The organism is Microbacterium sp. NPDC055683 (assembly GCF_053617895.1).
This window is the reverse complement of sequence record NZ_JBSHGQ010000006.1, coordinates 1-53,934: the sequence shown is the minus strand read 5'-3', so window position 1 is coordinate 53,934 and position 53,934 is coordinate 1. Positions and strand designations below refer to the sequence as shown.

64 protein-coding genes and 1 tRNA gene (1 of these 65 only partly in view) are annotated in these 53,934 nt (G+C 72.2%); 27 read left to right on the top strand and 38 right to left on the bottom strand.

Annotated features, from left to right (window positions below):
- Positions 1–360: the 3' portion of an MFS transporter gene (locus tag ACWGPF_RS04190; protein ID WP_452331689.1), read on the top strand. Its footprint begins 957 nt before the window's first position; the window shows 360 of its 1,317 coding nt (coding positions 958–1,317); its start codon lies beyond the left edge, outside the window; its stop codon occupies positions 358–360.
- Between the two features lie 6 nt (positions 361–366).
- On the opposite strand, the gene ACWGPF_RS04185 is transcribed toward ACWGPF_RS04190, so the two are convergent.
- The 8 genes from ACWGPF_RS04185 to ACWGPF_RS04150 form a co-directional block, all read right to left on the bottom strand.
- On the bottom strand, positions 367–522 hold the full coding sequence (locus ACWGPF_RS04185; protein ID WP_452331629.1) for a hypothetical protein: 156 nt from the start codon (positions 520–522) through the stop codon (positions 367–369).
- A 68-nt stretch (positions 523–590) separates the two neighbouring features.
- The gene (locus ACWGPF_RS04180) at positions 591–1,007 is read right to left on the bottom strand and encodes a pilus assembly protein TadG-related protein (protein ID WP_452331628.1); all 417 of its coding nucleotides are present in this window, start codon (positions 1,005–1,007) and stop codon (positions 591–593) included.
- Positions 1,004–1,465 (bottom strand): TadE family protein, encoded by a 462-nt coding sequence (locus tag ACWGPF_RS04175; protein WP_452331627.1) that lies wholly within the window; start codon positions 1,463–1,465, stop codon positions 1,004–1,006. Before ACWGPF_RS04175 ends, ACWGPF_RS04180 begins: the two co-directional genes overlap by 4 nt.
- Positions 1,440–1,823 carry a TadE/TadG family type IV pilus assembly protein gene (locus ACWGPF_RS04170; RefSeq protein ID WP_452331626.1) on the bottom strand — a complete coding sequence of 128 codons (384 nt, stop codon included), beginning with the start codon at positions 1,821–1,823 and terminating at the stop codon, positions 1,440–1,442. The genes ACWGPF_RS04175 and ACWGPF_RS04170 overlap by 26 nt, the downstream gene beginning before the upstream one ends.
- A 2-nt stretch (positions 1,824–1,825) precedes the next feature.
- Positions 1,826–2,017 (bottom strand): hypothetical protein, encoded by a 192-nt coding sequence (locus ACWGPF_RS04165; protein WP_452331688.1) that lies wholly within the window; start codon positions 2,015–2,017, stop codon positions 1,826–1,828.
- Positions 2,018–2,053: 36 nt separating this feature from the next.
- Entirely contained in the window at positions 2,054–2,998 is a 945-nt protein-coding gene (locus ACWGPF_RS04160; RefSeq protein ID WP_452331625.1) for a type II secretion system F family protein, read from the bottom strand.
- Complete coding sequence (locus ACWGPF_RS04155) at positions 2,995–3,855, bottom strand: type II secretion system F family protein (RefSeq protein WP_452331624.1); 861 nt, start codon at positions 3,853–3,855, stop codon at positions 2,995–2,997. The genes ACWGPF_RS04160 and ACWGPF_RS04155 overlap by 4 nt, the downstream gene beginning before the upstream one ends.
- Positions 3,846–4,991: a CpaF family protein gene (locus ACWGPF_RS04150; protein ID WP_452331623.1), complete on the bottom strand. Its 1,146-nt coding sequence runs from the start codon at positions 4,989–4,991 to the stop codon at positions 3,846–3,848. The genes ACWGPF_RS04155 and ACWGPF_RS04150 overlap by 10 nt, the downstream gene beginning before the upstream one ends.
- Positions 4,992–5,063: 72 nt before the next feature.
- On the opposite strand from ACWGPF_RS04150, the gene ACWGPF_RS04145 reads away from it, so the two are divergent.
- The 3 genes from ACWGPF_RS04145 (at position 5,064) to ACWGPF_RS04135 (ending at position 6,355) form a co-directional block, all read left to right on the top strand.
- The gene (locus ACWGPF_RS04145) at positions 5,064–5,441 is read left to right on the top strand and encodes a pyridoxamine 5'-phosphate oxidase family protein (protein ID WP_452331622.1); all 378 of its coding nucleotides are present in this window, start codon (positions 5,064–5,066) and stop codon (positions 5,439–5,441) included.
- 49 nt (positions 5,442–5,490) lie between these two features.
- Positions 5,491–5,572 (top strand) — tRNA-Leu (locus tag ACWGPF_RS04140).
- A gap of 45 nt (positions 5,573–5,617) precedes the next feature.
- A complete protein-coding gene (locus ACWGPF_RS04135; RefSeq protein WP_452331621.1) occupies positions 5,618–6,355 on the top strand; it encodes a DedA family protein in 738 nt (245 codons plus the stop codon).
- A gap of 40 nt (positions 6,356–6,395) precedes the next feature.
- Here ACWGPF_RS04135 and ku read toward each other — a convergent pair whose 3' ends face one another.
- Entirely contained in the window at positions 6,396–7,271 is an 876-nt protein-coding gene (gene ku, locus ACWGPF_RS04130) for a non-homologous end joining protein Ku (protein ID WP_452331620.1), read from the bottom strand.
- Between the two features lie 75 nt (positions 7,272–7,346).
- On the opposite strand from ku, the gene ACWGPF_RS04125 reads away from it, so the two are divergent.
- The 3 genes from ACWGPF_RS04125 to ACWGPF_RS04115 all read left to right on the top strand — a co-directional run bounded on the left by ACWGPF_RS04125 (position 7,347) and on the right by ACWGPF_RS04115 (position 12,288).
- Positions 7,347–9,707, top strand: a complete 2,361-nt coding sequence (locus ACWGPF_RS04125; RefSeq protein ID WP_452331619.1) for an ATP-dependent DNA ligase — start codon at positions 7,347–7,349, stop codon at positions 9,705–9,707.
- Positions 9,708–9,807: 100 nt separating this feature from the next.
- Complete coding sequence (gene gdhA, locus ACWGPF_RS04120) at positions 9,808–11,154, top strand: NADP-specific glutamate dehydrogenase (protein WP_452331618.1); 1,347 nt, start codon at positions 9,808–9,810, stop codon at positions 11,152–11,154.
- 105 nt (positions 11,155–11,259) lie between these two features.
- Positions 11,260–12,288, top strand: a complete 1,029-nt coding sequence (locus ACWGPF_RS04115; protein ID WP_452331687.1) for an NAD(P)H-dependent flavin oxidoreductase — start codon at positions 11,260–11,262, stop codon at positions 12,286–12,288.
- A 6-nt stretch (positions 12,289–12,294) separates the two neighbouring features.
- On the opposite strand, the gene ACWGPF_RS04110 is transcribed toward ACWGPF_RS04115, so the two are convergent.
- The 4 genes from ACWGPF_RS04110 to murI all read right to left on the bottom strand — a co-directional run bounded on the left by ACWGPF_RS04110 (position 12,295) and on the right by murI (position 15,437).
- A complete protein-coding gene (locus ACWGPF_RS04110; protein ID WP_452331617.1) occupies positions 12,295–13,206 on the bottom strand; it encodes a cation diffusion facilitator family transporter in 912 nt (303 codons plus the stop codon).
- Between the two features lie 79 nt (positions 13,207–13,285).
- Positions 13,286–13,870, bottom strand: coding sequence for an RdgB/HAM1 family non-canonical purine NTP pyrophosphatase (gene rdgB, locus ACWGPF_RS04105; RefSeq protein ID WP_452331616.1), 585 nt, complete (start codon positions 13,868–13,870; stop codon positions 13,286–13,288).
- Positions 13,870–14,604: a ribonuclease PH gene (gene rph / locus ACWGPF_RS04100; protein ID WP_345435176.1), complete on the bottom strand. Its 735-nt coding sequence runs from the start codon at positions 14,602–14,604 to the stop codon at positions 13,870–13,872. Before rph ends, rdgB begins: the two co-directional genes overlap by 1 nt.
- On the bottom strand, positions 14,601–15,437 hold the full coding sequence (gene murI / locus ACWGPF_RS04095) for a glutamate racemase (RefSeq protein ID WP_452331615.1): 837 nt from the start codon (positions 15,435–15,437) through the stop codon (positions 14,601–14,603). The genes rph and murI overlap by 4 nt, the downstream gene beginning before the upstream one ends.
- Positions 15,438–15,496: 59 nt before the next feature.
- Between murI and ACWGPF_RS04090 the strand changes: the two genes are divergently transcribed.
- Complete coding sequence (locus ACWGPF_RS04090) at positions 15,497–16,828, top strand: nicotinate phosphoribosyltransferase (RefSeq protein ID WP_452331614.1); 1,332 nt, start codon at positions 15,497–15,499, stop codon at positions 16,826–16,828.
- Between the two features lie 59 nt (positions 16,829–16,887).
- On the opposite strand, the gene ACWGPF_RS04085 is transcribed toward ACWGPF_RS04090, so the two are convergent.
- The 3 genes from ACWGPF_RS04085 to ACWGPF_RS04075 are packed head-to-tail and all read right to left on the bottom strand — an operon-like array spanning position 16,888 to position 19,519.
- Positions 16,888–17,154, bottom strand: coding sequence for a DUF3039 domain-containing protein (locus ACWGPF_RS04085; RefSeq protein ID WP_452331613.1), 267 nt, complete (start codon positions 17,152–17,154; stop codon positions 16,888–16,890).
- A 38-nt stretch (positions 17,155–17,192) separates the two neighbouring features.
- Positions 17,193–18,749: a hypothetical protein gene (locus ACWGPF_RS04080; protein ID WP_452331612.1), complete on the bottom strand. Its 1,557-nt coding sequence runs from the start codon at positions 18,747–18,749 to the stop codon at positions 17,193–17,195.
- The gene (locus ACWGPF_RS04075; RefSeq protein ID WP_452331611.1) at positions 18,725–19,519 is read right to left on the bottom strand and encodes an ABC transporter ATP-binding protein; all 795 of its coding nucleotides are present in this window, start codon (positions 19,517–19,519) and stop codon (positions 18,725–18,727) included. The genes ACWGPF_RS04080 and ACWGPF_RS04075 overlap by 25 nt, the downstream gene beginning before the upstream one ends.
- Positions 19,520–19,704: 185 nt before the next feature.
- Here ACWGPF_RS04075 and ACWGPF_RS04070 point away from each other — a divergent pair, with 185 nt between their 5' ends.
- The 3 genes from ACWGPF_RS04070 to ACWGPF_RS04060 all read left to right on the top strand — a co-directional run bounded on the left by ACWGPF_RS04070 (position 19,705) and on the right by ACWGPF_RS04060 (position 21,827).
- A complete protein-coding gene (locus tag ACWGPF_RS04070) occupies positions 19,705–20,400 on the top strand; it encodes a phosphocholine cytidylyltransferase family protein (protein ID WP_452331610.1) in 696 nt (231 codons plus the stop codon).
- 29 nt (positions 20,401–20,429) lie between these two features.
- Entirely contained in the window at positions 20,430–21,413 is a 984-nt protein-coding gene (locus tag ACWGPF_RS04065; RefSeq protein WP_452331609.1) for a hypothetical protein, read from the top strand.
- A 111-nt stretch (positions 21,414–21,524) separates the two neighbouring features.
- Positions 21,525–21,827: a hypothetical protein gene (locus ACWGPF_RS04060; RefSeq protein ID WP_452331608.1), complete on the top strand. Its 303-nt coding sequence runs from the start codon at positions 21,525–21,527 to the stop codon at positions 21,825–21,827.
- Here ACWGPF_RS04060 and ACWGPF_RS04055 read toward each other — a convergent pair whose 3' ends face one another.
- A complete protein-coding gene (locus tag ACWGPF_RS04055; RefSeq protein WP_452331607.1) occupies positions 21,828–22,136 on the bottom strand; it encodes a helix-turn-helix domain-containing protein in 309 nt (102 codons plus the stop codon).
- A gap of 134 nt (positions 22,137–22,270) precedes the next feature.
- Here ACWGPF_RS04055 and ACWGPF_RS04050 point away from each other — a divergent pair, with 134 nt between their 5' ends.
- Positions 22,271–22,486 carry an SCO4848 family membrane protein gene (locus ACWGPF_RS04050; protein ID WP_452331606.1) on the top strand — a complete coding sequence of 72 codons (216 nt, stop codon included), beginning with the start codon at positions 22,271–22,273 and terminating at the stop codon, positions 22,484–22,486.
- A 3-nt stretch (positions 22,487–22,489) separates the two neighbouring features.
- Here ACWGPF_RS04050 and ACWGPF_RS04045 read toward each other — a convergent pair whose 3' ends face one another.
- Positions 22,490–23,338 carry a class I SAM-dependent methyltransferase gene (locus ACWGPF_RS04045; protein ID WP_452331605.1) on the bottom strand — a complete coding sequence of 283 codons (849 nt, stop codon included), beginning with the start codon at positions 23,336–23,338 and terminating at the stop codon, positions 22,490–22,492.
- A gap of 31 nt (positions 23,339–23,369) precedes the next feature.
- On the opposite strand from ACWGPF_RS04045, the gene ACWGPF_RS04040 reads away from it, so the two are divergent.
- On the top strand, positions 23,370–23,564 hold the full coding sequence (locus tag ACWGPF_RS04040) for a hypothetical protein (RefSeq protein WP_452331604.1): 195 nt from the start codon (positions 23,370–23,372) through the stop codon (positions 23,562–23,564).
- A 57-nt stretch (positions 23,565–23,621) separates the two neighbouring features.
- Here the strand turns inward: ACWGPF_RS04040 and ACWGPF_RS04035 are convergent, their stop codons facing one another.
- Together ACWGPF_RS04035 and ACWGPF_RS04030 are read right to left on the bottom strand one after the other, a co-directional pair.
- Positions 23,622–23,876 carry a type B 50S ribosomal protein L31 gene (locus tag ACWGPF_RS04035; RefSeq protein WP_452331603.1) on the bottom strand — a complete coding sequence of 85 codons (255 nt, stop codon included), beginning with the start codon at positions 23,874–23,876 and terminating at the stop codon, positions 23,622–23,624.
- Between the two features lie 78 nt (positions 23,877–23,954).
- Positions 23,955–24,743, bottom strand: coding sequence for an ABC transporter ATP-binding protein (locus ACWGPF_RS04030; RefSeq protein ID WP_452331602.1), 789 nt, complete (start codon positions 24,741–24,743; stop codon positions 23,955–23,957).
- 58 nt (positions 24,744–24,801) lie between these two features.
- On the opposite strand from ACWGPF_RS04030, the gene serB reads away from it, so the two are divergent.
- On the top strand, positions 24,802–25,437 hold the full coding sequence (gene serB / locus ACWGPF_RS04025; RefSeq protein WP_452331601.1) for a phosphoserine phosphatase SerB: 636 nt from the start codon (positions 24,802–24,804) through the stop codon (positions 25,435–25,437).
- 52 nt (positions 25,438–25,489) lie between these two features.
- On the opposite strand, the gene fabG is transcribed toward serB, so the two are convergent.
- On the bottom strand, positions 25,490–26,200 hold the full coding sequence (gene fabG / locus ACWGPF_RS04020; protein ID WP_452331600.1) for a 3-oxoacyl-ACP reductase FabG: 711 nt from the start codon (positions 26,198–26,200) through the stop codon (positions 25,490–25,492).
- A gap of 97 nt (positions 26,201–26,297) precedes the next feature.
- On the opposite strand from fabG, the gene ACWGPF_RS04015 reads away from it, so the two are divergent.
- The 3 genes from ACWGPF_RS04015 to ACWGPF_RS04005 are packed head-to-tail and all read left to right on the top strand — an operon-like array spanning position 26,298 to position 27,753.
- Positions 26,298–26,681, top strand: a complete 384-nt coding sequence (locus tag ACWGPF_RS04015) for a DUF3099 domain-containing protein (RefSeq protein WP_452331599.1) — start codon at positions 26,298–26,300, stop codon at positions 26,679–26,681.
- Positions 26,678–26,914 (top strand): hypothetical protein, encoded by a 237-nt coding sequence (locus ACWGPF_RS04010; protein ID WP_452331598.1) that lies wholly within the window; start codon positions 26,678–26,680, stop codon positions 26,912–26,914. The genes ACWGPF_RS04015 and ACWGPF_RS04010 overlap by 4 nt, the downstream gene beginning before the upstream one ends.
- A complete protein-coding gene (locus tag ACWGPF_RS04005) occupies positions 26,911–27,753 on the top strand; it encodes an SURF1 family cytochrome oxidase biogenesis protein (protein WP_452331597.1) in 843 nt (280 codons plus the stop codon). The genes ACWGPF_RS04010 and ACWGPF_RS04005 overlap by 4 nt, the downstream gene beginning before the upstream one ends.
- Positions 27,754–27,856: 103 nt before the next feature.
- Here the strand turns inward: ACWGPF_RS04005 and ACWGPF_RS04000 are convergent, their stop codons facing one another.
- The 5 genes from ACWGPF_RS04000 to ACWGPF_RS03980 all read right to left on the bottom strand — a co-directional run bounded on the left by ACWGPF_RS04000 (position 27,857) and on the right by ACWGPF_RS03980 (position 31,745).
- Positions 27,857–29,455, bottom strand: coding sequence for an ABC-F family ATP-binding cassette domain-containing protein (locus ACWGPF_RS04000; RefSeq protein ID WP_345435138.1), 1,599 nt, complete (start codon positions 29,453–29,455; stop codon positions 27,857–27,859).
- Positions 29,456–29,534: 79 nt separating this feature from the next.
- On the bottom strand, positions 29,535–29,864 hold the full coding sequence (locus tag ACWGPF_RS03995; protein ID WP_452331596.1) for a CHY zinc finger protein: 330 nt from the start codon (positions 29,862–29,864) through the stop codon (positions 29,535–29,537).
- On the bottom strand, positions 29,861–30,454 hold the full coding sequence (locus ACWGPF_RS03990; protein WP_452331595.1) for an energy-coupling factor transporter transmembrane component T family protein: 594 nt from the start codon (positions 30,452–30,454) through the stop codon (positions 29,861–29,863). Before ACWGPF_RS03990 ends, ACWGPF_RS03995 begins: the two co-directional genes overlap by 4 nt.
- Entirely contained in the window at positions 30,451–31,149 is a 699-nt protein-coding gene (locus ACWGPF_RS03985) for an energy-coupling factor ABC transporter ATP-binding protein (RefSeq protein WP_452331594.1), read from the bottom strand. The genes ACWGPF_RS03990 and ACWGPF_RS03985 overlap by 4 nt, the downstream gene beginning before the upstream one ends.
- 8 nt (positions 31,150–31,157) lie before the next feature.
- Positions 31,158–31,745 (bottom strand): biotin transporter BioY, encoded by a 588-nt coding sequence (locus tag ACWGPF_RS03980; RefSeq protein WP_452331593.1) that lies wholly within the window; start codon positions 31,743–31,745, stop codon positions 31,158–31,160.
- A gap of 70 nt (positions 31,746–31,815) precedes the next feature.
- Here ACWGPF_RS03980 and ACWGPF_RS03975 point away from each other — a divergent pair, with 70 nt between their 5' ends.
- Positions 31,816–32,364: a TetR family transcriptional regulator gene (locus ACWGPF_RS03975; protein WP_452331592.1), complete on the top strand. Its 549-nt coding sequence runs from the start codon at positions 31,816–31,818 to the stop codon at positions 32,362–32,364.
- A gap of 3 nt (positions 32,365–32,367) precedes the next feature.
- Here ACWGPF_RS03975 and ACWGPF_RS03970 read toward each other — a convergent pair whose 3' ends face one another.
- The 7 genes from ACWGPF_RS03970 to sufB form a co-directional block, all read right to left on the bottom strand.
- Positions 32,368–33,771, bottom strand: coding sequence for an MFS transporter (locus ACWGPF_RS03970; protein WP_452331591.1), 1,404 nt, complete (start codon positions 33,769–33,771; stop codon positions 32,368–32,370).
- Entirely contained in the window at positions 33,768–34,922 is a 1,155-nt protein-coding gene (locus ACWGPF_RS03965) for a MalY/PatB family protein (RefSeq protein WP_452331590.1), read from the bottom strand. The genes ACWGPF_RS03970 and ACWGPF_RS03965 overlap by 4 nt, the downstream gene beginning before the upstream one ends.
- A gap of 69 nt (positions 34,923–34,991) precedes the next feature.
- A complete protein-coding gene (locus tag ACWGPF_RS03960; protein ID WP_345435121.1) occupies positions 34,992–35,321 on the bottom strand; it encodes a metal-sulfur cluster assembly factor in 330 nt (109 codons plus the stop codon).
- A gap of 9 nt (positions 35,322–35,330) precedes the next feature.
- Positions 35,331–36,101, bottom strand: a complete 771-nt coding sequence (sufC, locus tag ACWGPF_RS03955; RefSeq protein ID WP_452331589.1) for a Fe-S cluster assembly ATPase SufC — start codon at positions 36,099–36,101, stop codon at positions 35,331–35,333.
- A 1-nt stretch (position 36,102) separates the two neighbouring features.
- Positions 36,103–36,429, bottom strand: coding sequence for a non-heme iron oxygenase ferredoxin subunit (locus ACWGPF_RS03950; protein WP_452331588.1), 327 nt, complete (start codon positions 36,427–36,429; stop codon positions 36,103–36,105).
- Positions 36,426–37,637 carry a Fe-S cluster assembly protein SufD gene (sufD, locus tag ACWGPF_RS03945; RefSeq protein WP_452331587.1) on the bottom strand — a complete coding sequence of 404 codons (1,212 nt, stop codon included), beginning with the start codon at positions 37,635–37,637 and terminating at the stop codon, positions 36,426–36,428. Before sufD ends, ACWGPF_RS03950 begins: the two co-directional genes overlap by 4 nt.
- On the bottom strand, positions 37,638–39,056 hold the full coding sequence (sufB, locus tag ACWGPF_RS03940) for a Fe-S cluster assembly protein SufB (protein ID WP_345435113.1): 1,419 nt from the start codon (positions 39,054–39,056) through the stop codon (positions 37,638–37,640).
- A 228-nt stretch (positions 39,057–39,284) separates the two neighbouring features.
- On the opposite strand from sufB, the gene ACWGPF_RS03935 reads away from it, so the two are divergent.
- Positions 39,285–40,367, top strand: coding sequence for a COX15/CtaA family protein (locus ACWGPF_RS03935; RefSeq protein WP_452331586.1), 1,083 nt, complete (start codon positions 39,285–39,287; stop codon positions 40,365–40,367).
- A 114-nt stretch (positions 40,368–40,481) separates the two neighbouring features.
- Entirely contained in the window at positions 40,482–40,916 is a 435-nt protein-coding gene (locus tag ACWGPF_RS03930) for a dinucleotide-utilizing enzyme (RefSeq protein WP_452331585.1), read from the top strand.
- 48 nt (positions 40,917–40,964) lie between these two features.
- On the opposite strand, the gene ACWGPF_RS03925 is transcribed toward ACWGPF_RS03930, so the two are convergent.
- Positions 40,965–42,023, bottom strand: a complete 1,059-nt coding sequence (locus tag ACWGPF_RS03925) for an alpha/beta fold hydrolase (RefSeq protein ID WP_452331584.1) — start codon at positions 42,021–42,023, stop codon at positions 40,965–40,967.
- A gap of 35 nt (positions 42,024–42,058) precedes the next feature.
- Between ACWGPF_RS03925 and ACWGPF_RS03920 the strand changes: the two genes are divergently transcribed.
- Entirely contained in the window at positions 42,059–42,313 is a 255-nt protein-coding gene (locus ACWGPF_RS03920) for an AbrB/MazE/SpoVT family DNA-binding domain-containing protein (RefSeq protein WP_452331583.1), read from the top strand.
- 16 nt (positions 42,314–42,329) lie between these two features.
- Here ACWGPF_RS03920 and ACWGPF_RS03915 read toward each other — a convergent pair whose 3' ends face one another.
- Both ACWGPF_RS03915 and ACWGPF_RS03910 read right to left on the bottom strand, forming a co-directional pair.
- Entirely contained in the window at positions 42,330–43,817 is a 1,488-nt protein-coding gene (locus ACWGPF_RS03915; protein ID WP_452331582.1) for an MFS transporter, read from the bottom strand.
- Between the two features lie 38 nt (positions 43,818–43,855).
- On the bottom strand, positions 43,856–44,788 hold the full coding sequence (locus tag ACWGPF_RS03910; protein WP_452331581.1) for a heme o synthase: 933 nt from the start codon (positions 44,786–44,788) through the stop codon (positions 43,856–43,858).
- Positions 44,789–45,081: 293 nt separating this feature from the next.
- Here ACWGPF_RS03910 and tkt point away from each other — a divergent pair, with 293 nt between their 5' ends.
- From tkt to pgl, 6 genes are read left to right on the top strand one after another with little or no spacing between them, the layout of a single operon-like run.
- Positions 45,082–47,178 carry a transketolase gene (tkt, locus tag ACWGPF_RS03905; RefSeq protein WP_452331580.1) on the top strand — a complete coding sequence of 699 codons (2,097 nt, stop codon included), beginning with the start codon at positions 45,082–45,084 and terminating at the stop codon, positions 47,176–47,178.
- The gene (gene tal, locus ACWGPF_RS03900) at positions 47,175–48,281 is read left to right on the top strand and encodes a transaldolase (RefSeq protein ID WP_452331579.1); all 1,107 of its coding nucleotides are present in this window, start codon (positions 47,175–47,177) and stop codon (positions 48,279–48,281) included. Before tkt ends, tal begins: the two co-directional genes overlap by 4 nt.
- Positions 48,278–49,870, top strand: coding sequence for a glucose-6-phosphate isomerase (locus ACWGPF_RS03895; RefSeq protein ID WP_452331578.1), 1,593 nt, complete (start codon positions 48,278–48,280; stop codon positions 49,868–49,870). The genes tal and ACWGPF_RS03895 overlap by 4 nt, the downstream gene beginning before the upstream one ends.
- A gap of 22 nt (positions 49,871–49,892) precedes the next feature.
- On the top strand, positions 49,893–51,440 hold the full coding sequence (gene zwf / locus ACWGPF_RS03890; protein WP_452331577.1) for a glucose-6-phosphate dehydrogenase: 1,548 nt from the start codon (positions 49,893–49,895) through the stop codon (positions 51,438–51,440).
- Positions 51,437–52,375 (top strand): glucose-6-phosphate dehydrogenase assembly protein OpcA, encoded by a 939-nt coding sequence (locus ACWGPF_RS03885; RefSeq protein ID WP_452331576.1) that lies wholly within the window; start codon positions 51,437–51,439, stop codon positions 52,373–52,375. The genes zwf and ACWGPF_RS03885 overlap by 4 nt, the downstream gene beginning before the upstream one ends.
- Entirely contained in the window at positions 52,375–53,148 is a 774-nt protein-coding gene (pgl, locus tag ACWGPF_RS03880) for a 6-phosphogluconolactonase (RefSeq protein ID WP_452331575.1), read from the top strand. Before ACWGPF_RS03885 ends, pgl begins: the two co-directional genes overlap by 1 nt.
- Positions 53,149–53,228: 80 nt before the next feature.
- On the opposite strand, the gene ACWGPF_RS03875 is transcribed toward pgl, so the two are convergent.
- Entirely contained in the window at positions 53,229–53,582 is a 354-nt protein-coding gene (locus ACWGPF_RS03875; RefSeq protein ID WP_452331574.1) for an RNA polymerase-binding protein RbpA, read from the bottom strand.
- Positions 53,582–53,830 (bottom strand): preprotein translocase subunit SecG, encoded by a 249-nt coding sequence (gene secG, locus ACWGPF_RS03870; RefSeq protein ID WP_345435083.1) that lies wholly within the window; start codon positions 53,828–53,830, stop codon positions 53,582–53,584. Before secG ends, ACWGPF_RS03875 begins: the two co-directional genes overlap by 1 nt.
- Positions 53,831–53,934 lie beyond the last annotated feature (104 nt).

Below are 53,934 nucleotides of genomic sequence, written 5' to 3'. Positions count from 1 at the left end.
CCGGCGATGCTGCTCATGGGCGCGGGGTTCGGCGCGCTCGCGTTCACGCACGACCTCGACACATCGGTGATGTGGTTCGGCGTGCTCGCCCTCGTCATCGGCGTCGGCAACGGGCTCTCGTCGGGCATCCTGCTGACGCTCGGCGCCGACGTCGCTCCGAAGACCGATCCGGCGCCGTTCCTCGGCTCGTGGCGCACGCTGACCGACGGCGGAGCGGCGCTCACGCCGCTCGCCGTGTCGGCGATCACGGCCGCGGCGTCGCTGCCGGTCGCGACGGCGGTCGTGGGGGTCATCGGGCTCGTCGGCGCTGGCGCGTTCCTCCGGTACGTGCCGCGCTACGCGCCTCCGCGCAGGCGGTGACGGCGCTCAGACCGACACGATGACGACGATCGCCGTCGCCGCGGCGAGCGCGACCGCGACGACGGCCGCGCTCGTGAGGGCGACGACGAGACGGGCGGGCGGGTCGGTCTCGGTCTCGACGGCTGCGGGCAGGGGCCACGAGCCGGTGCTGTGGGGGTCCATGTCGTTCCTCTCGGCGGGAGTCTCCGTGCATGAGACGCGCCGCGGCCCGTTCCGTTACGCGGGTCGCGTCATTCGAGGCCCGTTCGGCTCGTGGCGGTCGCGTGCAGGGGGATGCCGCCGGGCACGAACGCGCTCACGATCGGGGCATGCCACGCCGTCGCGACGGTGACGCGCGCCGAGACGCCGTCGGGAGCCTCCGCAGAGACGAGCGCGGCGCCGTCGCCCGTCGCGGCGAGGAAGGCGGCTGCCTGCTCTGCCACGCGCGCGTCGTCGAGGCGGGCGCGCACGGCGCCGCCCTCGACGGAGAGCGCGAAGCCGTCGGCTGCGGCGAGCGCTGCCGAAGCGGCGAGCGCGTCGAGGCGCTTCTGCGCGAGATGGAGGGCCGTGGCATCGACGCACACGACGATGAGCGCGATCGCGAGAACCGCGTATCCGATGACGAGAGGCAGGATGCTGCCGCCCTCGTCGACACGGGGCGACCTCACGAGCCGTCCCAGAACCGCGACACCCGCTGCGCGGAGGTCGCCTCGACGGGGAACGAGGCGAGCTGGTCGAGCCCGAGGACCGGAGGGATGAACGGCAGCGGCACCTGCGCGGCGATGGTGACGACGACCGTCGCCCCGGGCTCGGGGCATCCGCTGTGCGCGCCGGGGCACGTGACGGCGACCTCGAGCACGGCGGGGTCCATGCCGTACTCGACGGCGACGGCCGCGATGACGCGCTGCACCTCGCCGATGCCCTCGACGTGGCCGTCCGAGCGCGCGAGAACGTGGGCGGTGTGCCGTGCGGCGGCCTCCACGCCGAGGGCGTGCTCCTGCACGCTCCCGAGCGTCACGACGAGGTACGCGAGCGGGACGAGGAGCAGGAGCCCGCCCACGAGGAACTCCAGAGCGGCCGACCCGCGCTCGTCCGCGGGATCATCCGATCGTCTCGACGGGAGCACGCGCGGTCACCTCCCACGTGCCGGGCACGCCGATGAGGCCCACGACGGGGATGGCGGCGCGCACCGTGACGAGGACGTCGTGCCCGTCGTACCGCGCCGTGACATCCTGCGCATAGCCGGCGCCGACCGCGCGCGCGATGACGGCCCTCGTCCGGGCGACGCCGCCCTCCGCTCCCACGTCGGCGAGGGCGGCGTGGTAGGCGCCCTCGACCGCGGCGTCGTGGATCATGTTGCGCACGTGCACGGCGATGCCGAGCTGGAGGACCGCGAGGGTCAGCACGGTGAGGAGCGCGCCGACGAGGACGAACTCGACGACCGCCGACCCGCGCTCGTCGTCGCGGATCGCGACGACCGCCACCGTCAGATCCCGTTGACGCTGGAGATGGCGCGTTCGAAGAGCCCCGTGAGCGCGGGGCCCGCGAGCGCCCAGATGAGGACGACGAGCCCGGCAGACATCAGGGTGATGAGGACCCAACCGGGCACGTCGCCGCGCTCGTCGCGGTCGAGATCGTGGAGCACGTCTCCCCACGCGGTGCGCGCGCGGACGACCATCTCGGTGATGCTCATGGGTTTTCCTTTCTCGAGCGCTCAGCCGATGCCGAGGCGCAGCATGACGATTCCGGGGAATACGGCGAACAGGACGCTGAGAGGCAGCAGGCCGAAGACGAGCGGGAGGAGCATGAGGATCTCCTTGCGCCCCGCCTTCTCGATGAGCGCGCGCTTCGCGTCCTCGCGGGCGTCGGAGGCCTGCGCCTGCAGCGTCTGGGCGAGCGGCGACCCGCGGTCGATCGCCGCGACGAGGTGCTCGACGGCGCGGTCCAGCGCCGGCGACGGGAGGCGGCGAGCCAGCGCGGCGAGCGCGTCGGGGAGCGTCGACCCGGTGCGGACGTCGACGACGACGCGGCGCAGTTCGAGGGACAGCTCGCCGCTCCCGAGCATCGCGACGCGCGCGATGCTGTCGAAGATCCCCTCCCCCGCCGAGAGGCACAGCGCGAGGAAGTCGAGCACCGTGGGGAGCTCGTCGCCGATGCGCTCCATCCGCGCCCTGGCCCGCGCGCCGAGGAGGAGGTCGGCTCCGAGCGCGCCCGCGACCGCTCCCGCGACAGGGAGGGCGAGCGCCTGCGCCGTCGCGGCGCCGGCGAGCGCGAGCACGACGACGACCGCGCCGCCTCCGGCCGTGCCGGCGAGCGCCGCCGCGAGCTGGCGTCCCCGGAAGGCCGCGACGTCGGTGTCGCGGCCGGCCTGCGCGAGCCGGCGGGCGATGCCGTCGGTCCCTCCGAGGAGTGCGGCGAGGCGCTCCTGGCACGCCGCCCACGCGGCTCGCGCGACGCCGACGAGCGCTGCTCCGGGATCCGTGACCGAGGTGCGGACGGTCGTCCCCGCCGCGTCCGTCACATCGCGGACATACGGCGCGATGCGGCGAGCGAGGCCCGGCGCGCTCCAGCGCGGCGCGAGCATGAGGAGCGCCCACGCGCCCGTGCCGAACGCCCCGCCGAGGAGGAGGCCCAGCGCCGCATCGGTGGCCCAGGTCATGCGAACCACCTCCGCGTCTCCGGAAGTCGGCCGATCCGCAGCATGACGCGGAAGGCGACCACCGAGACGGCAGCGCCGGCGAGGAGGAGCATGACGCCCTCCGGGCTCGTGTACGCCTCGGCCCCCTCCGGGCGCAGCGACAGGAGCGCGACGATCACCCACGGCGCCGACACGCCCAGCACGGCGGCGCCGCGCGTCCACGACTGCCGTGCCTCCACCTCGGCGCGCAGCGCCGCGTCGGCCCGGACGGAGGCGGACAGCGCGCGCAGGACGGGGGCGAGCTCCGTGCCGCCGACCTGCCGCGCCATCCGGAGCGTCTCGACGATGCGGTCGGCCATGGGATCGGCGAGCGCGGTCTTCAGCCGGTCGGCGCTGGACTCGAAGCTTCCGGACGCCGCCATGTCGTGCTCGAACCCCGCGAAGGCGTGACGCAGGCCGGCGGGGGCCGAGCGCGCGAGGCTCGACACCGCGTCGGGCAGCGACATCCCCGCCCGCACCGACGAGACGAGGAGGTCGCACACGTCGGGCCACAGTGCGCGGCGAGCCCGCACGAGCCGCTGCGCGCGCGAGCGGAGCTGGAGGGCGGGCGCCGCCCCCGCCGCGACCGCCGAGAGGAGGGCGAGGGCGGGGACGGACGTCGCCAGCCACACGGCCGCCGCGCCGAGGACGGCCGCCGCGGCGGAGGCGAGTACCAGGACCCGCGGCGCGACGTGCGCGAAGCCGGCCTCCTCGAGGAGCGCCTCGATCCGCGGCGCCCTGCGCGACGTCATCGGGAGCCCCGTCGGCCACAGCCACGGCGAGAGGGCGAGCAGGACGCCTGCGGCGAGCGCGACGCCGAGGAGCACGATCACCGCCATCGCTCCCCCGTCCGGTAGACGGCGCGCGTCTCGGGGGCGTCGTCGACGAGGCGACCGGTCGGCGCGATGATCTCCTGCACGCGGCGACGCCCATCGGCGGCGCGCTGGCAGTGCACGACCAGATCGACGCTTGTGGCGATGGCCGGAAGCACGAACGCGCGGTCGATGTTGCGCCCCGCGAGCAGCGGGAGAGCGGCGAGCTTGGCGAGCGCGTGCTCCGCGGAGTTCGCGTGGATGGTCGCGGCGCCCGGGATGCCCGTGTTCAGGGCGAGCAGGAGGTCGAGGGCTTCTGCGTCGCGCACTTCGCCCACGACGAGGCGGTCGGGCCGCATGCGCAGCGCCTCCTTCACGAGGCGGCGGAGCGTGATCTCGCCCGTCCCCTCGAGGCTGGGCTGGCGTCCCTGCAGGGCGACGAGGTCGGGGGCGTCGACGCCCAGCTCGAACGTCTCCTCGACCGTGATGATGCGATGGCCGGGCGGGCTCGCCGCGATGAGCGCGCCGAGCAGTGTCGTCTTCCCCGCATGCGTGGCGCCCGACACGAGCACGCTCCTCCCCTCCGCCATCGCGCCCCGCAGGATGGCCTCGGCGTCCTCCGAGAGCGATCCGATCGCGACGAGGTGCTCGAGCGTGCGCACGGTCGGGAGGAACTTGCGGATGTTGACGGCCCAGTGCCGGCGCGCGATGCCGCCCAGGACGACGTGGAGGCGCGATCCGTCGGGGAGGGCCGCGTCCACGAAGGGCTGGGAGAGGTCCACGCGACGGCCGGTCGCGTGGAGCATGCGCTCGACGAGGTCGCGCACGGCAGCCTCCGTGAGCGACAGCGGGAGCCGCTCCGTCACGCCGTCGCGGGCAGCGAACACGCGGTCGGGGGCGTTGATCCAGATCTCCTCGATGCCGGGGTCGTCGAGATGCGCCTGCAGCGCGCCGTACCCGGTGACGGCGGCGAGCACCTCGCGCACCGCCGCCTGCTCGTCGTCGACGATCGCGAGACCGCGCGCGAGCGCGTAGTCGTTGTGGCGCCGCACCTCCGCCTGGGCGAGCCGGCGCGCGGCCTCGGGTGCGGTGGACGGATCGGTGCGATCCGCCCGCAGACGGTCGCGCACACGATCGGCGACGGCACTCACGACGGGGCTCACGGCGCCATCCTGTCCGAAATCGCGACACCGCCCCCGAAGTTATCCACAGCCGACGTCTGGCACGCTCGGGTCATGCTCTCCTCCGACGCCCTCGCGTTCCTCTCCGAGCGCCACCTCGCCGTGCTCTCCACCGTGGGCAGGAGGGGACGCGTCCATGCCGTGCCCGTCGGGATGACCTACCGCGACGGCGTCGCGCGCGTGATCGGCTCCCGCGGGACCCAGAAGTTCGTGAACGCGGCGCGCTCCGGCCGCGCCGTCGTCACGACGGTCGACGGGGCGCGCTGGCTGTCGCTCGAGGGGCCCGCCGTCGTCGTCGACGACGCAGCGGCCGTCGCCGACGCCGTCGCGCTCTACACGGCGCGGTACCGCGCTCCGCGTGCGAACCCCGACCGCGTCGTGCTCGAGATCGCCGTGGAGAAGGTGCTCGGATCTTCCGGTATGAGGGCGTGACGCGCCGACACAGGAGAGGCACAGCCTCGGCCGTAGACTGAACGCGTCCGCGGGAGTGGTGAAACTGGCAGACACGCAGGATTTAGGTTCCTGTGCCTCCGGGCGTGCGGGTTCGATTCCCGCCTTCCGCACGAGACGCGATCCCGCGTCGCCGACCGATCGACCTCCGGAGCACCGTGCATCACATCGCACTCATCCCGTGGCTGGACCCGCAGGCGATCATCGCCGCCGCGGGGCCGTGGGCCCTCCTCGTCGTGTGCCTCATCGTGTTCTCCGAGACGGGGCTCCTCGTGGGCTTCCTGCTCCCCGGCGACACGCTCCTCGTCATCTCGGGCCTGCTCACCCACACGAGCAACGTGTTCGGCGTGAACATCTGGGTCGTGAGCGGGCTCATCGCCCTCGCCGCGTTCATCGGCGGCGAGGTCGGGTACCTCATCGGCCACAAGGGCGGGCCCGCCGTGTTCGAGCGGAAGGAATCCGGCCTCTTCAGCCGTCGGAACGTCGATCGGACGAACGCGTTCTTCGAGCGGTTCGGCGGGATCACGGTCGTGCTCGCCCGCTTCGTGCCGATCGTGCGCACCTTCGCCCCCGTCGCGGCGGGCGTCGGCCACATGCCCTGGAAGAAGTACTCGCTCTACAACCTCATCGGCGCCGTGCTGTGGGGCTTCGGCCTGACGATGTTCGGCTACCTCATCGCGTACATTCCGTTCGTGCGCGACCTCGTCACGGAGTACATCGACATCATCCTGCTCGCCGCCGTCGCGGGCACCGCGCTCATCGTGCTGTGGCACTACCTGCGCGAGCGCCGCGAAGCGCGCCTGCATCCCGCGTCGACGGCCGACGACGTCGTGCTCGACCGCGAGGTGTTCGAGCGCGGCCCCGACATCGACGGAGACGGCAAGCCCGACTTCTGAGCGCCGCGGCTCCGATCGTCTCGGCTCCGAGCGCCGCGACTCAGGACGCCTTCTTCGACTTGCCGCGCGGCTTCCGCGCCGGCTTCTCCTCGGACTCGTCGTCGTCGGTCTTCGCGTCGTCGGCGGCGCCGCGCGCCTTGCGCGATCGCTCCACGCTCGCGCGCAGGGCCTCCATGAGGTCGATGACCTCGCCGCCCTCCTCCGTCTCCCCGCCGAAGGTCGCCTCCGTGTCGACGGCGTCGCCCTTCTCGAGCTTCGCGTCGATGAGCGTGCGCAGCTCCTTCTGGTACTCGTCGACGAACTCCTCCGGGTCGAAGTCCGACGAGTAGCTCTCGACGAGGCTCGCCGACAGCTCCAGCTCCTTCTCGCTGATCTTCACGGGCTCGTCGAGCGCGGGGAACGACGCCTGCCGGATCTCGTCCGACCACAGCAGCGTCTGCAGCATGAGCACGCCGTCGCGCACCCGCAACGCGGCGAGCCGCGTCTTCTGCCGCAGCGAGAACCGCACGATGGCGGTGCGGTCGGTGCGCTCGAGCGTCTCGCGCAGGAGCGCGTACGACTTGGGCGACGACGAGTCGGGCTCGAGGAAGTACGCCCGATCGAACGCGATGGGGTCGACCTGATCGCTCGGCACGAACTCGACGACGTCGATCTCGCGGCTGCGCTCCGACGGCAGCGACTTCAGGTCGTCGTCGGTGAGCACGACCGTGCGCTCGCCGTCGTCGTACGCCCGGTCGATGTCGCGGTAGGCGACGACCTCGCCGCAGACCTCGCATCGCCGCTGGTAGCGGATGCGGCCTCCGTCGGCGGCGTGGACCTGGTGGAGCGGCACGTCGTGATCCTCGGTCGCGGCGTACACCTTGACGGGCACGTTGACGAGCCCGAACGTGAGCGCGCCCTTCCAGATCGATCTCATGGCACCAGTGAACCGCGGCGGGCGCCGTCTGACCAGGGGTTGACGCGATCCCGCGCCGCACGCATAGCCTGGGGCATGCCCGCGGAGCAGCAGACGGTGGAGATCGACGGCCGGCGGCTGCGCGTGTCGAACCTCGATCGCGTGCTCTACCCCGCGACGGGCACGACGAAGGCCGACGTCATCGGCTACTACACCCGGATCGCGCCGCTGCTGCTCCCCCACGTCGCCGGGCGCCCCGTCACGCGCAAGCGATGGGTCGACGGCGTGGGCACCGACGACGCTCCCGGCGAGTCGTTCTTCGCCAAGGCCCTCGAGCCGGGCGCCCCGCGCTGGCTGCCGCGGCGCGCCATCCGCCATAGCGCGGGCCCGAAGGAGTACCCCCTCGTCGAGGAGGTCGCCGCCCTGGTGTGGATGGCCCAGGTCGCGAGCCTCGAGCTGCACGTCCCGCAGTGGCGGTTCGCCCCCGACGGCGACCCGGGGCCCGCCGACCGGCTCGTCCTCGACCTCGACCCCGGCCCCGGCGCGGGCCTCGCCGAGTGCGCCGAGGTGGCGCGGCTCGTGCGCGGCATCCTCGGCGACATGGGACTCGACCCGCTGCCCGTCACGAGCGGGAGCAAGGGCATCCACCTCTATGCCGCGCTGCCGCGCCCGCTCCCCTCCGACCGCGCGTCGGCCCTCGCACACGAGCTCGCCCGCTCGCTCGAGGCCGACCATCCCGACCTCGTCGTGAGCGCCATGCGCAAGGATGCCCGCGCCGGCCGGGTCTTCGTCGACTGGAGCCAGAACAACGGGAAGAAGACGACCATCGCGCCGTACTCGCTGCGCGGCCGCTCGCGCCCGTGGGTGGCGGCGCCACGTACCTGGGAGGAGCTCGACGACCCCGCGCTCGGCCAGCTCGACCTCGCCGAGGTGCTGGCCCGCGCCGATCGGATGGGCGACCCGCTCGCCGCCGTCGACGCGCCCGTCCGGGCGGCGCCGCTCGGGTCGTACATCGCCAAGCGGTCGGCGGACCGGACGCCGGAGCCGGTTCCCGACAGCCCCCACGTCGACGCGGCACCCGGCGACGGGCTGCGCTTCGTCGTGCATGAGCACCATGCGTCCCGGCTGCACTGGGATCTCCGCCTCGAACGCGACGGCGTGCTCGTGAGCTGGGCCGTCCCGAAGGGGATCCCCGACACGGCGGCGCGGAACCACCTCGCCGTGCAGACGGAGCACCATCCGCTCTCCTATCTCGGCTTCCACGGGACGATCCCCGCCGGCGAATACGGCGCAGGGACGATGACGGTGTGGGACACGGGGACGTACGAGACCGAGAAGTGGCGGGACGCCGAGGTCATCGTCACGCTGCACGGGCGCGAGGGCGGGCCGCTCCCCGGCACGCGCATCGCCCTCATCCGCACCGACGGCGATGGCGAGAAGTCGACGTGGCTGCTCCACCGGACGAAGGGCCAGTCCGAGGCCCCGGCGCCTCCCGCGCGGCCCGCCCCCATGCTGGCGGTGAACGGCACACCGGGCCTCGCCCGGAGCCTCGGGCACCCGCCCTGGGTCGAGTTCAAGTGGGACGGCGTGCGCGCGCTCGGCGAGTGGCGCGGCGGCGCGCTGCGGCTGTCGGGCCGCTCCGGCGCCGACATCACCGCACGGTACCCCGAGCTCTCGGGCGCCGCGCGCACGCACCTCGACGCGTGGGACGCCGTCGTCGACGGCGAGATCGTCGCGCTCGACGAGCGCGGGCGCCCCCGCTTCTCGCTGCTGCAGAACCGCATGCACCTCGAGCAGCCGGACGACGTCGCCCGCGAGAGCACGCGGACGCCGGTCCGCTTCCACCTCTTCGACCTCCTCCGTCTCGACGGGCGCGACCTCACGGGAACGCCGCTCCACGAGCGCCGGGCGCTCCTCGAGCGGGTATCCGCCGATGCCGGGCCGTCCGTGGTCGTCCCTCCTGTGCTCGACGACATCGACCTCGCGCTCGAGGTGGCACGCGAGCACGACCTCGAGGGCGTCGTCGTGAAGGACCGCCGGTCGCCGTACCGCGGCGGGGAGCGCAGCGAGCACTGGATGAAGATCAAGCTCACGCGGACGCAGGAGGTCGTCATCGGCGGGTTCCGCCGGGGCCGCGGCGCGCGGGCGGGCACGTTCGCCTCGCTCCTCCTCGGCGTGCCGGGACCGGATGGCCTGGCCTACGCCGGCCGGGTCGGGTCGGGATTCTCGGAGCGGGAGCTCGCGCGGCTGCGGTCGATGCTCGGCCCGCTCGAGACGCCGGAGGCGCCGTTCGCCGATGTGCCCCGGGAGGACGCGTCCGACGCCACCTGGGTGCGCCCCGAGCTCGTCGGCGAGGTCGAGTTCGCCGAATGGACGCCGGGCGGCAGCGTGCGGCATGCGCGCTGGCGGGGGCTGCGTCCCGACAAGTCCCCCGCCGAGGTCCGCCGCGAGGGCTGACCCGTCCGCGTCGCGCCATCCCCCGTCCGCTCCGCGGCAGGGGCGGACCCCGACGTGCCGATATCCTGGCGGTTTGCATGCCAGCGAGAGGAGCAACACGATGGCAGCACTCCCCGACGCCCTGACGTCCGTCTTCGACGAGGTCGTCCGCCGCAATCCCGGCGAGGTCGAATTCCACCAGGCGGTCCGCGAGGTCCTCGAGAGCCTCGGCCCCGTCATCGCCAAGCGTCCCCAGTACGTCGACGCCGAGATCATCCGGCGGCTGTGCGAACCGGAGCGGCAGATCATCTTCCGCGTGCCGTGGACCGACGACGCCGGGCGGGTGCAGCTCAATCGAGGCTTCCGCGTGGAGTTCAACTCGGCTCTCGGACCCTACAAGGGGGGCATCCGCTTCCACCCCTCCGTCTACCTGGGGATCGTGAAGTTCCTCGGCTTCGAGCAGATCTTCAAGAACGCGCTCACCGGCATGCCGATCGGCGGCGGCAAGGGAGGGTCCGACTTCGATCCGAAGGGCCGCTCCGATGCCGAGGTGATGCGCTTCTGCCAGTCGTTCATGACGGAGCTGTACCGCCACATCGGCGAGCACACCGACGTGCCCGCCGGCGACATCGGGGTGGGCGGGCGAGAGATCGGCTACCTGTTCGGCCAGTACAAGCGCATCACGAACCGCTACGAGTCGGGCGTCCTGACCGGCAAGGGCATCACGTGGGGCGGTTCGCAGGTGCGCACCGAGTCGACGGGCTACGGCACCGTCTTCTTCGTGCGCGAGGCGCTCGCGTCGCGCGGCGAGAGCCTCGACGGCCGGACCGTCGTGGTGTCGGGGTCGGGCAACGTCGCCATCTACGCGATGGAGAAGGCCGCGGAGCTCGGCGCGCGGGTCGTGGCGTGCTCGGACTCCGGCGGCTACGTCGTCGACGAGGCGGGGATCGACCTCGACCTCGTCAAGGAGATCAAGAACGGCCGCCGGGGCCGGATCGCGGAGTACGCCGACGCCCGGCCGTCGGCGCGCTTCGTCTCCGACGGGTCGATCTGGGATGTGCCCTGCGACGTCGCCCTACCGTGCGCGACGCAGAACGAGCTCGACGAGGGCGGCGCGGCGGCGCTCATCCGCGGCGGCTGCGGCATCGTCGCGGAGGGCGCCAACATGCCCACGACGCCCGCTGCCGTGCGCGCACTGCGTTCCGCGGGCGTCGTCTTCGCTCCCGGGAAGGCCGTGAACGCCGGCGGCGTCGCGACGAGCGCCCTGGAGATGCAGCAGAACGCGTCGCGCGACTCGTGGACGTTCGAGCACACCGAGGCGCGCCTGTCCGACATCATGGGCCAGATCCACGCCCGCTGCCTCGAGACGGCAGACGAGTACGGAACGCCGGGCGACTACGTCGCGGGAGCGAACATCGCGGGATTCACCCACGTCGCCGACGCGATGCTCGCCCTCGGCGTCGTCTGACGGAGGCGCCCGCCGCGCCGACGCCGTGCGCGAGTCGGCGGGCGGCGGGCGGGAGGTGCGCGCGGGGTAGCGTCGAGGGCGAACAACCCGCATCCCGGAGGAGGCATCGTGACCCTCGAGAAGACGCTCGGCATCGAGCATCCCGTCGTCCTCGGCCCGTTCGGCGGCGTGTCGTCCGTCGCCCTCGCCGCGCTCGTCAGCGAGGGCGGCGGCCTCGGCTCCTACGGCCTGTACGGGTACGCGCCCGATCGCATCGCCGAGACGGTGTCGGCGCTCCGAGCCGCCACGACGCGCCCCTTCGCCGTGAACCTGTGGGTGCCGACGGGCGACGAGGTCTCCCCCGCCGACGTGCCGTGGGAGCCGGACGCTGCCGTCCGCGCCCTCTTCGACGAGGTGGGCGTCGCCGTCCCCGCACGGCCCGACGCCTTCCTGCCCGACCCCGATGCGCAGCTCGACGCCGTGATCGCCGCCCGGCCCGCCGTCCTCAGCACGGTCTTCGGCGTGCTCTCGCCCGACCGGGTGGAGGCGGTCCACGCTGCCCACATCCGTCTCGTCGGGACGGCGACGACCGTCGAGGAGGCCGTCGCCGTCGCCGAGTCGGGCGCCGACGCGGTCGTCGCGACGGGCTCGGAGGCGGGCGGCCACCGTGTCTCGTGGCTCCGCCCGGCCGAGGAATCGCTCGTCGGCACGTTCGCGCTGGTGCCGCAGGTCGTCGACGCCGTGGACATCCCCGTCATCGCGGCCGGGGGCATCGCCGACCGGCGCGGCGTCGCGGCCGCGCGCGCCCTCGGCGCCGACGGCGTCCAGGTCGGGACCGCCTTCCTCCGCACGCGGCAGTCTGCGGCGCCCGACGCGCACCGCGCCGCGATCGCGATGCCGCACACGACGACCCTGACGCGGGCGATGAGCGGGCGCCTTGCGCGGGGCATCCCCAATCGCGCCCTGCGGGCCCTCGAGAGCGGCCCTGTCCTGCCCTTCCCCGCGCAGAACTGGCTCACCGGACGCTTCCGCGCGGAGGCGTCGGCTCAGGATCGCGGTGACCTGCTGTCGCTGTGGGCGGGCCAGGCCGCGGCGCTCGCGCATCTCGACGATGCGCACGACGTGCTCGCGGAGCTCGTCGCCGGCCTGCGCTGACTCCTCTCAGCGGTGGGCGTCGCCCCGATCGGCGTGGCCGGCCGACTCGATCTGGAACGTGGAGTGCGCGACGTCGAAGTGCTCGGCGAGGCACTCCTGCAGCCCCGCCAGCACGAGGGCGCTGCGTCCGGCGTCGACGACCTCCTGCTCCACGACGACGTGGGCGGTGAACACGGGGGCACCTCGGGTGAGCTGCCAGACGTGCACGTCGTGCACGGCCGCCACCCCCGGGGCGGCGAGGATGTGCGAGCGGATGTCGCCCACGCTCGTGCCGTCGGGGGCGGACTCCGCCAGCACGCTGACGACCTCGCGGAGGAGACCGAGGGCTCGAGGCACGATGAGCGCTGCGATGGCGAGGGAGGCGATCGCGTCGGCTGCCGTCCATCCGGTGACGAGGATGACCACGGCAGCGACGATGACGAGCGCCGAGCCGACCAGATCGCCGAGCACCTCGAGGTAGGCCCCGCGCACATTGAGGCTGCGCCGCTGGGCGGCGCTCAGGAGCCACATCGACACGGCGTTCGCGACGAGGCCGACGGCCGCGACGGCGAGCATCCAGCCGCCGGCGACCTCCGCGTCGCCCGGCTCGATCAGACGGCGGACGCCCTCGACGGCCACCGTGACGCACAGCACGATGAGCACGATCGCGTTGACGAGGGCGCCCAGCACCTCGGCGCGCTGATAGCCGTAGGTGCGCCGGTCATCGGCGGGGCGCGCGGCCACCGCGCTCGCGATGAGCGCGACGACGAGGGCGATCGCGTCCGTGAGCATGTGCACGGCGTCGGCGAGGAGCGCGAGCGATCCCGTCCAGAACGCGCCGGCGAGCTGGACCGCGAAGACCGTCGCCGTGATGGACAGCGAGATCGTCAGCAGCCGGCGGTTGTCGGCGCCGCGGATGCCGTGCGCGTGGTCGTGCATGTCTTCAGGCTAGGCCCGACGGACGACGCGGCGCGCCGTTCCGCGCCAGTCGGGAACGAGGATGGTTCTCGTTCCCGGCTCAGAGCGCGGCGAGGAGCGGCCCCAGCGCGGCGAAGGCCCGCGCACGATGCGAGACGGCGTTCTTCTCCTCCGCGGACCACTCCCCGACCGATCGCTCCTGGCCTTCGGGGAGGAAGACGGGGTCGTAGCCGAACCCGCCCGCTCCGCGCGGCTCCCGCGCGATCCGGCCCGGCCAGATGCCCTCGACGGTGTGCTCGCCGCCGCCGGGGAGGACGAGCGCGATGACCGAGGTGTAGTGCGCCGCGCGGTGGGGGTCGCGGATGTCGGAGATCTGATCGAGCAGCAGGGCCAGATTCGCCGCGTCGTCCTTCGCGTGCCCCGCCCAGTAGGCGGAGAACACTCCGGGCGATCCGCCGAGCACGTCGACGCAGACTCCCGAGTCGTCGGCGAGCGCAGGAAGACCCGTGTGGACGGCGGCCGCCCTCGCCTTGATGAGGGCGTTCTCCGCGAAGGTGGTGCCGTCCTCGACGGGCTCGGGTCCGTCGTAGGACACCACCTCGAGGTCGGGTCGCGTGCGCGCGACGATGCCCTGGAACTCGGCGACCTTGTGCGCGTTGTGCGTCGCGAGGACGATGCGGCCCATCACTCGGCCTGCCCGAGCGCCGCGAGCTGGTGGCGACGCAGCTCCGCCGTCCCGGCGAGGCCGAGCTCGAGGAGCTGATCGAGCTCCCGCTTGTCGAACGGGGCGCCCTCCGCGGTGCCCTGCACCTCCACGAAGAGGCCGCGGCCGGTCACGACGATGTTCATGTCGGTCTCGGCCCTCGAGTCCTCGACGTACGGCAGGTCGAGCAGGGGGACGCCGTCGACGATGCCGACCGAGATCGCGGAGACCGAGTCGAGGAGCACCTGCGACTTCTGCCCGATGAACTTCTTCGCGCGACCCCACTCGATGGCGTCGGCGAGCGCCACGTACGCGCCCGTGATGGCGGCCGTTCGCGTGCCGCCGTCGGCCTGCAGCACGTCGCAGTCGATCACGATGGTGTTCTCGCCGAGCGCCTTGGTGTCGACGACCGCCCGCAGGGCGCGGCCGATGAGGCGGGAGATCTCGTGCGTGCGCCCGCCGATCTTGCCCTTCACGCTCTCGCGCTGGTTGCGCTCGTTCGTCGCCCGCGGGAGCATCGCGTACTCGGCGGTGACCCAGCCCTTGCCCTTGCCGGTGAGCCAGCGCGGCACGCCGTTCGTGAACGAGGCGGTGCACAGCACCTTCGTGCCGCCGAAGCTGATGAGCGCCGACCCCTCGGCCTGGCTGCTCCAGCCGCGCTCGATCGTCACGGGTCGGAGCTGGTCGGGGGTGCGGCCGTCGGCGCGCTGCGTCATGAGGGTCCTCTTCTCGAAAGGGGCAGGTCGATGGCGCCCGTGCGCACGAGGCGCACGTCGCGCACCTCGCGGCCGAGCAGGCGGTTGGCGAGGCGGGTGAACGTCGCGGTGTCGGCGCCCGTCGCCTCGTAGGCGTGTGCCGGGACGGCGTCGTTCCCGGCGAGCAGACCGCCCGAGACGAGCTGGCGGTAGACGTCCTTCGCGGTCTCGGAGTCGCTCGAGATGAGCGTCACCCCGTCGCCCATCACGTAGCTGATGGCGCCCTTGAGGAACGGGTAGTGCGTGCAGCCGAGCACGAGGGTGTCGACGTGTGCGGCGCGCAGCGGCGCGAGGTACTCCTCCGCGACGGCGAGCACCTCGGCGGAGTCGGTCGTGCCGGCCTCGACGAACTCGACGAAGCGCGGGCAGGCGGCGGTGTGCACCTCGACGCCCGGGGCGACGGCGAGCATGTCCTGGTAGGCGCCGGAGCCGATCGTCCCCTCCGTCCCGATGACGCCGATACGGCCGCTGCGCGTCGCGGCCACGGCGGTGCGGACGGCCGGGCCGATCACCTCGACGACCGGGACGTCGTATCGCTCCCTGGCGTCGCGCAGCACCGCCGCCGACGCCGTGTTGCAGGCGATCACGAGCATCTTGACGCCCTGGTCGACGAGCGTGTCGAGCACCTCGAGCGAGTAGCGGCGCACGTCGGCGATGGGCTTCGGACCGTAGGGCGAGTGCAGGGTGTCGCCGATGTAGACCATCGACTCCCTCGGCAGCTGGTCGCCGATCGCGCGTGCGACCGTGAGCCCGCCGACGCCCGAGTCGAAGATGCCGATGGGCGCGTTGTTCACGATGCCCCAGCGTACCCGCGTCGCGGCGCAGGGTGCGCGCGCCGGTAGGCTGGTGCGCCATGAGCGCCTCCACGGCCCTGATGACGGACCGCTACGAACTCACCATGCTCGACGCCGCGCTGCGGGACGGCACGGCCTCGCGCCGCTGCGTCTTCGAGCTCTTCGCGCGGCGGCTCTCCGGCGGGCGCCGATTCGGCGTCGTCGCCGGCACGGGCCGACTTCTCGCGCTGCTGCGGGACTTCCGCTTCGGCGATGAGGAGCTGCGCTTCCTCCGCGACGCGCAGGTCGTGAGCCCCGAGACCGTGCGCCACTTGGAGTCGTACCGCTTCACCGGCAGCATCACGGGGTACCGGGAGGGAGAGCTGTACTTCCCCGGGTCGCCCATCCTGACGGTGGAGGGGACGTTCGCCGACGCCGTCATCCTCGAGACCCTCGCTCTCAGCGTCATGAACCACGACTCGGCCGTGGCGACGGCCGCGGCCCGCATGAGCATCGCCGCAGGCGACCGTCCGCTCGCCGAGATGGGTTCGCGCCGCGCCGCGGAGGCGTCCGCCGTCGCGGCGGCCCGCGCCGCGTACATCGCCGGGTTCGGCGCGACGAGCAACCTCGAGGCGGGTCGCCGCTGGGGCATCCCGACGATGGGCACGGCAGCCCACGCATGGACGCTGCTCCACGACACCGAGGAGGAGGCCTTCCGCTCGCAGATCGCCTCCCTCGGCGTCGACACGACCCTGCTCGTCGACACGTACGACATCCGGCGGGGGGTCGAGCTCGCCGTGCAGGTCGCCGGCACGGGCCTCGGCGGCGTGCGCATCGACTCGGGAGACCTCCCGCTCGTCGCGGCCGAGGTGCGCGCCCAGCTCGACGCGCTCGGCGCGACCGGGACCCGCATCACGGTGACGAGCGACCTCGACGAGTACGCCATCGCCGCGCTCGCCGCATCGCCCGTGGACGCGTACGGCGTGGGGACGTCGGTCGTCACGGGGTCGGGCTATCCCACCGCCGGGATGGTCTACAAGCTCGTGGCACGGCAGGATGCGGGAGGCGGCTGGGTCGCCGTGTCGAAGAAGGCCGAGGGCAAGGGCTCGCAGGGCGGCAGGAAGGGGGCCTTCCGCCGCCTCGACGGCGGCGTCGCCGTCGAGGAGCATGTCGAGATCGCCGACGGCTTCGAGGCGCTGCCCGCGGCCGCCGACGTCGCCGGCTCGCGCGCGCTGCAGACCGCCCTCGTCGAGCACGGCGACATCGACACGGCCGCGGAGGGCACGCAGGGCGTCGTCGCGGCGCGCGCGCACCACCTCGCGGTGAGGGAGGAGCTGCCCGTGCGGGCGCTCGCCCTCAGCAAGTCCGATCCGGCCATCCCGACCGTCTTCTCCGACGCGGGCGACCGCTGACACGACGGACCCCGTCGGCTGCGGTGCCGACGGGGTCCGTCATCGCGGGACGATCGCGGTCACTTCTGCAGCGACTCGTAGATCTCCTTGCAGGTGGGGCACACCGGGAACTTCTCGGGGTCCCGTCCGGGGGTCCACTTCTTTCCGCACAGCGCGCGCACCGGCTTGCCGGTGATCGCCGACTCGAGGATCTTGTCCTTCTTGACGTAGTGCGAGAAGCGCTCGTGATCCCCCGGCTCGATGGTCTCCTCGCGGAGGAGCTCTTCGAGCTCGCGGTCGAGGAGGGCCGTGCCGCCCTGATCGGGGCTGTCAAGCGGGGTGCTCATGTCTGGCAGTCTATCCGCGCGGGCGCGCCCGCGGTCCGTCAGGATGCGCCGGCGAACTCCATGATCCGCGTGCCGCGGGCGTCGAACGCGGCGGCGCCGACGGCGACCCCGAGGAGGAGGACGCCGATCCCGGTGCCGAGCCCCGTCCACAGGACGACGAGCGGATCGGCGGCCACGCCCGCGACGGCCTGGCCGGCCAGCCACAGGGTCGGACCGCTCAGCAGGAGGGACACGATGAGCACGAGCGACTGCGACCAGGCGCCGGTCGCATCCGTCCTCTGCGGCTGCCGGAAGGGGCCATCGCCGGGCCGCGCGACGGCGTACGGCGCGACGACCGATGCGATGCTCGACAGCCCGAAGCCGGAGAGGAGCAGGGCGACCGCGGACCCGACCAGGGCCGGCAGCAGGTCGGGGCGGCCGCTCACGAGGAGCGCGGCCGGCACGGCGACGGCGAGGACGGGGACGGCGGCGAGCGTGACCGGCGCGAGCCGGCCGACCCGGTCGGAGGCGCCGCGCGCGCCCGTGGCGATGTGCAGCCACACCGCCGACGAGTCGTACGCGAGGTCGTTGTGCGGCAGCCAGCCGTAGAGGAGCGCCATGAGGGGGACGGGGATGAGCGCGGCGATCTCGAGGGGGACGCCCGCGACGAGGAGGGGGAGGATGGGCAGGACGCCGCCGAAGGGGATGACGAGGACGTTCGCGATGTACCGGCTGTCGCGCAGCCCGTACACGAGGCTGCGCGCGGCGATCGCCCCGGCCGCCGTGGCCGGGAGGAGGGCGAACCACCCGAGCCCCGCCCCTCCCCGCGCGACGACGGGATGCTCGACCGTGTGCAGCAGCCGTCGCACGAGCCAGGCCCAGGCGATCAGCAGCGCGGCGACCGTGGTGACCGCGACGGCGAGCGCGGCTCCGGGCGATCCTCCTCCGATGGTCGTCGCGGGAGCCGCTGCCCAGGCGCCGAGCGGCGTGACCGAGACGGCGGCGACGATGCGGTCGACGGAGGCGCGCGTCGCGGGCCCCCAGAGGGAGGCGGTGAGCAGGACAGCGGGCGCGAAGATCGCGAGCGCCGAGGCGATCGCGACGCCGACGCCGTCGGCGACCCGTCCGCCGTCACCCGCGAGCGCCTTCACCGCCATCACGATGCGCGCGAGCACGACGCAGGTGAGCAGATGGCACAGGGCGCCGACGACCGCGACCGCCGGATGCGCGCCGGCGCCCGTCCAGAGGATCGCCGCGACGACGTCGAAGGCGGCGACGAGCCAGGTCGGCACGCTGACGGTCGTCGAGAGGAGGAGAGCGGCCGTGAGCGGAAGCGGCTCGATGTCGAGGGTGCGGAATCGGCGCGGGTCGAGGGGATCCTGCGCGGCGGTGAAGAGAGGGAGCGCCGCCGACAGCACGATCACGAGGGCGCCGGCGAGCGAGACGGCGCCGACGACGGTCTGCGTCGGCAGATCGCCGAGGGCCAGGGCGCGCACGATGAGGACGGCCGCGCCCGCCGCGAGCGCGCCGAACCCGATCAGGCGGCGCAGGCCATCCGGCCCGCGGAACGCGCCGACGAGAAGAGCGGCCCTCAGTCGGAGAACGTGTGCAGCCACTCGAGCCCCTCCACCTCGCCGAGCCCCCCGGACAGCTCGACGAAACGCTGCTCCAGCGTCTGGTCGCCCTTCACGTCGGCGACGAGACCCTCCTCCAGGACCTGCCCGGCCACGAGCACCGCGACACGCGTGCAGACTCGCTCGATGAGGTCCATGCCGTGGCTCGAGAGCAGCACGGTGCCGCCGTTCGCGACGTAGCCGTCGAGGATCTCGAGCACCGTGGCCGACGACGCCGGGTCGACGGCCTCGAACGGCTCGTCGAGGACGAGGAGCTGCGGGGAGTGAAGCATGGCGCCGGCGAGCATGATCTTCTTCGTCATCCCCGCCGAGTAGTCCGACACGATGCGGCCGAGGGCGTCCTCGAAGCCGAGGGCCGCGGCGAGATCGTCGGTGCGCTCGGCCACGGTCTTCGCCTTCATGCCGCGCAGCATGCCGGTGTAGTGCAGGAGCTGGCGCCCGGTGAGGCGGTCGAAGGTGCGCAGTCGATCGGGCAGCACGCCCATGCGCCGCTTCGCCTCGCGGGGGCGGCTGCCGAGGTCGATTCCGGCCACGCGGATCTCGCCGCGATCGGGTCGCAGCAGGCCGGAGATCATCGACAGCGTGGTCGTCTTCCCCGCGCCGTTCGGACCGAGCAGCCCGTAGTACATGCCGGACGGCACATCCAGGTCGATCCCGGCGACCGCGTGGGTTCCGCCGTAGGTCTTCGAGACGCCGCGGAGCGTCAGAGCGGACGCGCGCGGCTCGGGCACGGGAAGGTCGGCCTCGGTCACCGCACCAACGTACCAAGGCGAGCCTGATCGCCCGGGAGGCGTCACGGATCGGTCACGACAAGCTGTCAATCCCGCGCGCAACCGGCCGGATTATCGTCGATTCGACCACCCTTCGCTACCATGGACGAGCCACCTCATCGTGAAATCTCGATGAATCGGCCGTGAACCGAGCACCAGGAGCAGCCATGACCATCCAGACCGTCATCCTCGCCGCCGGCATGGGATCGCGCCTCGGGCGGGTCCTCCCCAAGTCGCTGACCGTCCTCTCCGACGGCCGCTCCATCATGCAGCAGCAGCACGAGAACATCCGGGCCGCGTTCGGCGACGACGCCCGCATCACCACCGTCGTGGGGTACCGGGCCGAGGACATCGTGGAGCGCTTCCCGCAGGCGAACTACGTGTACAACGAGCGCTACGACCAGACGAACACGTCGAAGAGCCTGCTGCGCGCGCTCTCCGCAACGGGACGCGGCGGCGTGCTGTGGATGAACGGCGACGTCGTCTTCGACCCCCGCATCCTGGGCCGCGCGACGGCGCTCATCGAGGCCGACCAGTCGTTCGTCACGGTCAACACCGCCAAGGTGAGCGACGAGGAGGTGAAGTACACCGTCACGGCGGAGGGCTTCATCGACGAGCTCTCGAAGACGGTCGTGGGCGGCATCGGCGAGGCCGTGGGCATCAACTACATCTCCGCGCGCGACAAGAAGGCGTTCATGCGCCACCTCGCGCGCGTCGGCGACCAGGACTACTTCGAGCGCGGCCTCGAGCTCGCCGTCGCGGAGGACGGACTGCGTCTGGCCCCCATGGACGTGTCGGATCTGTACGCCGTCGAGGTCGACTTCGCCGAGGACCTCGAACGCGCCAACGCGGCGCTCATCTGAGGCCCAGCGCCGGCGGCTAGCATCGCGGCATGGCCGAGAGGGTCCCCCGCATCCATTCGCTGCCCGACGACGCGCCGTGGCAGGGCGGGCTCCCGCCTGTCGGCTCCGAGGAGCATCCGTTCGCGATCCGGGCGCTGGACCGCGTTCTCGCCATCCAGCGTCCCGCCGTGCTCGCCCATCTCCGTTCGATCCGGCTGCGCCATCCGGACGCGACGCCGTCGGAGCTCGTGCGCATGCTGGAGCGGCGCTACCTGCTGGGAGTGACGACAGGAGGAGCTGCCGTCGGCGCGGCCGCCGTCGTCCCGGGTGTGGGGACGGGGATCACGCTCGCGATCTCGGGTGTCGAGACCATCGGGTTCGTCGAGGCGACCGCCCTGTACGCGCAGTCGCTGGCGGAGGTGCACGGCTTCGCGGTGGACGATCCGAACAGGTCGCGGGCGCTCGTGATGACGCTCATGCTGGGCAAGGAGGGCGTCGACCTCGTCCGCAACCTCGCGTCGCAGGTCGTCGGCAAGGGCACATCGCTGTCGACGCACTGGGGCGACCTCATCACGAAGACCCTGCCGCGTGCGGCGGTCGGACCGCTCGTCGATCGTCTGAAGGCGGCGTTCCTCCATCAGTTCGCGGTGCGCGGCGGCACGAGCATCGTCGGCAAGGCCCTGCCGTTCGGCGTGGGCGCCGCGGTCGGAGGGGTCGGCAACCACGTGCTCGGGCGGCGAGTCGTCGTCGCATCGCGGAAGGCGTTCGGGATCGCACCGGCGACGTGGCCGTCATGGCTCGAGCCGAAGCCGGGTGCCGAGACGATGGAGCGCAGCGCCCTGCGCGGCGTGCGGATGGCCGGGGCCTCGCTCCGGACGGCGGCGGGCTCGATGGGCGCCGGCGTCGGCGCGGTCGCGCGCGGCGTCTCGCGACTGCGTCCGGGAATCCCGCGGATCGAGGCGTCGCCGGGCGCCGGCGCCGCAGCCGACAGCGCGGCGGATGCCGCCCCCTCGGAGGGCTCGACGCGCCCCTGATGCGCTGTCCTCGCGTGCACAGCCGTCGCGCGGAGCCGGTTCTCCCCTGTTCCGCTACTGCACCCGCCGGATGGGGCGGACCGCGTCGGAGGGCGTTCGTATCGTCGGCGCATGCTCACTCCGCTGCCTGCTCCCGATCGGCGCCGTCGCGCGTATCTCGTCCCCTGGGATGTCGACCGGGCCGACCCCGACCATCCGCGGGTGCGGAACGCGGCGAAGGAGCCGGCTGATCTCGTGCGCGTCTTCGTGCACGACGAGACGACGCCGCCGTCCATCGAGCACTGGGGCCTCGTCCTGCCGGGAGAGGTGTGCGAGCTCTGCCTGTGCGACCGCGACCTGTCGCGCACGATCGTGAGCGTCGCCTGGTTCCGCGCGGACGACGGGGAGGAGTACCTGTGGCGATTCGTCCTCTGATCAGATCCAGGTGCGGGGCTGGCGCCGGAACTCGTCGCGGCGCGTGTAGCCGTACGGCCGACGACCGGAGGGGAGGTCGTCCGCGTCGAGGTCGACGAGCAGCTCTCCCACCTCGACCTCGAGGGCGACGGCGATCTGGAGCAGCGTGTAGAGAGTCGGGTTCCCCGCCCCCTTCTCGATGCGCTGGAGGTGGGTGAGGTCGAGATCGGCGCACTCCGCGAGCTTCTTGGCGCTCAGGGTCGCCGCGTGCCGGATCTGCGCGATGCGCTGCCCCACTTTGAGCGATGCGTCGGAGTGCGGGGTCGGCATCCTTCCAGCTTCCTGACGGTCGCTTTCCGAGGGTAAGCTTCTCTGCGGTAGCTTTCCTGCCACCGTTTTTGTGCGGTCGTAATCGAGTCCGCCCGGCGGCACGTGCGACCGCGGACGCGCCGTAGACTCGGCGGGTGACCGTCCTCCTCGCGATCCTGCTCCTCGTCAACGCCGTCTTCAACGTCGTCGTCTGGCCCAGGTTCTGGAAGCGGATCGCGTCGGACCCCCGTGCCCGCGATGCGGAGGGACGCAAGACGGCGTTCTTCACCGTCCACGCGACGCTCATCGGCATCGCGATCGCGATCGCCATCGCGTCCGCCGTGGCAGGCGTCTGGGCGCTCGTCTCCTGACGATCAGGCGGGGCGGCGCGCCGCGATGGTGAACGTGCACGGCACGAGCATCCGCTCCTCCCCCGGCCAGGCGAAGCCTCCCGGCACCTCCACCATCCGCGGGCTGAATCGCCAGGGCAGCATGCGCCCCTCGTCGAGGAGCACGAGTTGCAGGCCGGCCGCCAGCAGCGCCGAGACGATCTCGGAGAGCGGATGCGGCCACTCGTACGTCCGCGTGTGCGCCACCGTCCCGTCACCCGCGTAGGTTCCCGCCTCATCCCACGACTGCGCCGTTCCGTCGCCGAAATAGCGGTAGCGGACGACGAGCTCGTCGCGATCCTCGTCGAGTGTGTACAGCATCGGGTGGCCGTCGCGGACGTAGAAGAGACCGCCCGGCCGCAGCAGAGCGGCGACCTGCCTGCCCCAGGCCGCGAGATCGTCGAGCCAGCAGATCGCGCCGATGCTCGTGTAGACCACGTCGAACTCTCGGGCGACCGCGGCCGCCGCGCAGAGCACGTCGGACTCCACCCACGCGGCCTCGACGCCCACCCGCACGGCGAGGCGTTCAGCCGCCGCGAGGGCCTGAGGCGAGAAGTCCACTCCCGTCACGCGCGCACCCGCGCGCGCGAGCGAGACCGTGTCGGTGCCGATATGGCACTGCAGATGCACGACGTCCTTGCCGGCGATCCGGCCATCCGGAAGGAGCGGCTCGAGGACGCGGAGGTCGTCCGCGACGACGTCGGACAGCGCACCCGGCTCGTCATACCGCCCGAGCTCGTACGACTCCTCGTGGAGCGCGACGCGGTCCTCCCAGTTCGCGAGGTTCGCCGCCCGCGCGTCCTCCCACCCGATCGTCACGTGCTCGCCGTTCACGCGCCCACCCTACGAGACGTAGGCTCGGGCTGTGGACCGCCTCGCCCGGAAGTACCGCATCTCCGGCCTCGTCGGCGGCGTAGACGCGGTCTGGCGCCCGGGCGCCCACGACGCGGCCGTCGAGTGGGAGACCCTGCGACTCGTGCCCGTCCCCGTTCCCGCACCCGACGGCGGGCGGGCGCCGACCGATCTCGACGCCGGATCGATCACCATCGAGATCGACTGACCGGGGAACGTGAAGAGGGCCCCGCCGAAGCGGAGCCCTCTCGACAGCCTGCGGACCTTACTTGGCGCCGCCGAAGCCCTTGAAGCGCTGGTTGAACTTCTCCACGCGGCCCGCGGAGTCCATGATGCGCTGCTTGCCCGTGTAGAACGGGTGCGAAGCCGACGAGATCTCGACGTCGATGACCGGGTACTCGACACCGTCGAGCTCGATGGTCTTGTCGCTCGAGACCGTCGAGCGCGTGAGGAAGGTCTCTCCCGAGCCGAGGTCACGGAAAACGACCGGCTGGTACGTCGGGTGGATGTCAGTCTTCATGGTTGTCCTTGCGGGATCGGTTCGATCGGATGAGAAAGTCTGCGGGCGCGAAGCACCAAGGGCCAAGCCTACCAGAAGTCAGCTCGCGGTCGCACGAGCCGCGTAGCGCCCACCATCCTGCGAGAGCGCGATCGGCAGGCCGAAGGTCTCCGTGAGCGTCGCCTCCGTGAGCGCGTCGTCGAGCGGGCCGGCCGCGACCGCGCGACCGTCGCGCAGCAGCAGCGCGTGGGTGAAGCCCACGGGGATCTCCTCCACGTGATGCGTCACCATGACCATGGCCGGGGTCCCCGGCGCCTGCGCATACGCGCTCAGCAGCTGCAGGAGCACCTCGCGGGCACCGAGGTCGAGGCTCGCCGTCGGCTCGTCGAGGAGCAGCAGCTCCGGGTCGGTCATGATCGCGCGCGCGATGAGCACGCGCTTCTGCTCGCCGTCGCTCAGGGTGCCGAACTCGCGGTCGGCGAGCGCATCGAGCCGCCACTGCGCGAGCACCTCGAGCGCGCGCTCCTCGTCGACGTCGTCGTACTGCTCGTTCCATCGCCCCGTCACGGCGTACGCGGCTGTGAGCACGGTGTTCAGCACCGTCTCCTCGGGCTGCAGCCGCTTGGCGAGCGCGCTCGAGGCGAACCCGATGCGGGGGCGCAGCTCGAACACGTCGGTGCGCCCGAGGCGCTCGTCGAGGATGTCCACGGTGCCCGTGGTCGGGTAGAGGTACGCGTCCGCCATCTGCAGGAGCGTCGTCTTGCCCGCGCCGTTGGGGCCGAGCACGACCCACCTCTCGTCGTCGTTCACCGTCCAGGTGAGGCCGTCGACGATGTTGCGGCCGCTGCGGCGCACCACGACGCCGTCGAAGGAGAGCACGGGGAGCATGCGTCCAGCCTAGCGAGACGACCGGGTGCACCCGGTCGTGGCACGCCCGCTACCCTCGTTGATCGTGACCCGCTTTCTCGTCGTCCTCGATGCCGACTCCACCCTCATCCGCAACGAGGTGATCGAGCTGATCGCGGACGAGGCAGGCCGCGGCGCCGAGGTCGCCGCCGCGACCGAGGCCGCCATGCGCGGCGAGGTCGACTTCGCCGAGAGCCTGCGCTCGCGCGTGAAGGCCCTCGCCGGAGTGCCCGTCGCCTCGTTCTCCCGTGTCAGGGCGCGCATCGAGCCCACCCCCGGAGTCCATGAGCTCATCGAGGCGGTGCACGCGCGCGGCGGAGCCGTCGGCGTCGTATCCGGCGGGTTCCACGAGATCCTCGACGACCTCGCCCCGGTGCTCGGAGTCGACGTCTGGCGCGCCAACCGCCTCGTCGCCGTGGACGGCATCCTCACCGGCGAGGTCGACGGACCGATCGTCGACGCCGCGGCGAAGGCCGCGACCCTCACCGAGTGGGCGGCCGAGCGGGGCGTCCCCCTCCCCCGCACCCTCGCGATCGGCGACGGCGCGAACGACCTCCTCATGATCGCGCGCGCTGGCCTCGGCATCGCCTTCAACGCCAAGCCCGCCGTGCGCGCGGCGGCACCCGTCGCGATCGGCCCCGTCGACCTGCGCGAGGTCATCCCCCTGCTGCCGTGAACGCACACGGCCGCCGCCCGGAGGGACGGCGGCCGTTCTCCGCGTGCGGGCGTCAGTGGCCCATGCCCAGCCCGCCGTCGACGGGGATGACGGCGCCGGAGATGTAGGCGGCGTCGTCGGACGCGAGCCACGCCGTGACACCGGCGACTTCCGCGGCGCTGCCGTACCGGCCGACGGGGATGGCCTTCCGGTACTCCGCCTGGGTCTCCTCGGGGAGCTCGGCCGTCATGTCGGTCTCGATGAAGCCCGGGGCGACGACGTTCGACGTGATGCCTCGCGCACCCAGCTCGCGCGTGAGCGATCGGGCGAAGCCGACGAGCGCGCTCTTCGACGAGGCGTAGTTCACCTGGCCGGCGGAGCCGTACAGGCCGACCACGCTCGAGATGAGGATCACGCGTCCGAAGCGGGCGCGCACCATCCCCTTGATGGCGCGCTTGACGACGCGGAACGAGCCGCCGAGGTTCGTCGCGACGACGTCGTCGAAGTCGCCCTCGCTCATGCGGAGCAGCAGGGTGTCCTTCGTGATGCCCGCGTTCGCCACGAGGATGGTCACGGGGCCGAGCTTCTCCTCCACCTCGCTGAAGGCGGCGTCGAGCGCGGCGGAGTCCGTCACGTCGGCGCGCACGGTCAGCGTGCCCTCGGGGCCCTCGCCGCTGCGTGCCGTGACGGCGACGCGGTATCCCTCGGCGACGAAGCGCTCGGCGATGGCGCGGCCGATGCCGCGATTGCCTCCCGTGACGAGGACGACGCGATCAGTGCTCACAGCAGGACTCCCTCTGCAGGTCGATGGAACCGGACCAGCTTATGCGGCCGGGCGTTCACGGCTCGCGCGCGATCGCGCGAAGTAGGCTGGACGCACCGTGAAGATCCGAAAGCCCCCGACGCAGTCGGCGACCTCTCTCGATCGCGCTCCGCGCGACGACGAGTCCCATCGCATGCGCACCTACCTCCTCACCATGGCGGTGCGCACGCTGTGCGTGATCCTCATGGTCGCGGTGACGCCGTACGGCTGGTACTCCTTCGTGTTCGCGGCGGGCGCCGTCGTCCTCCCCTACATCGCCGTCGTCATCGCGAACGCGGCCCAGGCGGGACGGGTGACGCAGGCGAGCGCCCCCGAGCGCCTCGCGCTCCCCCCGGCGTCGCCCGCACCGCACGACGCGCCCACGGTCTTCCGGATCGACGAGACGCCGCGCGGCACTGGCGACGAGCGCGGCGACGACGCGCCCAGGGGCGACCGCGGATGATCGGCCTCGGCCGCGGGCTCGACGAGCCCGTCTGCTCCCGCGCCGGATGCTCCGAGCCCGCCGAGTGGAGCATCGTGTGGCGCAACCCCCGCATCCACACGGGCGGGCGCACGAAGACCTGGCTCGCGTGCACCGAGCACGTGGGCTACCTGCGCGACTTCCTCGCGACCCGCGACTTCCCCCTCGAGGTGCTGGCCGGCGTCTCCGACCGTGCGAAGGGAGACCTCGCATGATGCGCTCGCGCGCGGCACGCTGGTCCGTCTACGTCCTCATCGCCATCGTCTTCGCCGTCGCGTGCGCGTTCCTGTCGCACTGGCAGTTCGAGCGCAACGAGGAGCGGGCGGCCGGCAACGCGCTCATCGAGCAGAACTACGATGCGGAGGCCGTGCCGCTCGCGAACATCCTCCCCCTCGGCGCCTCGTTCGACGCGGGCGACGAATGGCGGCCCGTCGTCCTGACCGGCGAGTACCTGACCGATGACCAGCTCCTCGTGCGCAACCGCGCCAGGGGCGGGACGAGCGCGTTCGAGGTGCTCGTGCCGTTCCGGCTCGACGACGGGCGCGTCATCGCCGTCGACCGCGGATGGCTGCCGCCGGGAGAGGGAGACTCCCCCGACGCCGTCCCCTCGGCCCCGGAGGGCGAGGTGACGATCGTCGCGCGTCTCAAGCCGGGCGAGCCGCTGCCGACCTCGGGACGGAGCGCGCCGCAGGGCCAGCTCCCGACCATCCATCTGCCGTCGGTGGCCGAGCTCACGGGCGACGCGACCATCCTCGACGCGTACGCGCTCATGGTGTCGGAGGAGCCGTCGGCGGCCGTCGCGCCGAACGCGATCGACGCGCCCGAGATCGAGCCGGGCCCGCACCTGTCCTACGCGATCCAGTGGATCCTGTTCGCGATCATGGGGTTCGTGTTCATCGGGTACATGATCCGCACCGAGGTCCGCGCACGACGCGAGGACGCCGTCGATCCGGACGAGGACGACGCGCTCGAGCATGCGCCGAAGGGCCGCCGTCGCCGCCGCGATCGCGACGCCGACGCGGAGGACGCCCTCCTCGACGCCGAGCACGGCTGACGCGCGACGGCTCGCGGGCCGCCCGCCCGTCGTCCAGGTCGCAGTCCGCGTCCTGAACAGCCCGCTTCGGGCCGCGAACTGCGACCTGGGCGAGAGGAGGACGCTACGCGAGCGTGATCAGCTCGAGATAGCTCTTGTTCCAGATGTCCTCGACCCCGTCGGGGAGCAGCAGCACCCGCTCCGGGTTGAGCGCCTCGACGGCGCCCTCGTCGTGCGAGACGAGCACGACGGCGCCCTCATAGTGCGACAGCGCTCCGAGGATCTCGTCGCGCGAGGCGGGGTCGAGGTTGTTCGTCGGCTCGTCGAGCAGGAGGACGTTCGCGGACGACACCACGAGCGTCGCGAGTGACAGCCGGGTCTTCTCGCCGCCCGACAGCACGCCGGCGGGCTTGTGCACGTCGTCGCCCGTGAACAGGAACGACCCCAGCACCTTGCGCGCCTCGGTCTCCGTGAGGTCGGGCGCCGCCGACACCATGTTCTCGAGCACCGAGCGCTTCACGTCGAGGTTCTCGTGCTCCTGCGCGTAGTAGCCGATCTTCAGCCCGTGGCCGGGCTCGATCTGCCCCGTGTCGCTCTTGTCGGCACCGGCGAGGATGCGCAGGAGCGTCGTCTTCCCCGCACCGTTGAGACCCAGCACGACGACCTTGGAGCCGCGGTCGATCGCGAGGTCGACGCCCGCGAAGATCTCGAGCGCCCCGTACGACTTCGACAGGCTCGAGGCCATGAGCGGCGTCTTGCCGCAGGCCGCGGGCTTGGGGAAGCGCAGCTTCGCCACGCGGTCCTCCTGGCGGACCTCCTCGAGCCCGGAGAGGAGCTTCTCGGCGCGCGCCACCATCTGGTGGGCCGCCGCGGCCTTCGACGCCTTCGCCCCGAAGCGCGCCGCCTGCTGCTGCAGGACCGAGGCCTTCTTCTCGGCGTTCGCGCGCTCCTTCTTGCGTCGCTCCTCGTCGGCGACGCGCTGGCGCTGGTAGTGCTTCCAGCCCATGTTGTAGATGTCGATGACCTGCCGGTTCGCGTCGAGGTAGAAGACGCGGTTGACGGTCTCGCCGACGAGGTCGACGTCATGGCTGATGACGATGAGCCCGCCCTTGTAGGTCTTCAGGAACTCGCGGAGCCAGATCACGCTGTCGGCGTCGAGGTGGTTGGTCGGCTCGTCGAGGATCATCGTCTCGGCGTCGGAGAACAGGATGCGCGCGAGCTCGATGCGTCGACGCTGACCGCCCGACAGCGTCTTGAGCGGCTGATCGAGGATGCGGTCGGGCAGGGAGAGGTTGTGCGCGATCGACGCGGCCTCCGCCTCGGCGGCGTACCCGCCGAGCGCCTCGAAGCGCTCCATGAGCCGCGCGTAGCGCTTCATGGCCTTCTCGGCGGTCTTCGGGTCGTCCGCCGCCATCTGCTCCGACGACTCGCGGATGCCCGCGGCGAGGTCTCCGAGATCGCGTGCGTTCAGGATGCGCGTGCGCGCGGTCTCCTCGGGGTCGCCCGAGCGCGGGTCCTGCGGCAGGTAGCCGAGCTCGCCCGACTTCACGACCTTGCCGTCGGAGGGGATGAGGTCGCCCGCGAGCACCTTCGTCAGGGTCGTCTTGCCCGCCCCGTTGCGGCCGACGAGGCCGACCTTGTCGCCGGGTCCGACGCGGAAGTCCACGCCCGACATGAGGAGGCGTGCTCCGACGCGGATCTCGAGGCCCTGCACGGCGAGCACAACGGCACCTGTCTCTCTGGATGGGGGGTGGGAGCGGCCGAAGGGCCAGCCTCCCAGTATAGGCGGCGACCGCTGGGGGTCAGGCGAAGTAGAGGTGGTGGTGCCGGCGGCACCCGTCGTTGAACGCGCCGCCGCACGCCCCGCAGGCGCCGGTCGTGCGGTAGTCGGCGATGGACGAGGTCGCACCGCAGCGCCCGCACAGCAGGGCGTGCTCCGCCGCGTCGCCGGCGGCCCACACCCGCGCCTCGTGCGACGCGTCGGCCTCGTGACATGCGTGGCACGGGTACCAGCGCCGGCAGCACGCGAACAGGATCGCGAGGACGTCGTCGGCGCCTGCATAGTGGGCGCAGCGCGTCTCGTCGTCCACGACGGCGCCATGGACGACGCGGCCCCCGACGACCCGTGTCACGCGATCCCCCTGGCGCTCAGCGCGTCCGCGACGTCGTCCGCGTGCCGTAGCGACATCACGAGGAGCGGAACGACGGCGCGGAAGCCCAGGCGCACACCGCGCGCGCGCTGCGCCTCCCCGATACGCCGGGCGAGGTCGGCGACGACGGGGACGAGCGCGATCGTGAGGGAGAGCGTGAACGCGACCCGCCACGGATCGACGCCGAGGCGCGCCAGCGGGCGGAGCATCCTCTCCACGACGTCGAGCAGGTCGCCCGTGCGGGTCGTGAGAGTCAGGAGCGCCGCGAGCAGGACGACCGACGCGACCCGCGCGGTGTTGACGAACGCCGGCTCGGGCCCGAGGAAGACGAGCTGGGTGACGGCCATGAAGGCGACGATCCAGCGCAGCGTCCACGCCTGGCGCAGCATCACCCGGGGCCCGAACCCGCCGAGGAGGAAGAGCACCGCCACCGCGACGAGCGTCGCCGCGGCCGTCGCGGGCGCGTGCGGCCAGAGCGAGATCCCGAGCGCGAGCACGGCGAGCACCGTCAGCTTCGCGCCGGCCGGCATCCGGTGCAGCGGGCTCGTGCCGGGGCGGTAGAGCGAGATCATGCGAACTCCGCACGATAGCGGGCGATGACCGCAGTGGGGTCGCCCGCCTCGACGAGGCGCCCGTCGGCGAAGCGGAGGACGATGTCGCAGCGCGCGGCGAGGTCGAGATCGTGGGTGGCGACGACGACCTGAGGTGCGGCGCCCCCCGTGAGCAGGTCGCCGATCCGCCTCGCGTTGCCGAGGTCGAGCAGCGTCGTCGGCTCGTCGGCGACGATCAGCGCGGGTTCGCGCACGAGGACCGATACGAGGGCGAGCAGCTGCTTCTGACCGCCCGACAGGCTGTACGCGGGCTGGTCGGCGTGCGCGGCGAGGCCGTGGCGCGCGAGCGCCTCGGCGACGCGCTCGGCGATCACGCGCTTCGCCAGCCCGCGCCCCCGCAGGGAGAGCGCGACGTCCTCCGCGACGGTCGGCATGAGGATCTGCGCGTCGGGATTCGTGAAGACGAAGCCGACCCGGTCGCGGATGGCACGGTTCCCGGGGTCGATGCCGTGGACGCGGACGCGGCCGCGCGCGATCGGCGCGAGCCCGCCGATCACCCGCGCGAAGGTCGACTTTCCCGATCCGTTGGCGCCGATGACGGCGACGCGCGCGGCGCGCGTGCGCACCGTGACGTCGTCGAGGATGGTCGTGCCGTCGGCCTCGACGCCGACAGCGTCGAGCTCGAGCTCGAACTCGGGAGCGCGCCGCCCTGTCACGGGCGACGTCAGCCGCGCGCCGCTGCGGCCGGGCGGCGCGCGCCGAAGGCGACGGGGTAGGCGCGGTGGACGGCGACCACGAGCACGGTCGCGACGGCGGCCTTGATGAGATCGCCCGGCAGGAACACGAGGCTCGAGAGGGCCGCCTCGCCGAGGGGCAGCCCCATGACGAGCGCCTGCACGGGCACGCCGACGGCGTAGATCGCGAGGATCCCCCCGACGACGCACGCGATGGCGACGCGCCACCACTGCAGGCGGCGGCCGCCCCCGTGGGCGATCAGCCCGACGACGGCGGCGCCCAGCACCCAGCCGAGCGCATAGCCCGCCGTGGGCCCGGCGAAGACGCCGAGGCCTCCGCGCCCTCCCGACAGCACGGGCAGCCCGACCGCGACGAGCACGAGCACCACGAGCACCGCCGCGGCCCCGCGGCTCCATCCGAGAACGGCGCCCGCGAGCATGACGCCGAGCGTCTGCGCCGTGATGGGCACGCCGATCGGCCCGGGAATGGGTCCCACGATGCCGAGCGCGATGATGATCGCGGCGAACACCGCGATCCGCGCGATGTCGCGCCCCTCGAAGCCTGTCGCCCGGGCCATCCTCGTCCTCCTTCATCCGAACGCCTCCTGAACAGCGTTCACCTGAACGGCGTTCAGTATACTCATGGACATGGCCGACGAGACGACGGGACGTCACGGACGGACAGGGATCGTCGATGTCGCCCTGCGGCTCCTCGACGAACACGGGCTTCCCGACCTGACGATGCGCCGTCTCGCCGCCGAGCTGGACGTCCGTCCCAGTGCGCTGTACTGGCACTTCGACAGCAAGCAGGTGCTGCTCGCCGCGGTCGCCGACCGGATCGTCGCCGAGGCGGTCGCGCCAGAGGGAGCAGCCGTCGGCGAGGTCGCCGCCGCGCTCAGGGACGCACTTCTGCGCCACCGCGACGGCGCCGAGGTCGTGCTCAGCTCGCAGGCGCTCTCGCTCGGCGCCGACGAGGCGAGGCGGCGCATCGCGGCGGCGCTGCCCGCCGACGTCGGAGCCGCCGGCGCCGCCGCGCTCCTCCCCTTCGTCCTCGGCCACGCCTCGATCGTGCAGCAGCGTCTGCAGGCGGCGCGGATGGGCGTGCTCGACACCCCTCCCGATGTCATCGCCGCCGAGGCGGAAGCCGACTTCGCGGCGGGCCTGCGGATCGTCCTCGCGGGGCTGGGCGTCGGCTGACGATCAGAGCTCGCGTGCGTGGCCGAGGCGCAGGCCGGGCACGAGCGCCGCGAGCGCGAGCGCGAGTCCGATCGCGAAGACGGCCGTGAACGCCCCGCCCGCGCCCGCGAGCGCCGTGAACGCGAGCCCCATCACGGCCATGGTCGCCGACGCTCCCACCGAGTCGCTGATCTGGAGCGCGGCGGAGTTGAAGCCCTGGTTGCGCTCGGACGAGTAGGCGAGGGTCAGCACCGTGAGCCGCGGGTAGACGAGGCCCATCCCGAGGCCCGCGAAGCCCCAGCAGACGATCGGCACCCACGCCGGCAGGCCGAACGCCGCGGTCGCGGTGCAGGCCACGAGCGCGACGGCGAGGAGGGCGGCCCCCGCCGTCGCGATGCGGCGGTTGCCGAGCCGGTCGCCGAACCGGCCGGACAGCTCGGCGGCCGCCGCCCACGTGAGCGCGGCTGCCGTGAGACCGGCACCCGCCGTCGTGGGAGAGAAGCCGTAGTCCGCCTGGAGCAGGTAGGGCACGTAGATCTCGGCGCCGAAGAGCGCTCCGGCGATGAGCCCGCGCATGACGATGACGCTCGGAAGCCCCCGCGCGAGGCGGACGACCCCTCTCGGGAGGAGCGGCAGGATCGCGACCGCGACGACGGCGAGCGACGCGCCCGCGGCGATCCACCCGAGAGCCCCGTCGATCTCGCCCGCGAGCGCGAGGGCGAGCGCCGCCGCCGCCACGACGACGGCGAGCACGAGCCGCCGTCCCACGCCTCCCACGCGCACGGGCTCCCCCGACGTCCCGAGGCCTCGCAGGCGCGGGGCGATGAGCGCGAAGGCGGCGACCGTGCACGCGGCGATGCCGCCGAAGACCCAGCGCCAGTGCAGGTACTCGGCGACGGCGCCGGCGAGCAGGGGGCCGATGAGCGATGGGACGATCCACGCCGCCGAGAACGCCGCCATCACGCGGCCCTGGAGGTGGGCCGGGTACACGCGGGCGACGACGACGTAGAGGGAGACGACCTGCCCGCCCGAGCCGAGCCCCATGATGAGACGGCCGAGCACGAGCGTCGGCATGTCGGCGGCGACCGCGTCGATGACGAGGCCGGCGACGAAGAACGCGCCCGCCGTGACGAGCGGCGCGGCGGGGCCGGTGCGGTCGCTCCAGGCCCCGGCCGCGACCATCCCGATGACGGCGGCGGCGAACGTGCCAGAGAACGCGACGGCGTAGAGCGACTGCCCGTCGAGATCGGCGGCCACGACGGGCATGACGGTCGTCACGGCCAGCGACTGCAGGGCGGCCAGGAAGATGAGCGCGACCGCGCCCACCGTCGTGAGGAGGTACGGGTGCCCCCAGACCCCGCGGCCGGCCGTCGGAGCGTGCGAGATGGGGACCGGGCCGGACGCGGCGCGGGGATCGACTCCGCTCACGCTGCGGCGATCCGGCCGATGCGCTGCACCGCCTCGGTGAGGATCTCCGGCCCGGTTCCGTAGTTGATGCGCGCGAACCCGCGCCCCTCGGCGCCGAACGACGGGCCGGGGTTGAGGGCGACGCGCGTCTCCTTGAGGATGCGGCGGGCGGGGTCGTCCCCCCAGCCGAGCGCCGTGAAGTCGACCCAGCCGAGGAAGCCCGCGGCTCCCGGCAGGTAGCGCGCGCCCGGCACGTGCGCGGCGAGCAGCTCGGCCAGGAGGTGCCGGTTGAGGTCGAGGCGTGCGACGAGGCCGTCGAGCCAGTCGTCGCCGTCGTCGTACGCCGCGATGCCGGCGACGATGCCGAAGAGGCCCGTGCGCCACTCCACCTCCCACGGCATGCCGTCGACGAGGCGCTGCGTGGCGGGCGAGGCCGTCACGAACTGCGCGGCCTTCAAGCCCGCGAGGTTGAAGGTCTTGCTGGGGCTCGTCACGACGATGCCCACGGCCTCGGCCTCCGGCGCGGCCGTGAGGAAGGGGGTGAACACGGCATCGGGCATCGTGAGCGGCGCGTGGATCTCGTCGCTCACGACGTAGCCGCCGTGGCGCTCGGCGATGCGGGCGAGCTCAGCGAGATCGTCGCGCGCGTGCACCGTCGCCGTCGGATTGTGCGGATTGCAGAGCAGGATCGCCTTCGCCCCCGCCGCGAACGCGCGGTCGATGCCGTCGAGGTCGAGGCGCCATCCCTCGTCCGAGCGGAGCAGCGGCACCTCGACGTTCGTCGTGCGGGTCTCGTCGCGGACGTCGAGGAAGGGAGGATAGACGGGCGGCGTGACGATGACGCCGTCCCCCGGCTCCGCGACCGCACGCACGGCCTCGGCGACGCCCATCATGACGTCGCACGTCGTGCGGATGCGCGCGGGGTCGACCTGCCAGCCGTGGCGTCGCTCCGCGAAGCGCGCGTAGGCGTCGGGGTAGGCCGTCTTCGGCGGGACGTAGCCGGTGTCCCCGCGGTCGACGGCGGCGTGCAGGGCCTCCGTGATGGCGGGCGCCAGGGCGAAGTCGGTCTCCGCCACGAAGAGCGGCAGCACGTCGTCGGGGTACTTGGCCCACTTCGTGCTCGTCCTCGTTCGGAGCTGGTCGAGGGGCAGGGCGTCGAGCGGCGTGGTCACCTCCCGAGCCTATCCGCCGGACGCGCCGACGGCCCGGAGCGGGTGGCTCCGGGCCGTCTCAGGGCGTCATCAGATCGCGAAGCCGAGGGCCCGCATCATGTCGCGCCCGTCGTCGGTGATGCGCTCGGGCCCCCACGGGGGCATCCACACCCAGTTGATGCGGAAGCGCTCGACGACGCCGTCCAGCGACTGCGCCGTCTGCTCCTCGAGCACGTCGGTGAGCGGGCAGCCCGCGCTCGTCAGCGTCATGTGGATGACGAGCGCGTCGTTCTCGTCGTCCCAGGCGAGATCGTAGATGAGGCCGAGGTCGACGACGTTGACGCCGAGCTCGGGGTCCATGACGTCCTTGAGCGCCTCGGTGACCTCGTCGTACTTCTCGGGTGTGAGGGTCGCGGTCATGATGCGACCCTACGCCTCGATCGGCTCGCCGGGAGCGAAGTAGCGGTCGTAGCCCTCGTTCTCGAGGCGCTCGGCCAGCTCGGGGCCGCCTTCTTCGACGACCTGGCCCTTGACCATGACGTGCACGTAGTCGGGCGTGATGTAGCGCAGGATGCGCGTGTAGTGCGTGATGAGGAGGACGCCGAGACCGGTGTTCTCCTTCGCGCGGTTCACGCCCTCCGACACGATCTTCAGCGCGTCGACGTCGAGGCCGGAGTCGGTCTCGTCGAGGATCGCGAGCTGCGGCTTCAGCAGCTCGAGCTGGAGGATCTCGTGGCGCTTCTTCTCGCCGCCCGAGAAGCCCTCGTTGACGTTGCGCTGGGCGAACTTGTCGTCCATGCGCAGGTTCTTCATGCCCTCCTTGACCTCCTTGGTCCAGGAGCGCAGCGCCGGCGCCTCGCCGTCGATCGCGGTCTTCGCGGTGCGCAGGAAGTTCGTCACCGTCACGCCGGGGATCTCGACGGGGTACTGCATCGCGAGGAAGAGACCCGCACGCGCGCGCTCGTCGACCGACATCTCGAGGACGTCCTCGCCGTCGAGCGTGATCGAGCCGCCCGTCACGGTGTACTTGGGGTGACCGGCGATCGTCGACGCGAGCGTCGACTTGCCCGAGCCGTTGGGGCCCATGATGGCGTGGGTCTCGCCCGTCTTCACCGTCAGGTTCACGCCGTTGAGGATGGGCGTCGTACCCTCATCGGTCTCGACCGTCACGTGCAGGTCGCGGATCTCGAGGACTGCCATTTCAGATTTCCTTCTTCACATTCGGGTCGATGAGCACGTCGTCGCCGTCGATCTCGACGACGTAGACGGGGACGGGCTCGTAAGCGGGGAGGTTCAGGGGCTTGCCGGTGCGCAGCGAGAACGCCGAGCCGTGGGCCCAGCACTCCAGGCTGTCGCCCTCGACGAAGCCCTCCGACAGCGAGATGTCGCCGTGCGTGCAGACGTCGCCGATCGCGTGCACCTCGTCGTCCGCGTCGCGGACCACGGCGATCGCGACGCCGTCCACGACGACGCGCAGCGCGGTGTCCTGCTCGAGGTCGCTCAGCGCGCACACGCGGGTGGCCGTCATGCCGACGCCCCCTGGGCGAGCTCCTGCTCGATGGCGGCGACGAGCTCGTCCTGCAGATCGCCCGCGTCGATCTTCTGCGCGATCTCGTTGAGGAAGCCGAGCACGACGAGACGGCGCGCCTCGGCGTCGCTGATGCCGCGCGCCTGCAGGTAGAACAGCTGCTCGTCGTCGAAGCGCCCCGTCGCCGAGGCGTGACCGGCGCCCTTGATGTCGCCCGTCTGGATCTCGAGGTTCGGGATCGAGTCGGCACGTGCGCCGTTCGTGAGGATGAGGTTGCGGTTGGCCTCGTAGGAGTCGGTGCCGGTGGCGTCAGGGCCGATCAGCACGTCGCCGATCCACACGGCGCGCGCCGTGTCGCCCTGCAGCGCGCTCTTGTAGAGCACGTCGCCCGTCGTCTCGGGGCCCTTGTGGAAGAGGTACACCTGGCTCTCGAGGTGCTGGCCGTCGTCGGCGAACGACAGCCCGTAGACCTCGCCGTTCGCGCCCGCGCCCGCGAGCTCGACGGTCGGGTTCACTCGCACGACGCCGCCGCCGAAGCTCACCACGATGTGCCGGAGCGACGCGGAGCGGTCGACGCGCGCCTGGTGCGCCGCGACGTGGACGGCGGAGTCGTCCCACTGCTGCACCGAGACGACCGTGAGCTGCGCGCCGTCGCGGACGAGGATCTCGACGTCCTGCGCGTACTGGGCGGACCCGCTGTGCCGCAGCACGACGGTCGCCTTGGAGTGCTCGAGTGCCTCGATCACGATGTGGGCGTCGGCGCGACGGGCGGCGCCCTGACCCTCGATCGCCACGACGATCGGCTCGGCGACCTCCTCCTCGCGCGGCACGCGGATGTGCAGCGCCTCGGCCGCGCCCTGCCAGGCGACGGCTGCGGGCAGGTCCTCGGGGGCGAAGAACTCGCCTCGCGGCGCCGTGCCCGGGGAGAGCGGCGCGGCGGCGTAGGCCTCGCCCGACGAGAAGGCGTAGGAGACCCCGTCGTTCTGATCCGCGACGGCGAACAGCGACGACACCCGCTCGACCGGCGTGTGCTTCCAGTTCACCTCGCGACCCGTCGGCACGCCGAAGTCGGCGGGCTCGTACGAGCGCAGCCGCTCCGAACGGGTCTGGATGGGGACGCCCGCGTCGTCGCGGAGGGCCGCGGCGGGGTCGACGTGAGCGTGCTGATCCTGCGCCGTCTGCTCCGGCGCCTGCGTCGAGGCCGTCATCTAGCCGACCGATCCTTCCATGCCCATCTCGATGAGCTTGTTGAGCTCGAGGGCGTACTCCATGGGCAGTTCGCGGGCGATCGGCTCGATGAAGCCGCGCACGATCATGGCCATGGCCTCGTCCTCGGGGAGTCCGCGGCTCATGAGGTAGAAGAGCTGCTCCTCGCTCACCTTCGACACCGTGGCCTCGTGGCCCAGCTGCACGTCATCGACCCGGATGTCGATCGCCGGGTAGGTGTCGCTGCGCGAGATCGTGTCGACGAGGAGAGCATCGCAGCGCACCGTGTTGGCCGAATGGTGCGCGTTCGCGTCGACACGCACCTCGCCGCGGTAGCCTGCGCGGCCGCCGCCGCGCGCGATCGACTTCGAGACGATCGACGACTGCGTGTACGGCGCCATGTGGATCATCTTCGCGCCGGCGTCCTGGTGCTGGCCCGGCCCCGCGAACGCGACGGACAGGGTCTCGCCCTTGGCGTGCTCGCCCATGAGGAAGATCGACGGGTACTTCATCGTCACCTTGGAGCCGATGTTGCCGTCGATCCACTCCATCGTCGCGCCCTCGTGGGCGACGGCACGCTTGGTGACGAGGTTGTAGACGTTGTTCGACCAGTTCTGGATCGTCGTGTAGCGCACGCGGGCGTTCTTCTTCACGATGATCTCGACGACAGCCGAGTGGAGCGAGTCGCTCTTGTAGATGGGCGCCGTGCAGCCCTCGATGTAGTGGACGTAGGAGTCCTCGTCGGCGATGATCAGCGTCCGCTCGAACTGGCCCATGTTCTCGGTGTTGATGCGGAAGTAGGCCTGCAGCGGGATCTCGACGTGCACGCCCTTGGGCACGTAGACGAACGACCCTCCCGACCAGACGGCCGTGTTGAGCGCGGCGAACTTGTTGTCGCCCGCCGGGATGACGGTGCCGAAGTACTCCTCGAAGAACTCGGGGTGCTCGCGCAGGGCGGTGTCGGTGTCCATGAAGATGACGCCCTGCGCCTCCAGGTCCTCGCGGATCTGGTGGTACACGACCTCCGACTCGTACTGCGCCGCGACGCCCGCGACGAGACGCTGGCGCTCCGCTTCGGGGATGCCGAGGCGCTCGTACGTGTTCTTGATGTCCTCCGGAAGCTCCTCCCACGTCTGGGCCTGCTTCTCGGTGGAGCGCACGAAGTACTTGATGTTGTCGAAGTCGATGTCGCTGAGGTCGGCGCCCCACGTCGGCATCGGCTTGCGGCCGAAGAGCTGAAGCCCCTTCAGCCGGGTCTTGAGCATCCACTCGGGCTCGCTCTTGAGCGCGGAGATGTCGCGCACGACGGCCTCGTTGAGGCCGCGCTTCGCGCTCGCTCCCGCGGCGTCGGCGTCGTGCCAGCCGAACTCGTACACCCCCAGACCTTCGAGCTCTGGGCGGTCGATCAGAACATCCGACATCTCACACTCTCCTCGTCGGGTCCTCGCGGTGTCATCCGCTCCGGCATGCCGTCGCCCGTCGAGTGACCGGGTGTGGATGCCGCTGTGGGGCCCTCATCACGACGCGATCATCGCGCCTAAACTGTTGGTGATGCATCCCGCGCTCTCGCGCGCATCGCAACGATCCCGATTCTACAGGTTCCCCCGACATCCGGGCCGCCCGGATGCCGCATGCGAGCCGGAGGACCCATGTCCCGCAGTACCATCGCGCCCGCTCCCGCCCCCGACCGCGCCCTCGTCTTCGGCCGACCGCTCCGCGTGCTCGCGTGGCTGTCGTTCCTCGCCGAGGTCATCATCATCGGAACCGGGGGCGCCGTCCGCCTGACGGGCTCGGGTCTCGGGTGCACCGAGTGGCCGCTGTGCACCCCGGAGTCGCTCGTGCCGCTGCCCGAGCAGGGCTTCCACGGGATCGTCGAGTTCGGCAACCGCACCATGACGGGCGTCGTCGGCGTGCTCGCGCTGGCGGTGCTGTTCCTGACCCTCGCGGCCGTCGCCGGGCGGGCGCAGGTGCTGCGCGCCGTGTGGTTCGCCCTGGCCGGCATCGTCGCGGGTGCCGTCGCGTTCGCCGCGACGGCGGCCGCCGGCCTGGGCGCGTTCGCGTTCTCGGCCGCCCTGCTGGCCTCCGTCGTCGCGGCGGCCGTCGACTCCGTGCGGCGCGCTCCGCGCCGACGCGATCTCGTCGTGCTCGCCTGGCTCGTGCTCGCGGGCGTCATGGCGCAGGCGGTCGTGGGCGGGCTCGCCGTGCTGACCGACCTGAACGCGTTCGTCGTCGGCTTCCACTACACGTCGTCGCTGCTGCTCGTCTGCGTCACCGCCGCCTACCTCGAGCGCCTGCGCGCGCCGGAGGGCCCCCGCGAGCGCGCCGTCCCGCGAGGAGTGGCCGTCCTCACGCACGTGACGGGGCTCGCGCTGGCGGCCACCATCTTCCTCGGGGTGCTCACGACGGGGTCCGGCCCCCACTCCGGCGACGACGACATCGTCCGCACCGGCTTCGACGCGACCGTCCTCGCGCACGTCCACTCGTGGCCGGGCTACATCCTGCTCGCGCTCGTCGTCGCGCTCCTCGCCGTCGCGTGGGCGAGGTCGCTCCCGACGCGGACCTGGATGCTCGTCCTCCTGCTCGCGATCGGCGTGCAGATCGTCGTCGGCGTCATCCAGGCGCGCACGGGGCTGCCGGAGCTGCTCGTGGGCACGCACATGGTGCTGGCCGCCCTGTCGGCGGCGACCTACACGGTGGTCGTGCTGCGGCTGAAGCGGCCCGTCGCGGGCTGACGGGGAACGGGTCTCCGTTCACAGGCGGCGCATAGCGGGCGCATCGACGGCGCCAGGGACCGGCACCCAGGGTGGGACGGGCGTGCCGAGACGCGGCGCGCCCAGAGGAGGAACATGTCCCGCCCCCACCGTCTCAGCCGCAGCGTCGCCTACTGGGCGCTCGTCTTCGCATCCGTGCTCTCGCTCGCGGGCGGCGTCGCCCTGTCGCTGCCGCGCATCGGCACCATGGAGGAGATGCTGCTCGCCGGAACCGCCACCGGCGTCGAGGTGTACGTCGGCCAGGCGTGGATCACGCTCGCGGCCGGCCTCGTCGGCGCCGGCGCGCTCGGCATCATCCTCGCGCTCGCCCTCGCGGCGGCGAAGACCCTCGTGTCCTCTCGCCCCGTCGTCGTCGAGCAGATCGACTGGGAGGCCGATGACGCCGAGCCCCATGACGTCGCGGAGGAGGACGACACCGCACAGACCGACGCCGACGTGCGGAAGGACGACGCCGACGAGTTCGCCGACGACTTCCGCGACGCGCGGTCGGAGAGCTCCGCGTCGCGCTGATCCCGCGGGAGCGGCCGCGCCGCCCGCTCGTCGTCTCGGCGACGGGCGTCAGCGGCCATCCGGCAGCGATCGGATGAGCGCCGCGAAGGATCGCGGATCCTCGTCGTGGACGGTGTGGCCGGTGTCGACGCGCACGACACGGCCGTGGCGCAGCGCGGCCCCCGCCCGTGCCGCGTCGTCATCGGTCATCGCGCCCTCCAGGATCCCGTCCGCGGTGACCCTCCAGTTGGCGTGGACGAGCAGCGCGGGGCGATCGACCGCCTCGACGGCCGCCTGCTGGTCGAATCCGGCCTGCCACGTGCCCCGGTAGAACGCGTCGGCGAAGCGGGGGTCGAACTCGTGCATGTGCGCGAACGCCTTGTTGACGGACGGCGGCAGGAACCAGATCCTCAGCGGGCGGTCGGGATGCCGCCGGCGGCGCTTCCGCGCGAAGCGGGCGATGCCGCCGGCGCCACGGCCGAAGTGGCGGATCCAGGCGTTGTGCTCGGCGTACCAGGCCGCGAAGTCGCCGCGGCCTCCCTCCGCGAGGAACGCGTGCGCGGGCGCCGCGAGATCGACGTAGTTGAATTGCCGGGGCATCCGCTCGACCTCGGTGGAGAACAGCGGCGGGTCCTCGAGGAGGACGGACGCGACCCGGTCCGGCGCATGGGCGGCGATCCAGAGGGCGACGAGGCCGCCCGACGAGTGGCCGGAGAGGATGACCGGCGCGCCGATGACGGCGTCGATGAACGCCACGAGATCGGTGCCGATCTCCTCGGCGGAGTAGCGCCCCGGGGTGCGGCTGGACGATCCGTGCCCCACGACGTCGACGGCGAGCACGTGGTGATCCCGCGACAGATCGGGCAGCACGGGCGCATAGCTCTCCCACGCCGATGCTTGCCCGTGCACGAGGAGAACGGGGGCGCCGTTCGCGGGACCCTCGGCGTACGAGATCACCGCCCCGCTCGGCAGCGCACGCTGGCGCTCGACGAATCCGCACGCGGCGACCTTCGAGCGTGCGCGGTCCGCGTACGTGAGGTTGTTCCAGGCGTAGCCGCCCACCGCGGCCGCCACGACGGCGACCGCTCCCAGGGCGATGAGCGCGACGAGCACGGCGACCTCCTCCATGTTCTACATGTTTCAACATGTATAACATGGAGTCCATGAGCACAGACACCCCCACCGCATCCGGGGCGCCCGCACGGCGGTTCTACGGATCCGTCACCGTCGGAGAGCGCGGGCAGATCGCCATCCCCGCACAGGCACGTCGGGATCACGGATTCGAGCCCGGTCAGAAGCTCATCGTGCTCGGGAACGAGGACGGCGTGGCGCTCATGAGCGCGGAGCGCCTGCTCGCCCTCCTCGACGACTCATCGGCCCTCGCCGCGCTCGTCGCGTCCGCGCGCGCGGACGGCTGACCGCCATCGGCCCGGGTCAGGCCTCAGCGGCCCCTGCCCGGTCCGCGCGGCGACGGCTGCTGAGGTCGACGAGCGACACCGCGAGCGCGACGGCGACGAAGAGCGCCACGGCGACGAGCCCCATGGCGTACGCATCGTGGTAGACGTCGAGCGCGGGCTTCTGCCTCTCCTCGCGGAAGATCGTGGAGTAGAACAGCGACAGGCCGACGGCCGTTCCGATCGCGGTTCCGATGCGCTGGCCGAGCTGGCCGATCGATCCCGCCAGGCCGCCCTGGGCGGGCGGGATCTCGGCGAGCGTGAGGGTCTGGTTCGGCGAGATGACGAGCCCTCCGCCGAAACCGCCGACGGCCATGATCGCCGCCATCGCCCACGGCGTCGCCTCCGCGGGCAGGAGCAGCGCGGCGACGGCGAGGCCGACGACGGTCGCGAGCACGAGGACGAGCCCGGACACGACGACCGGACGCCCGTAGCGCCCGACCAGCTGCCCGCCGAGCCATGACGAGACCGCGCTCGCGAGCGCGAAGCCGATCGAGACCATCCCCGCATGGAGAGCCGACACGCCGAGACCCGTCTGCAGGAACAGGGTCGTGAGCAGGAAGAGCGCGGGGAGCCCCGTGAAGTACGCCGCCATGAGGGTCGTCCCGTTGCGGAACGAGGACACGCGGAACAGGTGCAGGCTGATGAGCGGCGACCCGCCTGCCCGCTCGTACCGTCGCTCCCACGCGACGAAGGCGCCCGCGAACACGACGAAGACGACGAGCGTCCACCAGCGCTCCGGTGCATCCGTCGATGCGCCCGTGGTGAACAGGAACGGCAGCATGAGAGCGACGACGGCGACCGCGAACAGGAGGATGCCGACCGGGTCGAGCGAGAGCGGCCGGTCGTCGGGCCGGCGCACCTCGGGCAGGAGCACCACGACGAGCAGCAGCGCGATGCCGAACAGCGGCACGTTCATCCAGAAGATGCCGCGCCATCCGTCGCTCTCGCCGCCGAGGGCGATCAGGAGACCGCCGATGGTCGGCCCGAACGCCGTCGCGAGGCCGATCATGGCCCCGAAGAGGCCGAACGCGCGACCGCGCTCCCTGCCCGTGAAGAGCTGCTGGATCGTCCCCATCACCTGCGGCATCTGGATGCCCGCCGCGACGCCCTGCACGAGTCGCGCGGCCAGGAGGATCCAGATGTTCCCCGCGAGCGCGCAGGCCGCGCTCGACAGCGTGAACAGCGCCAGGCCGACGATGAGAAGCGCCTTGCGCGATCGCTGATCGCCGAGCCGCCCCATCGGGACCAGCACGAGGCCGAAGGCGAGGATGTACCCCGACACGACGAGCTGGAGCTCGGTGGAGCCGGCGCCGAAGGCCGCCTCGATGGACGGCAGCGCGACGTTGACCTTCGAGATGTCGAGGATCGTCAACCCCGACACGCTCACGCAGACCCAGAACGCCTGCCACCTCCGCGCGTCGGAGAGGGGGATGGATCGGGTGGGCGGCTGCGCGGAGTTCGACATCGCTCTGAACGCTACTCCCCTGCGACGCGAGGACGCGGTCAGAAGGGCAGCAGCGGGTCGATCGCGACGGCGACGAAGACGAGCGTGAGGTACGTGATGGAGGCGTGGAACACGCGCATGGGGCGCGGGCGCGCATCGCCGTCGAGCTCGAGGACCGTGCGGGCGTAGAGACGGTGCGACTCGTAGATGAACCAGCCCCCGAACACGACGGCCGACACGGAGTAGACGAGCCCCATCCCCGCGACGGGGATCAGGAGGAGCGAGCACGCCACGGTGGCCCACGCGTAGAGGATGATCTGGAGCCCGACCTGCGAGCCGGAGCGCGTCGCGCCGAGCATCGGGACGTCGGTGTTCTCGTAGTCGTCCGCGTACTTGATCGACAGCGGCCAGTAGTGGGGCGGCGTCCAGAGGAACACCAGCGCGAACAGGATGAACGCCGACCAGGAGAGCGAGTCCGTCACGGCCGCCCATCCGATGAGCACCGGGAAGCAGCCCGCGATGCCGCCCCAGACGATGTTCTGCTCGGTGCGCCGCTTGAGCACGATGGTGTAGATGACGACGTAGAAGAAGATCGCACCGGCCGACAGCGCCGCCGTGAGCAGGTTCGTCGTGAGGAGGAACCACACGGTCGACACGACCGCCAGCGTCCAGGCGAACACGAGCGCGTTGCGCGGCGGGATCTCGCCCGTCACGATCGGGCGGTTCTCCGTGCGGGCCATGTGGGCGTCGATGTCGCGGTCGATGTACATGTTGAACGCGGCGGCCGACCCGGCGCTCAGCGATCCGCCGACGACGGTCGCGAGGACGAGCAGCGGGTCGGGCAGCCCGTCTGCGGCGAGGAACATCACGGGAACGGTGGAGACGAGCAGGAGCTCGAGCACACGCGGCTTCGTGAGGGCGACGTACGCCTTGATCTTCCGCGCGAGCCTCTGACGGGAGCCCCGCTCGGAATCGACGATCGTCGTGGACATGCGCACACGTCTCCCCTCGGCCGGCACAGACACACCCGATTCTATGGCATCGTCCACCCCGGTCCCGCGCGCTCACACGCCGGCGCCCGCCGCGGTGAGATCCCCGACACCCTCGCGTCACAGTGGTCTGCCACACTCGCGGCAACCGGTCGTCACAGACCGGCACGCCCCTCTCGCCGCAGGGCTATGCTGGGGCCAGAAACGCGCGCCCGAGCGCCGTCTGCCGTGTCCGCCCTGATGTGGCGGCGCAGACCGGGTACCGGGCGCACAACCCCACCACGAAAGGCGGTCCGGTGTCGGAACTGCGTTGGGATGAGATCGATCGGCGCGCTGTGGACACGGCCCGCCTGCTGGCAGCGGATGCCGTGGAGAAGGTCGGCAACGGCCACCCCGGCACGGCGATGAGCCTCGCGCCGGCGGCGTACCTGCTGTACCAGCGGGTCCTGCGTCACGACCCGGCCGACACGCACTGGGCGGGCCGCGACCGGTTCATCCTGTCGGCCGGCCACTCCTCGCTGACCCAGTACGTCCAGCTCTACCTCGGAGGCTTCGGCCTCGAGCTCGACGACCTGAAGTCGCTGCGCACGTGGGGCTCGCTCACGCCGGGCCACCCCGAGTACGGCCACACGAAGGGCGTCGAGATCACGACGGGCCCGCTGGGCCAGGGCCTCGCCTCGTCGGTGGGCTTCGCCTACGCGGCGCGCTACGAGCGCGGCCTGTTCGACCCCGAGGCGCCGGCCGGCCAGTCGCCGTTCGACCACTACGTGTACGTGGTCGCGGGCGACGGCGACCTGCAGGAGGGCGTCACGAGCGAGGCCGGCTCCCTCGCCGGCCACCAGCAGCTGGGCAACCTCATCGCGATCTACGACTCGAACCAGATCTCGATCGAGGACGACACCAACGTCGCCTTCACGGAGGACGTCGCCGCGCGCTACGAGGCGTACGGGTGGCAGGTCCAGGTCGTCGACTGGAAGAAGACCGGGGACTACGTCGAGGACGTCGCGGAGCTGTTCGCGGCGATCGAGGCGGCGAAGGCGGAGACCTCGAAGCCCTCGCTCATCATCCTCAAGACGATCATCGGCTACCCCTCGCCGGGCAAGCAGAACTCCGGCAAGATCCACGGCGCGAAGCTCGGCGGCGAGGAGCTCGCCGCGACGAAGACGGTGCTCGGGTTCGACCCCGAGGCGCACTTCGCGGTCGCGGACGACGTCATCGCCCACACCCGCTCGCTCGCCGAGCGCGGCGCGGCCGCACACGCCGAGTGGCAGAAGTCGTTCGACGCCTGGGCCGAGGCGAACCCCGAGCGCAAGGCGCTGTGGGACCGCCTCCAGGACGGCACGCTCCCCGAGGGCATCGAGAGCGCGCTGCCGGTGTTCGAGGCGGGCAAGGACGTCTCCACCCGCGCGGCGTCCGGCCAGGTCATCAACGCCCTGGCCGCGGAGCTCCCCGAGCTGTGGGGCGGCTCGGCCGACCTCGCGGAGTCGAACCTCACCACCATCAAGGACGCGAAGTCGTTCATCCCCGCGGAGTGGTCCACCCACGAGTGGTCGGGCTCGCCCTACGGCCGGGTCCTGCACTTCGGCATCCGCGAGCACGCCATGGGCGCCATCCTCAACGGCATCGTGCTGCACGGGCCGACGCGCGCGTTCGGCGGCACGTTCCTCATCTTCAGCGACTACATGCGCCCGCCCGTGCGACTCGCGGCGCTCATGAACGTCCCGAGCATCTTCGTCTGGACGCACGACTCCGTCGCCCTCGGCGAGGACGGCCCCACGCATCAGCCGATCGAGCAGCTCGCGACGCTGCGCCTCATCCCGAACCTCGCCGTCGTCCGCCCCGCGGACGCCAACGAGACCGCGGCGGCGTGGCTCGAGATCCTCCGCCGCCAGGAGGGACCGGCGGGAATCGCCCTGACGCGTCAGAACATCCCCGTCTTCGCGCGCGGCGAGGGCGAGGCCTCCGGCGACGTCTTCGCGTCGGCGGCGAACACGGCCAAGGGCGCCTACGTCCTCGCCGAGGCGCCGAACGGCACGCCCGACGTCATCCTCATCGCCACCGGCTCCGAGGTGCAGCTCGCCGTCGAGGCGCGCGAGCGCCTCGCCGCGGAGGGCGTGAACGCGCGCGTCGTGTCCGCACCGTCGCTGGAGTGGTTCGCCGAGCAGTCGGACGAGTACCGCGAGAGTGTGCTGCCGGCCGGCGTCACGGCGCGCGTCTCGGTCGAGGCCGGAGCCACGGGCCTGTGGAAGGGCATCGTCGGCTCCACGGGCCGCACCGTCGGCATCGACCACTTCGGCGCGTCCGCCGACTACCAGACCCTGTTCCGCGAGTTCGGCATCACGACGGACGCCGTCGTCGAGGCCGCACGCGAGACCCTCAAGGAGAACGCATGACCTCCCCCACCGCAGCCCTCTCGGCCGCCGGCGTCAGCATCTGGCTCGACGACCTCTCCCGCACCCGCATCACGTCGGGCAACCTCGCCGACCTCATCGCGAACCGCGACGTCGTGGGCGTGACGACGAACCCGTCGATCTTCCAGGCGGCCATCACGGCGGGCGTCGGCTACGAGGACGCCCTCGCCGCCCAGGCCGCGGCCGGCGCGTCCGTCGACGAGGCGATCTTCGCCATCACGACGACCGACGTCCGCGACGCGAGCGACATCTTCCGTCCGCTCTACGACGCCACGAAGGGCGTCGACGGCCGCGTCTCGATCGAGGTCTCCCCCGACCTCGCGCACGACACGGAGGGCACCATCGCGCAGGCGAAGGAGCTCCACGCCGCGGTCGACCGCGAGAACGTCCTCATCAAGATCCCCGCCACGAAGGCGGGCCTGCCCGCCATCACGGCGGCGATCGCGGCGGGCATCTCCGTCAACGTCACGCTCATCTTCAGCCTCGAGCGCTACGCCGAGGTCATCGACGCCTACCTCGCGGGCCTCGAGCAGGCGAAGGCGGCCGGCCTCGACCTCTCCGGCATCCACTCCGTGGCGTCGTTCTTCGTCTCGCGCGTCGACACCGAGATCGACAAGCGCCTGGCGGCGATCGGCACCGACGAGGCGCTCGCGCTGACGTCGAAGGCCGGCGTCGCCAACGCCCGCCTCGCCTACGAGCTGTTCGAGCAGAAGTTCGCCGAGGAGGGCGCGAAGGCCCTCGTCGCCGCAGGCGCCAACGTGCAGCGTCCGCTGTGGGCGTCGACCGGCGTCAAGGACCCGTCGCTCCCCGACACGCTGTACGTCACGGAGCTCGTCGCGGCCGGCGTGGTCAACACCATGCCGGAGAAGACGCTCGAGGCCACGTTCGACCACGGCGTCGTCACGGGCGACACCATCACGGGCGCCTACGCCGACGCGCACGCGGTCGTCGACGGGCTCGCCGCGGTCGGCGTCGACTTCGCCGACGTCACGCAGCTGCTCGAGGACGAGGGCGTCGAGAAGTTCATCGCCTCCTGGCACGACCTCCAGAACACGGTGAAGGCCGCCCTGGAGTCCGCCCAGTGACATTCGCCATCCGCCTGTCCGGCGCGACGAGGGCGGCCGTTCACGACGTCGTCGCCGGCCTCGCGGCCGATCTCGTCGCGTCGGGCATCACGAACGAGGACCCCACGCTGTGGGGTCCCGATGCGGAGGCGGAGGCCGCGCGTCGCCTGGGCTGGGTCCAGGCCGTGACGACCTCCCGTCCGCTCGTGGCCGAGATCCTCGCCCTGCGCGAGGATCTCGGGGCGCTCGGCGTGGACCGCATCGTGCTCGCGGGCATGGGCGGCTCCTCGCTCGCGCCGGAGGTCATCGCGCGGGCCTCGGGCGTGGAGCTCGTGGTGCTCGACGCCACGGCACCCGGCCAGGTGCTCGCGGCACTCGACGGGGGAATCGAGCGCACGGCGCTCGTGGTGTCGTCGAAGTCGGGATCGACGGTGGAGACCGATGCCCAGCGGCGCGCGTTCGAGGCGGCGTTCCGCGACCTCGGCATCGACCCCGCCGCGCGCATCGTCGTCGTCACCGATCCCGGATCCCCGCTGGACGCATCCGCCGCGGAGGCCGGGTACCGCGTGTTCCACGCCGACCCCGAGGTGGGAGGCCGCTTCTCCGCCCTCACGGCGTTCGGGCTCGTGCCGGCCGGCCTCGCCGGCGCCGACATCGCCCGCCTGCTCGACGAGGCGGAGGCCGTCATGCTCGACGTCGCGATCGACTCGCCGTCGAACCCCGCGCTCGTCCTCGCGGCCGCGATCTCGCAGCCCGGGCGCGACAAGCTCGGGCTCGTCGACGATGCCGACCCCGCGACGGGCCTTCCCGACTGGATCGAGCAGCTGGTCGCGGAGTCCACCGGCAAGGACGGCCGAGGCATCCTGCCCGTCGTCCTGCTGCCCGTCTCACCGGAGGTGGAGCAGGTCCCCGACGATCTGCAGGTCGTCCGGATCGTCGACGACGTCGACGACGTGCCCCACCACCCGGACGGCGAGGTGCTCATCGCGGGCGACCTCGGCGCGCAGCTGCTCGTGTGGGAGTACGCCGTCGCGATCGCCGGGCGCCTGCTCGGCATCGATCCGTTCGATCAGCCAGACGTGGAGGCGGCCAAGGCCGCCGCTCGCGGCCTGCTCGACGCGCGCCCCGCGCCGGCGGCGCCCGCCTTCACGGAGGACGGCGTCGAGGTCCGTGTCAGCGATCCGGCGCTCGCGTCCTCCGGGACGATCGCGGGCGTGCTCGACGCGCTGTGGTCGCGCGTTCCCTCCGAGGGGTACGTCGCCATCCACGCCTACGTCGACCGCACGACGTCGCCGCAGCTCGCGGGTCTCCGCGAGCTCGTCGCGGCCGACTCGGGTCGCCCGACGACCTTCGGATGGGGCCCGCGCTTCCTCCACTCCACGGGCCAGTACCACAAGGGCGGTCCCACGAACGGCGTGTTCCTGCAGATCACCGAGCGCACCCCGGTCGATCTCGAGATCCCCGGCCGCCCCTTCACCTTCGGCCAGCTCGTCGAGGCGCAGGCGGGCGGCGACGCCCAGGTCCTCGCCGCGGCCGGCCGCCCCGTCGTCACGCTCACACTCACCGATCCCCAGACCGAGGTCCTCTCGCTGTTCTCCGCAGCGCAGTAGGCCAGGAGGAGTCCCCCATTCCATGACCGTCCAGATCTCGCGCGGCCAGAATCCGCTGCGCGACGCCGACGACCGTCGCCTGAACCGGATCGCGGGGCCCAGCGCCCTCGTGATCTTCGGCGTGACGGGCGACCTGTCCCGCAAGAAGCTCATGCCCGCGGTGTACGACCTCGCCAACCGCGGCCTCCTGCCGCCCGGCTTCGCGCTCGTCGGCTTCGCGCGCCGCGATTGGGAGAACGAGGACTTCGCCCAGGTGGTGCAGGACGCCGTCAAGCAGCACGCGCGGACGGAGTACCGCGAGGAGACCTGGCAGCAGCTCGCGCAGGGCATCCGCTTCGTGCAGGGCGCCTTCGACGACCCCGCGGCGTTCCGCCGCCTGCGCGAGACGGTCGACACCCTCGACGTCGAGCGCGGCACGATGGGCAACCACGCGTTCTACCTGTCGATCCCGCCGAAGTCGTTCCCCGTCGTCGCGCAGCAGCTGCTCGAATCGGGCCTCGTCGACGACAAGCCGGACGACACCCGGTGGCGCCGCGTCGTCATCGAGAAGCCGTTCGGGCACGACCTCGAGTCGGCGCGCGAGCTGAACGACGCCCTCGAGGCCGCGTTCCCCGCCGACTCGATCTTCCGCATCGACCACTACCTCGGCAAGGAGACGGTCCAGAACATCCTGGCACTGCGCTTCGCGAACGAGCTCTACGAGCCGATCTGGAACCGCAACTACGTCGACCACGTGCAGATCACGATGGCCGAGGACATCGGCGTGTCGGGTCGCGCGGGCTACTACGACGGCGTCGGCGCGGCGCGCGACGTCATCCAGAACCACCTGCTCCAGCTGCTCGCGCTCACGGCCATGGAGGAGCCCATCAGCCTCTCCGCCGAGCACCTGCGCGCCGAGAAGGAGAAGGTCCTCGCCGCCGTGACGCTTCCGGCCGACCTCTCCACGGCGACCGCACGCGGCCAGTACGCGGGCGGATGGCAGGGCGGCAAGAAGGTCACCGGCTTCCTCGAGGAGGACGGGATGAGCCCCGAGTCGCGCACGGAGACGTACGCGGCCATCAAGCTCGACATCAACACCCGCCGGTGGGCGGGCGTGCCGTTCTACGTGCGCACGGGCAAGCGGCTCGGCCGCCGCGTGACGGAGATCGCCGTCGTGTTCAAGCGCGCCCCCGAGCACCTGTTCTCGCGCGGCCAGACGAGCGAGCTCGGCCAGAACGCGCTCGTCATCCGCGTGCAGCCCGACGAGGGCGTGACGCTGCGGTTCGGGTCGAAGGTCCCGGGCGCCGGCACGAACGTGCGCGACGTCACGATGGACTTCGGGTACGGCCACGCGTTCACGGAGGCGAGCCCCGAGGCGTACGAGCGGCTCATCCTCGACGTGCTCCTCGGCGACCCGCCCCTCTTCCCCCGCCACGAGGAGGTGGAGCTGTCCTGGCGCATCCTCGACCCTGTCGAGGAGTACTGGGCGTCGCTCGACGAGCCCCTCGAGCAGTACGACTCCGGTTCGTGGGGCCCGGCTTCGGCCGACGCGCTCCTCGCCCGCGACGGCCGCGTTTGGAGGCGCCCGTGATCATCGACCTTCCCGACACCAGCGTCAGCGAGGTCGCCAAGCGCCTCGTCTCCGTGCGCGAGGAGGGCGGCGCGGTCGCCCTCGGCCGCGTGCTCACGCTCATCATCAAGTCGAAGCGCACGCTCGATGAGGCGGTCATCGACGCCGCCAACGACGCCTCGCGCGAGCACCCCATGCGGGTCATCGTGCTCGTGACGGACTCGCGCGGGGAGGCGAAGCTCGACGCCGAGATCCGCGTGGGCGGAGACGCCGGCGCGAGCGAGGTCGTCGTGCTGCGCGCCTTCGGCCCCGCAGCGAGCAACGAGGAGACCCTCATCACGGGCCTCCTCCTCCCCGACGCGCCCGTCGTCGTGTGGTGGCCGGACGAGCCCCCGGCCCGCCCCGGCAAGGACGCGCTCGGACGCATCGCGCAGCGGCGCATCACCGACACCTCCACGGCCCCCTACGCGCCCGACCGGCTGCGCCAGCTCGACCTCGTCTACACGCCCGGCGACACCGACCTCGCCTGGACGCGCCTCACGCGCTGGCGCGAGCAGCTCGCCGCCGTCCTCGACCAGCCGCCGTTCGAGCCCGTCACGGGCGTCGAGGTGCGCGGAGCATCGACCTCGCCGTCGACGGCCCTGCTCGCCGCCTGGCTGGGCATGGCGCTCGAGGTCCCCGTCGAGTGGTCCTACGAGTCGCCCGACACGTGGGCGCACGGCATCCACTCCGTCGTGCTGAAGCGCGCGGACGGCGACATCGTGCTCGAGCGCCACAGCGCAACGCACGCGACGCTGACGCAGCCCGGCCAGCCCGACCACGTGCTGCTGCTGCCCCGCCGTTCGCTCCGCGAGTGCATCGCCGAGGAGCTCCGGCGGCTCGACCCCGACCTCCTCTACGGCCGTGTGCTCACGGACGGCTGGGAGCGTCTCGGTCCGCCCGCCGAGGAGGCGTGATGTCCGACGCCGACACGCGCGTCGTCGTCCAGCCCGACAAGGCGGAGCTGGCAGCGCACGTCGCCAATCGCTTCGTCGGGCTGCTCGCGCAGCTCACGCAGGAGCAGCGTCCCGTGCACGTGTCGCTCACAGGCGGCTCGATGGGGGCGGCCGTGCTGTCGGGAGTGACCGGCCATCCGTGGCGCGACAACATCGACTGGTCGCTCGTCCACGTGTGGTGGAGCGACGAGCGGTTCGTGCCGCGTGCCGACGCCGAGCGCAACGCCGGGCAGGCGCGCGGCGCCCTCCTCGACGCCATCGCCATCCCGGCCGGGAACGTGCACGAGCCGGCCGGATCGGACGACGGCGTGTCGCTGGACGAGGCGGCCGGCTCCTACGCCGAGGAGCTGGCGCGCTTCGCCCAGGCGGACGGGACCCCCTACCCCGTCTTCGACGTGTGCTTCCTCGGCGTCGGCCCGGACGGGCACATCGCCTCGCTCTTCCCCGACCGGTCGGAGGTCGGCGTCGTCGACGCGGTCGTGCTGCCGGTGCGCGACTCCCCCAAGCCCCCGCCGGAGCGCGTCACCTTCACGCGGCCCGTCATCAACGCCTCGACGCGCGTCTGGATGGTCCTCGCAGGGGCCGACAAGGCGGCAGCGCTCGGTCTCGTGATGGCGGGAGCGAGCTTCGCCTCGGTGCCCGCCGCGGGAGCGTACGGCACGGAGCAGACGATCGTCTTCACCGACGCCGCCGCGGCGGCCGAGGTGCCGGAGGACCTCATCGACCCCGACTGAGCTCCGCGCGCGCAGCGCGCCGATCCTGGTGACAGCAAGAAGGCCCCGATCCGCGGATCGGGGCCTTCTTCGCGCGGTCTCTACTGCCCGCGCTTCTCGCGGAGCTTCTGGAGCGCCTCGCCGAGGAGCTCCTCCGCCTCGTCTTCCGTCCGACGCTCCTTCACGTAGGCGAGGTGCGTCTTGTACGGCTCGTTGCGGGAGGCCTCCGGCGGGTTCTCCTTGTCGCGCCCGGCAGGGAGCCCGGAGTGCGGGTGGTCGATGAGATCGGGGATCTCCTCCTCGGGGATGCCGGCCGCGTAGTACCGGACGGCCTCGTTCCCGAGCGCGTCCCAGTACGACACCGCGAGGCGGTCGGCGTGGTGCCCGTGGTCCTGCTCGCCCATGGGGCCGGAGCCGACGCGGGTGCCGCGGATCGCGGACGATCCCGTCGCCATCAGATGACCTGGAACTTCGTGATGAGCCCGAGCCCGACGATCGAGAGGAACCACACCAGCGCGAGGATGATCGTGAGGTAGTTCAGATTGCGCTCCGCGAGGCCCGACGAGCCGACGGCCTGCGACATCCCGCCGCCGAACATGTCGGACAGGCCGCCGCCGCGCCCCTTGTGCAGGAGGATGAGCAGCGTCAGGAGGAGGCTGGTGACCCCCAGGAGGACCTGGAGGACGAACTGCAGTACTTCCACGGAGAGCCTTTCGTGCGATCCGGCGCGTCGCACGCACCGGGGTCCAGTATAGGGCGGCGCGCGTGCGGCCCGGTGACCCGGGCGGCACGCGCGTCACACGCCGT

Coding starts and splice junctions, on each gene's coding strand:
- ACWGPF_RS04005 (WP_452331597.1), top strand. CDS start 26,911: ATGATGCGCTCGCGCGCGGCACGCTGGTCCGTCTACGTCCTCATCGCC.
- ACWGPF_RS03950 (WP_452331588.1), bottom strand. CDS start 36,429: ATGACGGCCACCCGCGTGTGCGCGCTGAGCGACCTCGAGCAGGACACC.
- ACWGPF_RS03910 (WP_452331581.1), bottom strand. CDS start 44,788: ATGTCCACGACGATCGTCGATTCCGAGCGGGGCTCCCGTCAGAGGCTC.
- ACWGPF_RS03980 (WP_452331593.1), bottom strand. CDS start 31,745: ATGGCCCGGGCGACAGGCTTCGAGGGGCGCGACATCGCGCGGATCGCG.
- ACWGPF_RS03920 (WP_452331583.1), top strand. CDS start 42,059: ATGAGCACAGACACCCCCACCGCATCCGGGGCGCCCGCACGGCGGTTC.
- sufD (WP_452331587.1), bottom strand. CDS start 37,637: ATGACGGCCTCGACGCAGGCGCCGGAGCAGACGGCGCAGGATCAGCAC.
- ACWGPF_RS03990 (WP_452331595.1), bottom strand. CDS start 30,454: ATGATCTCGCTCTACCGCCCCGGCACGAGCCCGCTGCACCGGATGCCG.
- ACWGPF_RS03935 (WP_452331586.1), top strand. CDS start 39,285: ATGTCCCGCAGTACCATCGCGCCCGCTCCCGCCCCCGACCGCGCCCTC.
- rph (WP_345435176.1), bottom strand. CDS start 14,604: ATGACGCAGCGCGCCGACGGCCGCACCCCCGACCAGCTCCGACCCGTG.
- ACWGPF_RS03975 (WP_452331592.1), top strand. CDS start 31,816: ATGGCCGACGAGACGACGGGACGTCACGGACGGACAGGGATCGTCGAT.
- zwf (WP_452331577.1), top strand. CDS start 49,893: ATGACCGTCCAGATCTCGCGCGGCCAGAATCCGCTGCGCGACGCCGAC.
- sufB (WP_345435113.1), bottom strand. CDS start 39,056: ATGTCGGATGTTCTGATCGACCGCCCAGAGCTCGAAGGTCTGGGGGTG.
- ACWGPF_RS04055 (WP_452331607.1), bottom strand. CDS start 22,136: ATGCCGACCCCGCACTCCGACGCATCGCTCAAAGTGGGGCAGCGCATC.
- ACWGPF_RS04185 (WP_452331629.1), bottom strand. CDS start 522: ATGGACCCCCACAGCACCGGCTCGTGGCCCCTGCCCGCAGCCGTCGAG.
- sufC (WP_452331589.1), bottom strand. CDS start 36,101: ATGGCAGTCCTCGAGATCCGCGACCTGCACGTGACGGTCGAGACCGAT.
- ACWGPF_RS03930 (WP_452331585.1), top strand. CDS start 40,482: ATGTCCCGCCCCCACCGTCTCAGCCGCAGCGTCGCCTACTGGGCGCTC.
- ACWGPF_RS04085 (WP_452331613.1), bottom strand. CDS start 17,154: ATGAGCACCCCGCTTGACAGCCCCGATCAGGGCGGCACGGCCCTCCTC.
- ACWGPF_RS04010 (WP_452331598.1), top strand. CDS start 26,678: ATGATCGGCCTCGGCCGCGGGCTCGACGAGCCCGTCTGCTCCCGCGCC.
- ACWGPF_RS04160 (WP_452331625.1), bottom strand. CDS start 2,998: ATGACCTGGGCCACCGATGCGGCGCTGGGCCTCCTCCTCGGCGGGGCG.
- ACWGPF_RS04070 (WP_452331610.1), top strand. CDS start 19,705: ATGACCATCCAGACCGTCATCCTCGCCGCCGGCATGGGATCGCGCCTC.
- tal (WP_452331579.1), top strand. CDS start 47,175: ATGACCTCCCCCACCGCAGCCCTCTCGGCCGCCGGCGTCAGCATCTGG.
- ACWGPF_RS03875 (WP_452331574.1), bottom strand. CDS start 53,582: ATGGCGACGGGATCGTCCGCGATCCGCGGCACCCGCGTCGGCTCCGGC.
- ACWGPF_RS04155 (WP_452331624.1), bottom strand. CDS start 3,855: ATGGCGGTGATCGTGCTCCTCGGCGTCGCGCTCGCCGCAGGCGTCCTG.
- pgl (WP_452331575.1), top strand. CDS start 52,375: ATGTCCGACGCCGACACGCGCGTCGTCGTCCAGCCCGACAAGGCGGAG.
- ACWGPF_RS04110 (WP_452331617.1), bottom strand. CDS start 13,206: ATGCACGACCACGCGCACGGCATCCGCGGCGCCGACAACCGCCGGCTG.
- ku (WP_452331620.1), bottom strand. CDS start 7,271: ATGAGATCGATCTGGAAGGGCGCGCTCACGTTCGGGCTCGTCAACGTG.
- ACWGPF_RS03925 (WP_452331584.1), bottom strand. CDS start 42,023: ATGGAGGAGGTCGCCGTGCTCGTCGCGCTCATCGCCCTGGGAGCGGTC.
- ACWGPF_RS04060 (WP_452331608.1), top strand. CDS start 21,525: ATGCTCACTCCGCTGCCTGCTCCCGATCGGCGCCGTCGCGCGTATCTC.
- ACWGPF_RS04065 (WP_452331609.1), top strand. CDS start 20,430: ATGGCCGAGAGGGTCCCCCGCATCCATTCGCTGCCCGACGACGCGCCG.
- ACWGPF_RS04165 (WP_452331688.1), bottom strand. CDS start 2,017: ATGGTCGTCCGCGCGCGCACCGCGTGGGGAGACGTGCTCCACGATCTC.
- ACWGPF_RS04030 (WP_452331602.1), bottom strand. CDS start 24,743: ATGCTCCCCGTGCTCTCCTTCGACGGCGTCGTGGTGCGCCGCAGCGGC.
- rdgB (WP_452331616.1), bottom strand. CDS start 13,870: ATGGGCCGCATCGTCCTCGCGACGCACAACGCGCACAAGGTCGCCGAG.
- gdhA (WP_452331618.1), top strand. CDS start 9,808: ATGGCAGCACTCCCCGACGCCCTGACGTCCGTCTTCGACGAGGTCGTC.
- ACWGPF_RS04090 (WP_452331614.1), top strand. CDS start 15,497: ATGAGCGCCTCCACGGCCCTGATGACGGACCGCTACGAACTCACCATG.
- ACWGPF_RS04125 (WP_452331619.1), top strand. CDS start 7,347: ATGCCCGCGGAGCAGCAGACGGTGGAGATCGACGGCCGGCGGCTGCGC.
- ACWGPF_RS03960 (WP_345435121.1), bottom strand. CDS start 35,321: ATGACCGCGACCCTCACACCCGAGAAGTACGACGAGGTCACCGAGGCG.
- ACWGPF_RS03915 (WP_452331582.1), bottom strand. CDS start 43,817: ATGTCGAACTCCGCGCAGCCGCCCACCCGATCCATCCCCCTCTCCGAC.
- ACWGPF_RS04035 (WP_452331603.1), bottom strand. CDS start 23,876: ATGAAGACTGACATCCACCCGACGTACCAGCCGGTCGTTTTCCGTGAC.
- ACWGPF_RS04145 (WP_452331622.1), top strand. CDS start 5,064: ATGCTCTCCTCCGACGCCCTCGCGTTCCTCTCCGAGCGCCACCTCGCC.